General features: G+C 65.6%; 55 protein-coding genes, 4 tRNA genes and 1 pseudogene (1 of these 60 running past the window's edge). 43 read left to right on the forward strand and 17 right to left on the reverse strand.

From position 1 onward, the window contains the following. Nucleotides 1–164: 164 nt before the first annotated feature. From tnpA to HALZIN_RS0100020, 4 genes are all read left to right on the forward strand, one after another. Nucleotides 165–467, forward strand: a complete 303-nt coding sequence (gene tnpA / locus HALZIN_RS0100005) for an IS66 family insertion sequence element accessory protein TnpA (RefSeq protein ID WP_031382219.1) — start codon at nucleotides 165–167, stop codon at nucleotides 465–467. Further along, nucleotides 467–835, forward strand: a complete 369-nt coding sequence (gene tnpB / locus HALZIN_RS0100010) for an IS66 family insertion sequence element accessory protein TnpB (protein ID WP_031382220.1) — start codon at nucleotides 467–469, stop codon at nucleotides 833–835. The genes tnpA and tnpB overlap by 1 nt, the downstream gene beginning before the upstream one ends. Before the next feature lie 45 nt (nucleotides 836–880). Continuing rightward, complete coding sequence (gene tnpC / locus HALZIN_RS0100015) at nucleotides 881–2,542, forward strand: IS66 family transposase (RefSeq protein ID WP_031382221.1); 1,662 nt, start codon at nucleotides 881–883, stop codon at nucleotides 2,540–2,542. A 132-nt stretch (nucleotides 2,543–2,674) separates the two neighbouring features. After that, the gene (locus tag HALZIN_RS0100020) at nucleotides 2,675–2,875 is read left to right on the forward strand and encodes a hypothetical protein (protein WP_031382222.1); all 201 of its coding nucleotides are present in this window, start codon (nucleotides 2,675–2,677) and stop codon (nucleotides 2,873–2,875) included. 102 nt (nucleotides 2,876–2,977) lie between these two features. Here HALZIN_RS0100020 and HALZIN_RS18580 read toward each other — a convergent pair whose 3' ends face one another. Then, nucleotides 2,978–3,424, reverse strand: a complete 447-nt coding sequence (locus tag HALZIN_RS18580) for a sigma 54-interacting transcriptional regulator (RefSeq protein ID WP_084173235.1) — start codon at nucleotides 3,422–3,424, stop codon at nucleotides 2,978–2,980. Between the two features lie 117 nt (nucleotides 3,425–3,541). Between HALZIN_RS18580 and HALZIN_RS0100030 the strand changes: the two genes are divergently transcribed. The 5 genes from HALZIN_RS0100030 (at nucleotide 3,542) to mnmH (ending at nucleotide 8,903) form a co-directional block, all read left to right on the forward strand. Continuing rightward, on the forward strand, nucleotides 3,542–4,639 hold the full coding sequence (locus HALZIN_RS0100030; protein WP_031382224.1) for an alkene reductase: 1,098 nt from the start codon (nucleotides 3,542–3,544) through the stop codon (nucleotides 4,637–4,639). 94 nt (nucleotides 4,640–4,733) lie between these two features. Then, the gene (locus HALZIN_RS0100035; RefSeq protein ID WP_031382225.1) at nucleotides 4,734–5,204 is read left to right on the forward strand and encodes a copper resistance protein NlpE N-terminal domain-containing protein; all 471 of its coding nucleotides are present in this window, start codon (nucleotides 4,734–4,736) and stop codon (nucleotides 5,202–5,204) included. 124 nt (nucleotides 5,205–5,328) lie between these two features. Beyond that, the gene (gene radA / locus HALZIN_RS0100040; RefSeq protein WP_031382226.1) at nucleotides 5,329–6,705 is read left to right on the forward strand and encodes a DNA repair protein RadA; all 1,377 of its coding nucleotides are present in this window, start codon (nucleotides 5,329–5,331) and stop codon (nucleotides 6,703–6,705) included. Between the two features lie 75 nt (nucleotides 6,706–6,780). Then, the gene (gene selD / locus HALZIN_RS0100045) at nucleotides 6,781–7,818 is read left to right on the forward strand and encodes a selenide, water dikinase SelD (RefSeq protein ID WP_031382227.1); all 1,038 of its coding nucleotides are present in this window, start codon (nucleotides 6,781–6,783) and stop codon (nucleotides 7,816–7,818) included. Continuing rightward, entirely contained in the window at nucleotides 7,815–8,903 is a 1,089-nt protein-coding gene (gene mnmH, locus HALZIN_RS0100050) for a tRNA 2-selenouridine(34) synthase MnmH (protein WP_031382228.1), read from the forward strand. The genes selD and mnmH overlap by 4 nt, the downstream gene beginning before the upstream one ends. Here the strand turns inward: mnmH and HALZIN_RS0100055 are convergent. Continuing rightward, complete coding sequence (locus HALZIN_RS0100055; RefSeq protein WP_031382229.1) at nucleotides 8,900–9,592, reverse strand: type 1 glutamine amidotransferase; 693 nt, start codon at nucleotides 9,590–9,592, stop codon at nucleotides 8,900–8,902. The two genes, mnmH and HALZIN_RS0100055, sit on opposite strands and share 4 nt — an antisense overlap. Nucleotides 9,593–9,666: 74 nt before the next feature. On the opposite strand from HALZIN_RS0100055, the gene HALZIN_RS0100060 reads away from it, so the two are divergent. Then, nucleotides 9,667–9,963, forward strand: coding sequence for an MGMT family protein (locus HALZIN_RS0100060; RefSeq protein WP_031382230.1), 297 nt, complete (start codon nucleotides 9,667–9,669; stop codon nucleotides 9,961–9,963). An 80-nt stretch (nucleotides 9,964–10,043) separates the two neighbouring features. Continuing rightward, the gene (locus tag HALZIN_RS0100065; RefSeq protein ID WP_031382231.1) at nucleotides 10,044–10,646 is read left to right on the forward strand and encodes a YjaG family protein; all 603 of its coding nucleotides are present in this window, start codon (nucleotides 10,044–10,046) and stop codon (nucleotides 10,644–10,646) included. 72 nt (nucleotides 10,647–10,718) lie between these two features. Here the strand turns inward: HALZIN_RS0100065 and hisF are convergent, their stop codons facing one another. The 4 genes from hisF to hisB all read right to left on the reverse strand — a co-directional run bounded on the left by hisF (nucleotide 10,719) and on the right by hisB (nucleotide 13,651). Continuing rightward, nucleotides 10,719–11,492 (reverse strand): imidazole glycerol phosphate synthase subunit HisF, encoded by a 774-nt coding sequence (gene hisF, locus HALZIN_RS0100070; RefSeq protein ID WP_031382232.1) that lies wholly within the window; start codon nucleotides 11,490–11,492, stop codon nucleotides 10,719–10,721. A gap of 3 nt (nucleotides 11,493–11,495) precedes the next feature. Beyond that, entirely contained in the window at nucleotides 11,496–12,266 is a 771-nt protein-coding gene (gene hisA, locus HALZIN_RS0100075) for a 1-(5-phosphoribosyl)-5-[(5-phosphoribosylamino)methylideneamino]imidazole-4-carboxamide isomerase (protein WP_031382233.1), read from the reverse strand. 121 nt (nucleotides 12,267–12,387) lie between these two features. Next, nucleotides 12,388–13,035 (reverse strand): imidazole glycerol phosphate synthase subunit HisH, encoded by a 648-nt coding sequence (gene hisH / locus HALZIN_RS0100080; RefSeq protein WP_031382234.1) that lies wholly within the window; start codon nucleotides 13,033–13,035, stop codon nucleotides 12,388–12,390. 22 nt (nucleotides 13,036–13,057) lie between these two features. Beyond that, a complete protein-coding gene (gene hisB, locus HALZIN_RS0100085) occupies nucleotides 13,058–13,651 on the reverse strand; it encodes an imidazoleglycerol-phosphate dehydratase HisB (RefSeq protein WP_031382235.1) in 594 nt (197 codons plus the stop codon). A gap of 193 nt (nucleotides 13,652–13,844) precedes the next feature. Here hisB and HALZIN_RS0100090 point away from each other — a divergent pair, with 193 nt between their 5' ends. The 7 genes from HALZIN_RS0100090 (at nucleotide 13,845) to HALZIN_RS0100120 (ending at nucleotide 18,381) form a co-directional block, all read left to right on the forward strand. Further along, nucleotides 13,845–14,291, forward strand: coding sequence for an acetyl-CoA sensor PanZ family protein (locus tag HALZIN_RS0100090; protein ID WP_031382236.1), 447 nt, complete (start codon nucleotides 13,845–13,847; stop codon nucleotides 14,289–14,291). After that, complete coding sequence (locus tag HALZIN_RS0100095) at nucleotides 14,288–16,609, forward strand: AsmA family protein (protein ID WP_031382237.1); 2,322 nt, start codon at nucleotides 14,288–14,290, stop codon at nucleotides 16,607–16,609. The genes HALZIN_RS0100090 and HALZIN_RS0100095 overlap by 4 nt, the downstream gene beginning before the upstream one ends. 62 nt (nucleotides 16,610–16,671) lie before the next feature. Continuing rightward, nucleotides 16,672–17,772 (forward strand): A/G-specific adenine glycosylase, encoded by a 1,101-nt coding sequence (gene mutY / locus HALZIN_RS0100100; RefSeq protein WP_051907297.1) that lies wholly within the window; start codon nucleotides 16,672–16,674, stop codon nucleotides 17,770–17,772. Then, the gene (locus HALZIN_RS0100105; RefSeq protein WP_031382239.1) at nucleotides 17,769–18,041 is read left to right on the forward strand and encodes an oxidative damage protection protein; all 273 of its coding nucleotides are present in this window, start codon (nucleotides 17,769–17,771) and stop codon (nucleotides 18,039–18,041) included. Before mutY ends, HALZIN_RS0100105 begins: the two co-directional genes overlap by 4 nt. 91 nt (nucleotides 18,042–18,132) lie before the next feature. Continuing rightward, nucleotides 18,133–18,208 (forward strand) — tRNA-Phe (locus HALZIN_RS0100110). Nucleotides 18,209–18,214: 6 nt separating this feature from the next. After that, nucleotides 18,215–18,289: transfer RNA gene (locus HALZIN_RS0100115), tRNA-Gln, on the forward strand. Nucleotides 18,290–18,305: 16 nt separating this feature from the next. Beyond that, nucleotides 18,306–18,381: transfer RNA gene (locus HALZIN_RS0100120), tRNA-Thr, on the forward strand. 234 nt (nucleotides 18,382–18,615) lie between these two features. Here the strand turns inward: HALZIN_RS0100120 and HALZIN_RS17740 are convergent. Next, nucleotides 18,616–19,173, reverse strand: coding sequence for a hypothetical protein (locus tag HALZIN_RS17740; protein WP_201448158.1), 558 nt, complete (start codon nucleotides 19,171–19,173; stop codon nucleotides 18,616–18,618). Between the two features lie 155 nt (nucleotides 19,174–19,328). On the opposite strand from HALZIN_RS17740, the pseudogene HALZIN_RS0100130 reads away from it, so the two are divergent. Both HALZIN_RS0100130 and HALZIN_RS0100135 read left to right on the forward strand, forming a co-directional pair. After that, a pseudogene (locus tag HALZIN_RS0100130) lies at nucleotides 19,329–19,507 on the forward strand (transposase); the annotation flags it as partial. After that, a complete protein-coding gene (locus HALZIN_RS0100135; protein ID WP_051907299.1) occupies nucleotides 19,504–19,821 on the forward strand; it encodes a DUF2726 domain-containing protein in 318 nt (105 codons plus the stop codon). The pseudogene HALZIN_RS0100130 and the gene HALZIN_RS0100135, both read left to right, overlap by 4 nt. Here HALZIN_RS0100135 and HALZIN_RS0100140 read toward each other — a convergent pair. Continuing rightward, the gene (locus tag HALZIN_RS0100140) at nucleotides 19,811–20,134 is read right to left on the reverse strand and encodes a helix-turn-helix domain-containing protein (protein ID WP_031382243.1); all 324 of its coding nucleotides are present in this window, start codon (nucleotides 20,132–20,134) and stop codon (nucleotides 19,811–19,813) included. The genes HALZIN_RS0100135 and HALZIN_RS0100140 overlap by 11 nt on opposite strands. Next, nucleotides 20,131–20,415 carry a type II toxin-antitoxin system RelE/ParE family toxin gene (locus HALZIN_RS16630; RefSeq protein ID WP_236254941.1) on the reverse strand — a complete coding sequence of 95 codons (285 nt, stop codon included), beginning with the start codon at nucleotides 20,413–20,415 and terminating at the stop codon, nucleotides 20,131–20,133. Before HALZIN_RS16630 ends, HALZIN_RS0100140 begins: the two co-directional genes overlap by 4 nt. 195 nt (nucleotides 20,416–20,610) lie before the next feature. Here HALZIN_RS16630 and HALZIN_RS18625 point away from each other — a divergent pair, with 195 nt between their 5' ends. From HALZIN_RS18625 to HALZIN_RS18020, 6 genes are all read left to right on the forward strand, one after another. Continuing rightward, nucleotides 20,611–20,847 (forward strand): type II toxin-antitoxin system YafO family toxin, encoded by a 237-nt coding sequence (locus HALZIN_RS18625; RefSeq protein WP_150113063.1) that lies wholly within the window; start codon nucleotides 20,611–20,613, stop codon nucleotides 20,845–20,847. A gap of 227 nt (nucleotides 20,848–21,074) precedes the next feature. Next, entirely contained in the window at nucleotides 21,075–21,371 is a 297-nt protein-coding gene (locus HALZIN_RS0100150; RefSeq protein ID WP_031382244.1) for a type II toxin-antitoxin system HigB family toxin, read from the forward strand. Then, entirely contained in the window at nucleotides 21,372–21,734 is a 363-nt protein-coding gene (locus tag HALZIN_RS0100155) for a helix-turn-helix domain-containing protein (RefSeq protein WP_031382245.1), read from the forward strand. 13 nt (nucleotides 21,735–21,747) lie between these two features. Continuing rightward, the gene (locus HALZIN_RS18515) at nucleotides 21,748–21,882 is read left to right on the forward strand and encodes a hypothetical protein (protein ID WP_268871164.1); all 135 of its coding nucleotides are present in this window, start codon (nucleotides 21,748–21,750) and stop codon (nucleotides 21,880–21,882) included. A 684-nt stretch (nucleotides 21,883–22,566) separates the two neighbouring features. After that, nucleotides 22,567–23,304 (forward strand): Crp/Fnr family transcriptional regulator, encoded by a 738-nt coding sequence (locus HALZIN_RS0100165; protein WP_035575030.1) that lies wholly within the window; start codon nucleotides 22,567–22,569, stop codon nucleotides 23,302–23,304. Between the two features lie 199 nt (nucleotides 23,305–23,503). Next, nucleotides 23,504–23,662, forward strand: coding sequence for a hypothetical protein (locus tag HALZIN_RS18020; RefSeq protein WP_160171077.1), 159 nt, complete (start codon nucleotides 23,504–23,506; stop codon nucleotides 23,660–23,662). Nucleotides 23,663–23,724: 62 nt separating this feature from the next. On the opposite strand, the gene HALZIN_RS0100175 is transcribed toward HALZIN_RS18020, so the two are convergent. After that, nucleotides 23,725–24,039 carry a hypothetical protein gene (locus tag HALZIN_RS0100175; RefSeq protein ID WP_031382247.1) on the reverse strand — a complete coding sequence of 105 codons (315 nt, stop codon included), beginning with the start codon at nucleotides 24,037–24,039 and terminating at the stop codon, nucleotides 23,725–23,727. A 123-nt stretch (nucleotides 24,040–24,162) separates the two neighbouring features. On the opposite strand from HALZIN_RS0100175, the gene HALZIN_RS0100180 reads away from it, so the two are divergent. Together HALZIN_RS0100180 and HALZIN_RS0100185 are read left to right on the forward strand one after the other, a co-directional pair. Continuing rightward, nucleotides 24,163–24,238, forward strand: a tRNA-Thr gene (locus tag HALZIN_RS0100180). Nucleotides 24,239–24,350: 112 nt separating this feature from the next. Beyond that, a complete protein-coding gene (locus HALZIN_RS0100185; RefSeq protein ID WP_031382248.1) occupies nucleotides 24,351–25,031 on the forward strand; it encodes a fumarylacetoacetate hydrolase family protein in 681 nt (226 codons plus the stop codon). A 219-nt stretch (nucleotides 25,032–25,250) separates the two neighbouring features. On the opposite strand, the gene speA is transcribed toward HALZIN_RS0100185, so the two are convergent. From speA to HALZIN_RS0100200, 3 genes are all read right to left on the reverse strand, one after another. Then, complete coding sequence (speA, locus tag HALZIN_RS0100190) at nucleotides 25,251–27,155, reverse strand: biosynthetic arginine decarboxylase (protein WP_031382249.1); 1,905 nt, start codon at nucleotides 27,153–27,155, stop codon at nucleotides 25,251–25,253. Nucleotides 27,156–27,305: 150 nt separating this feature from the next. Next, nucleotides 27,306–28,256 carry a homoserine kinase gene (locus HALZIN_RS0100195; RefSeq protein WP_031382250.1) on the reverse strand — a complete coding sequence of 317 codons (951 nt, stop codon included), beginning with the start codon at nucleotides 28,254–28,256 and terminating at the stop codon, nucleotides 27,306–27,308. Between the two features lie 121 nt (nucleotides 28,257–28,377). After that, nucleotides 28,378–28,677, reverse strand: coding sequence for a DUF2782 domain-containing protein (locus HALZIN_RS0100200; protein ID WP_031382251.1), 300 nt, complete (start codon nucleotides 28,675–28,677; stop codon nucleotides 28,378–28,380). Nucleotides 28,678–28,879: 202 nt separating this feature from the next. Between HALZIN_RS0100200 and polA the strand changes: the two genes are divergently transcribed. From polA to HALZIN_RS0100220, 4 genes are all read left to right on the forward strand, one after another. Beyond that, nucleotides 28,880–31,660, forward strand: coding sequence for a DNA polymerase I (gene polA / locus HALZIN_RS0100205; protein ID WP_031382252.1), 2,781 nt, complete (start codon nucleotides 28,880–28,882; stop codon nucleotides 31,658–31,660). Nucleotides 31,661–31,739: 79 nt separating this feature from the next. Then, nucleotides 31,740–32,435 carry a haloacid dehalogenase type II gene (locus HALZIN_RS0100210; protein ID WP_031382253.1) on the forward strand — a complete coding sequence of 232 codons (696 nt, stop codon included), beginning with the start codon at nucleotides 31,740–31,742 and terminating at the stop codon, nucleotides 32,433–32,435. Between the two features lie 101 nt (nucleotides 32,436–32,536). Further along, nucleotides 32,537–33,565 carry an L-glyceraldehyde 3-phosphate reductase gene (gene mgrA, locus HALZIN_RS0100215; protein ID WP_031382254.1) on the forward strand — a complete coding sequence of 343 codons (1,029 nt, stop codon included), beginning with the start codon at nucleotides 32,537–32,539 and terminating at the stop codon, nucleotides 33,563–33,565. A 108-nt stretch (nucleotides 33,566–33,673) separates the two neighbouring features. Further along, nucleotides 33,674–34,231 (forward strand): ankyrin repeat domain-containing protein, encoded by a 558-nt coding sequence (locus HALZIN_RS0100220; RefSeq protein ID WP_031382255.1) that lies wholly within the window; start codon nucleotides 33,674–33,676, stop codon nucleotides 34,229–34,231. A 6-nt stretch (nucleotides 34,232–34,237) separates the two neighbouring features. Here the strand turns inward: HALZIN_RS0100220 and HALZIN_RS0100225 are convergent, their stop codons facing one another. Beyond that, nucleotides 34,238–34,834 carry a nucleotidyltransferase family protein gene (locus HALZIN_RS0100225; RefSeq protein ID WP_031382256.1) on the reverse strand — a complete coding sequence of 199 codons (597 nt, stop codon included), beginning with the start codon at nucleotides 34,832–34,834 and terminating at the stop codon, nucleotides 34,238–34,240. Further along, on the reverse strand, nucleotides 34,834–35,007 hold the full coding sequence (locus HALZIN_RS18025; protein WP_160171078.1) for a hypothetical protein: 174 nt from the start codon (nucleotides 35,005–35,007) through the stop codon (nucleotides 34,834–34,836). The genes HALZIN_RS0100225 and HALZIN_RS18025 overlap by 1 nt, the downstream gene beginning before the upstream one ends. Before the next feature lie 179 nt (nucleotides 35,008–35,186). Between HALZIN_RS18025 and HALZIN_RS0100235 the strand changes: the two genes are divergently transcribed. The 5 genes from HALZIN_RS0100235 (at nucleotide 35,187) to HALZIN_RS0100255 (ending at nucleotide 40,555) form a co-directional block, all read left to right on the forward strand. After that, the gene (locus HALZIN_RS0100235) at nucleotides 35,187–36,590 is read left to right on the forward strand and encodes a sigma-54 interaction domain-containing protein (protein WP_051907300.1); all 1,404 of its coding nucleotides are present in this window, start codon (nucleotides 35,187–35,189) and stop codon (nucleotides 36,588–36,590) included. 268 nt (nucleotides 36,591–36,858) lie between these two features. Further along, a complete protein-coding gene (locus HALZIN_RS0100240; protein ID WP_031382258.1) occupies nucleotides 36,859–37,953 on the forward strand; it encodes a TRAP transporter substrate-binding protein in 1,095 nt (364 codons plus the stop codon). Then, complete coding sequence (locus HALZIN_RS0100245) at nucleotides 37,953–38,588, forward strand: TRAP transporter small permease subunit (protein ID WP_051907301.1); 636 nt, start codon at nucleotides 37,953–37,955, stop codon at nucleotides 38,586–38,588. The genes HALZIN_RS0100240 and HALZIN_RS0100245 overlap by 1 nt, the downstream gene beginning before the upstream one ends. Beyond that, a complete protein-coding gene (locus HALZIN_RS0100250) occupies nucleotides 38,581–39,936 on the forward strand; it encodes a TRAP transporter large permease (protein ID WP_031382260.1) in 1,356 nt (451 codons plus the stop codon). Before HALZIN_RS0100245 ends, HALZIN_RS0100250 begins: the two co-directional genes overlap by 8 nt. A gap of 37 nt (nucleotides 39,937–39,973) precedes the next feature. After that, the gene (locus HALZIN_RS0100255; RefSeq protein ID WP_031382261.1) at nucleotides 39,974–40,555 is read left to right on the forward strand and encodes a hypothetical protein; all 582 of its coding nucleotides are present in this window, start codon (nucleotides 39,974–39,976) and stop codon (nucleotides 40,553–40,555) included. A 7-nt stretch (nucleotides 40,556–40,562) separates the two neighbouring features. On the opposite strand, the gene HALZIN_RS0100260 is transcribed toward HALZIN_RS0100255, so the two are convergent. Further along, nucleotides 40,563–41,210: a TetR/AcrR family transcriptional regulator gene (locus HALZIN_RS0100260; protein ID WP_031382262.1), complete on the reverse strand. Its 648-nt coding sequence runs from the start codon at nucleotides 41,208–41,210 to the stop codon at nucleotides 40,563–40,565. 214 nt (nucleotides 41,211–41,424) lie between these two features. On the opposite strand from HALZIN_RS0100260, the gene HALZIN_RS0100270 reads away from it, so the two are divergent. The 6 genes from HALZIN_RS0100270 (at nucleotide 41,425) to HALZIN_RS0100295 (ending at nucleotide 52,628) form a co-directional block, all read left to right on the forward strand. Continuing rightward, nucleotides 41,425–42,543: an HlyD family secretion protein gene (locus tag HALZIN_RS0100270; protein WP_051907302.1), complete on the forward strand. Its 1,119-nt coding sequence runs from the start codon at nucleotides 41,425–41,427 to the stop codon at nucleotides 42,541–42,543. Beyond that, on the forward strand, nucleotides 42,540–44,090 hold the full coding sequence (locus HALZIN_RS0100275) for a DHA2 family efflux MFS transporter permease subunit (protein WP_031382264.1): 1,551 nt from the start codon (nucleotides 42,540–42,542) through the stop codon (nucleotides 44,088–44,090). Before HALZIN_RS0100270 ends, HALZIN_RS0100275 begins: the two co-directional genes overlap by 4 nt. 285 nt (nucleotides 44,091–44,375) lie before the next feature. Continuing rightward, nucleotides 44,376–46,607, forward strand: a complete 2,232-nt coding sequence (locus HALZIN_RS0100280) for a tRNA(Met) cytidine acetyltransferase TmcA (RefSeq protein ID WP_035575034.1) — start codon at nucleotides 44,376–44,378, stop codon at nucleotides 46,605–46,607. A gap of 136 nt (nucleotides 46,608–46,743) precedes the next feature. Beyond that, nucleotides 46,744–48,276, forward strand: a complete 1,533-nt coding sequence (locus HALZIN_RS0100285; protein ID WP_031382266.1) for an aminoacyl-histidine dipeptidase — start codon at nucleotides 46,744–46,746, stop codon at nucleotides 48,274–48,276. A gap of 126 nt (nucleotides 48,277–48,402) precedes the next feature. Then, nucleotides 48,403–49,500, forward strand: coding sequence for an efflux RND transporter periplasmic adaptor subunit (locus tag HALZIN_RS0100290; protein WP_051907303.1), 1,098 nt, complete (start codon nucleotides 48,403–48,405; stop codon nucleotides 49,498–49,500). Next, entirely contained in the window at nucleotides 49,497–52,628 is a 3,132-nt protein-coding gene (locus HALZIN_RS0100295; protein ID WP_035575038.1) for an efflux RND transporter permease subunit, read from the forward strand. The genes HALZIN_RS0100290 and HALZIN_RS0100295 overlap by 4 nt, the downstream gene beginning before the upstream one ends. Nucleotides 52,629–52,638: 10 nt before the next feature. On the opposite strand, the gene HALZIN_RS0100300 is transcribed toward HALZIN_RS0100295, so the two are convergent. Further along, on the reverse strand, nucleotides 52,639–53,627 hold the 3' portion of the coding sequence (locus HALZIN_RS0100300; protein ID WP_031382269.1) for an App1 family protein. It continues 139 nt past the right edge of the window; the window shows 989 of its 1,128 coding nt (coding positions 140–1,128); the start codon falls outside the window, past its right edge; it ends in the stop codon at nucleotides 52,639–52,641.

Raw genomic sequence — 53,627 nt, forward strand, 5'->3', positions numbered from 1 at the left:
GGGACACCCCGGGGGCTTTTTTTTGTGGGTGCGCGAGAAAGCTGGGGCGCGCGTGAGTCCCGGACAGCCTGTGTTCGGGGGTAAGCGCCAATAAATCAGCACCTACACCCCCATCCCCATATTTAACACACTGATTCCCTCATCAACCGCAGGAGGGAATCAGCATGACCCACGAACGCGAACAACTTTGGCAACAGCACATCACGCAGTGGCAGGCATCCGGACTGTCTGGAATGGCCTACTGCAAGCAACAGTCACTGACCTACTGTCGGTTTGTCTATTGGCGCAAGAAGCTGACCCATGGGGTGCCGGATGATGCCGCACCTTCGGGATTTGCCCGGGTAGCCCCGGTCTCCGGATCGGAGGCCACGGACGGCCTGACCGTCTCGTTGCCTGGCGGCGTATCGGTGACCGGCCTGCACGCTGGCAACATCGAGTTGCTGGGCGCGGTTCTGAGGCAGTTGTGATGCGAAACCGGTATCTGCGTCCCTCGTGGGACTTGCCGGAGATTTACCTGTATCGCACCCCGGTCGACTTCCGCAAGCAGGCCAACGGCCTGGCCCTGATCGTTGAACAGGAGCTGGGGCACAGCCCGTTCTCCGGCGCCTTCTATGCCTTCACTAACCGGCAGCGGAACAAGATCAAGTGTCTGATGTGGGAAGACAATGGCTTTGTGCTGTATTACAAGGCCCTGGCCGAGGAGCGATTCAAGTGGCCTGGCCCGTCGGATGACCTGATGCCGCTGACTGGCGAGCAGATCAACTGGTTGCTGGACGGGTATGACATTACCCTGTTGCGAGGGCACAAAACCCTGCATTACGAGAGCGTGGGATAGCACTTTTTACGTGCTACAGATCGTTGTTTTTGCTATAATTCCGTTATGAAAACAACGCCTGATAACGCCTCTTCAACTCCTGATTTCAGCAGCCTCTCTGCCGCTGAAATGGCGACTGTTATCAGTGATCTTCAGCAGCGACTCGCCTCGAAAGAAGAAGCCTTTCTGAACCAGCAGGCCAGGCTGAAATCTCAGGCATCAGCACTGGAGCAGCGCGATCAGGCCATCCAGAGCCGGGACGCCCGCATCGAGATCCTTGAAGAGCTACTGCGACATAAAAAGATCCAGCAATTCGCGGCCAGTAGTGAAAAGCAGCCCCATCAGATCATGCTGTTTGATGAAGCCGAGCTGGAAGTTGAGATTGATGAACTCCGCGATGACCTGGCCGACGAGGCCGAGGAAGAAGCGCCCCGCCGGTCACGAAAGCGCCGCCAACGCGGCTTCTGTGACAAACTGCTGCGTGAGCGTATTGAGCTGACCCTCAGTGACGAAGAGAAAGCCGGTGCCAGCAAGGCCTTCTTCACCAAAGTGAAGGAAGAGCTGGAATTCATCCCGGCCCAGTTGAAAGTGCTGGAGTACTGGCAGGAAAAGGCGGTGTTCGAGCAGGAGGGTGAGGAACGCATGGTGGCGGCAGCCCGTCCGGCTCACCCGCTGGGCAAGTGCATCGCCACCCCCTCGTTGCTGGCCTACCTCATCACCTCCAAGTACGCCGACGGGCTACCGTTATACCGACAGGAGCAGATGCTCAAACGCCTGGGCCACGAAGTCAGCCGAACCAGCATGGCCCACTGGATCATCCGACTGGACAACGTGTTCCAGCCGCTGATCAACCTGATGCGGGAAACCCAGAACAGCAGCGATTACCTGCAGGCGGATGAAACCCGGATCCAGGTACTCAAGGAAGACGGCAAGACAGCCCAATCCGACAAATGGATGTGGGTCACCCGGGGTGGTCCACCGGGAAAACCCTCGGTTCTGTTCGAGTATGACCCCTCACGAGGTGGCAAGGTACCGGTGCGCCTGCTGGATGACTTCCAGGGCATTCTGCAAGCCGATGGCTACTCCGGCTATGGCAAGGTGTGCCGTGACAATAATCTGAGCCGAATCGGATGTTGGGATCATGCCCGACGCAAGTTCGTGGAAGCGTCCCGAGCCGCGCCGGCCAAGGGCAAGAAAGGCCAGCCGTCAAAAGCCGATGTGGCCCTGAGCCATATCCGCAAGCTGTACGCGGTTGAAAAAGCGGCGCAGGCGCTGAGTGATGCCGAGCGTTACCGGGTGCGCCAGGAAAAAAGCCTGCCGCTACTGAACGCCTTCAAGGCCTGGTTGGAGAAAAATGCCCCCAAGGTGATGAAAGGCATGCTCACCCGCAAGGCCATTGATTATACCCTCAACCAGTGGGACACCCTGGTTGGCTACTGCGAGCGCGGCGACTTGCAGATCAGCAACGTGCTGGCAGAAAACGCCATCCGACCATTTGCGGTCGGAAGGAAGGCCTGGCTGTTCGCCGATACCCCGCAAGGGGCTAAAGCGAGTGCCACCTGTTACTCGCTGATCGAAACCGCCAAGGCCAACGGCCTGGAGCCATCCGCTTATATTCACCATGTGCTAACGCACATAGCCGATGCGGTTACCCTCGAACAACTCGAAACACTCTTGCCCTGGAACGCGACGCTGCCCGCTTCAAAAAAAGTGGCTCAATACGGTTAGGGCAAGTGGGTCGGTTTAACGGCGCTTACCTTTTTTGTGCGTAAAAGCCGGCCTAACAAGCAGTTGGCGTTCATCGCTGCGCACTGTATGGTATTGGTTCTATTGGTACCGTTACGTTCTCAGGAGGAGACGATGCAAAAGAATCTGCTGCGTAAGTTGGGTCTGGCGATGATGCTGGCATTGATGCTGGGTGGCGTGGCTGCCTGTGATGACCAGGGACCCGCCGAGGAAGCTGGCGAGAGCATCGACGAAGCGGCTGAAAACGCCGGTGATAGCGTCGAGGAAATGGGTGAAGACGTGCAGGATGCTGCCGAAGACGCCCAGAATAATTAAGCGCTCCAGCGCAGTAATGCCAGTCAGTTAAACTTATAACCCAACAGCTGATGATGAGATCGTCCCGTGTCAGGTACACCGATACGGGACGGTCCATGCACTTCAGCAATGCCATCGCCAAGGCGACACCTGACGATTTCTCAGCATCTCCGAGTCCTCTCGCCCGACCTGATCGACACCTGTCTCGAGCAAGCCTGCGTGGCCACACTGCGCAAGCGTCGCCTGCCGCAGCGCAGGCACCTGCAGCGGGAAGGCGCTCAAGCGGTGGTAGAGATCCTTGCGAAAGCGTCCCGCCGCGACCTCGGTGGCCAGATCGCGGTTGGTCACGGCGGCGATGCCGCACCGGGTCATCTGGGACGCATCGACCGCGAGCTGCTGAAGACGTTGCTGCCGAAGAGCGAGCCGCTGTGCTATCTGGTCGGCCTGCAAGGTTTCATGCGCTGTGTCGACACCGAGCTCGAAGCGCTCGAGGTGCCTGCCGAGCGGCGGCGCTTCGAGCATTTCGGGTCGACGCGGCCGCTGCACGCCTGAGCGGGACAGGCAATGCATGGGGTTTATCGATAACTATAGGGAAAAGCAATCGCCCCAGATGTTGATTAGAGCCCTAACGGACGCCATTACCGGGACAGCGTTATTTTCGAGTCATCGCCAAGGCAAGGAGAAACCATGGCCTACGAGAATCTGCTGTCCCCGTTCGAGCTGGGCCGCCTGACGCTGTCCAACCGCGTCATCATGGCGCCGCTGACCCGTGCTCGCACGCCCGACAGCGTCCCCGGCGAGCTACAGGCCCGGTATTACGCGCAGCGCGCCGGCGCGGGCCTGGTGATCAGCGAGGCGACCAACATCTCACCCACCGCGCGCGGCTACGTGTATACCCCGGGTATCTACACCGACGCCCAAGAAGAAGGCTGGCGCAAGGTGGTCAAGGCGGTCCACGATGCCGGCGGGCGCATGGCGCTGCAGCTGTGGCATGTGGGGCGCGTCTCGCACGAGATCGTCCAGCCCAACGGGTTGCAGCCGGTCGCACCCAGCGCGATCCGCGGCGAGGGCGCGCAGTGCTTCGCCGAATTCGCCGACGGCACGGCGGGGCGTCACCCGGCGAGTACCCCGCGGGCGCTCGAGCTCAAGGAGATTCCGACACTTATCGAGGACTATCGCCAGGCCGCCAGGCGGGCCAAACGGGCCGCCTTCGACATGCTCGAGGTCCACGCCGCCAACGCCTATCTGCTTCAGCAGTTCCTGGCCAGCGGCGCCAACAAGCGCACCGACCGCTATGGTGGCAGTGTGGTCAATCGCGCGCGGTTGCTGCTCGAGGTGGTCGATGCAGTCAGCGCGGAGATCGGTGCCGATCGCGTCGGCGTGCGATTGTCGCCGTTCATCGAGATCTTCGGCCTCAGCGACGACGAACCCGAGGCGATGATGCGCTACCTGGCCGAGCAGCTGTCGCTGCGCAAGATCGGCTACTTGCACATCAACGAGCCCGACTGGACCGGCGAGGGCGTGCAGTTGACCGACGACTTTCGCCGCGACCTGCGCGACCGCTTTCGTGGTCCGCTGTTGTATTGCGGTCACTACACCGCCGCGCGCGGCGAGGTGCTGATCGCGAAGGGGCTCGCCGACGCGGTGGTCTACGGTCGGCCCTACATCGCCAACCCCGATCTGGTCGAGCGCTTTCGTCGTCAGGCGCCGCTCAACGAGCCGGATCCGGACACTTTCTACGGCGGCGGCGCGCAAGGCTATACCGACTATCCGACGCTCGACTGACACGCTGGGCTGTCCACTGGCCTGGCTTGCCGCTATCCTGTGAGTCACGAGCCGCCCGGGCGGCGGCCTAAGCTCATTGGTTAGGAGGACTCATATGCAGATCAGGACGTTGCTGGCCGGCTCCGCGATGCTTGCGCTACTCGGCGGATGCGCCGCCGGTACCCAGCAGGACGTAGGCACCCAGGAGCCGATGACGGGGCCGCAGACGGCGACCTACGAAGGCACTCTGCCGTGTCGCAGTTGCGCAGGCATCGATCTCACCGTGACTCTCGAGGGCACCGAGCAGTCTCCCGACGAAGCGCGCGATTTCACCCTCGAGGCCAGCTACCGCGAGCATCCGCAGAATCCCCCGAACGAGCGTTACGAGGGGCAGTGGAATGTGCTCAGCGGCACCGCCAATGACCCCGAAGCGACGGTCTACGAACTGACCCCCGATGGCGAAGGCCAGGTCTACTACTTCCTCAAGCTCGACAGCGACACGCTCGAGCTGGTCGACCCGCAACGCCGCCGCTTCGAAAACGGCGAGACGCTGCGCCTCAACCGCCAGCAGTCAACAGCAACCTAGTAGCCAATAGCGCCCAGTAATCAATAGCGCAGTAGCAATGCGAGAAGGACGGGGGCGGCCATTGGTCGCCCCTGTTCGTTGTCCGCCGCTCGTTATCAGCCTCGCACTATCCGACAGGAAGCCCATGGCGAAAGCGAAGAGCGCCTTTGTATGCACCGAATGCGGTGCCGAATACAGCAAGTGGCAGGGCCAGTGCACCAGTTGCCGTGAGTGGAACACCCTGAGCGAGGTGCGCCGGGCCGCACCGCGCCCGGGGAGCGGCAGCGGCCCGGCGACGGCGCGCGCCGGCTATGCCGGCAGCCTGTCGCGGGAAGTCACCGACCTGGCCAGCGTCGATCTCGCCGAAGTGCCGCGTTTTTCGTCGACCTTCGGCGAATTCGATCGGGTGCTGGGTGGCGGGCTGGTGCCGGGTTCGGCGGTGCTGCTGGGCGGCAACCCCGGCGCCGGTAAGTCGACCCTGCTGCTGCAGACCGCCTGCAAGCTCGCCCAGCAGCGCCGCGTGCTGTACATCACCGGCGAGGAATCGCTGTCGCAGGTGGCGATGCGCGCCCACCGCCTGCAACTGCCCGCCCAGGGGCTCAAGATGCTCGCCGAGACCAGCATCGAGACGATCCTCGGCGTCGCCGAGCGCGAGCGCCCCGCGGTGCTGATCATCGACTCCATTCAGACCATGCATCTCGAGGATATCGGCTCGGCGCCGGGCGGGGTGGCTCAGGTGCGCGAGTCGGCGGCGGCGTTGACGCGTTTCGCCAAGCAGTCGAACACCGTGCTGATGCTGGTCGGTCACGTGACCAAGGACGGCACCCTGGCCGGCCCCAAGGTGCTCGAGCATATGATCGACGCCTCGCTGCTGCTCGAGGGCGGCGCCGATTCGCGCTTTCGCACCCTGCGCGGTCAGAAGAACCGCTTCGGCGCGGTCAACGAACTGGGTGTGTTCGCGATGCTCGAGCAGGGCCTGAAGGAGGTCAAGAATCCCAGTGCGATCTTCCTGTCGCGTGGAGAGGAGCAGGCCCCGGGCAGCCTGGTGATGGTGGTCTGGGAGGGCACCCGGCCGATCCTCGTCGAGGTGCAGGCGCTGCTCGACGATTCGGCGCTGGGCAATCCACGGCGCGTCGCCGTAGGCCTCGACGGCAACCGCCTGGCGATGCTGCTGGCGGTACTGCACAAGCACGGCGGGCTGTTCACCGGCGACCAGGACGTCTTTCTCAACGTGGTCGGCGGGGTCAAGGTGCTCGAGACCAGCGCCGACCTGGCGGTGCTGCTGGCGGTGGTGTCGAGCCTGCAGAATCGCTCGCTGCCCCGCGAGCTGGTGGTGTTCGGCGAGGTCGGCCTGTCGGGTGAGATCCGCCCGGTGCCCAGCGGCCAGGAGCGCATCGTCGAGGCCGCCAAACACGGTTTCACCCGCGCCATCGTGCCGCGCGGCAACGCCCCCAAACGGGCCCCCGAGGGCATGACGGTGATCGCCGTCGACAAGCTCGCCGAGGCCATCGAGGCGCTGTGAGCGGCGCCCGATGGCTATGCTTTGAGTCAGTAAGCCCGCTTTGACGGGAGATTAACGCACGCAAGGAGATGACCCATGAGCGCCATTCGCCTGACCCAGTACAGTCATGGCGCCGGCTGTGGCTGCAAGATCGCCCCCGACGTCCTCGACGGCATTCTCGCCAAGGCCGGGCCGGGGGCCAGCAACACCCGGCTGATCGTCGGCAACCAGGGACGCGAAGACGCGGCGGTCTATGATCTCGGCGACGGCCGCGGAATGATCGCCACCACCGATTTCTTCACGCCGATCGTCGACGATCCGTTCGATTTCGGGCGCATCGCCGCGATCAACGCCATCAGCGACGTCTACGCCATGGGTGGCAAGCCGGTGCTGGCGCTGGGCATTCTCGGCTGGCCGCTCGACAAGCTAGCCGCCGACATCGCCGGCGACGTGGTCGCCGGCGCCCAGGCGGTGTGTCGCGAGCTGGGCTTGGCGCTGGCCGGCGGCCACTCGATCGACGCCCCCGAGCCGATCTTCGGCCTGGCGGTCAACGGGCTGGTCGATCTCGACGCGCTCAAGCTCAACAAGGGCGCCGAGCCCGGCGATCTGCTGTATCTGACCAAGCCGCTCGGCGTCGGCCTGCTGACCACCGCCGAGAAGCGCGGCCTGCTCAAGGAGGGCCACCACGGGCTGGCCCGCGAGACCATGCTCAAGCCCAACGACATTGGCGTCGAGATGGCGCGCATCTCCGGCGTGCACGCGATGACCGATGTCACCGGCTTCGGTCTGGCCGGGCACATGAGCGAGATGTGCGAGGCCAGCGGGGTGGCCGCGCGCGTCGACTTTCGGCGCCTGCCGCGGCTTGCCGAGGCCGAGGCCTATCGTCGCCAGGGCGCGGTGCCCGGTGGCACCGAGCGCAATCGCAATGCGCTGGGCAAGCGCCTGCCCGAGATGGATGCCGCCCATTGGCAGTGGCTGTGCGATCCACAGACCTCGGGTGGCCTGTTGCTGGCGGTGCATCCGGCCTACGCCGATGACGTCGAACGTGTCGGCCGCCAATTCGGGTTGCGCCTCGAGTCGTTCGGCGAATTCACCAAGGCCGGCGGCGAGACGTTGATCGAGGTCCGGCGATGAGTCAGGAGACGCTCGAGCCCGATCTCGAGTGGCTGCGCGCCGGGCGCACGCTGATCGACGTGCGGGCGCCGGTGGAGTTCGCTCGGGGCGCGCTGCCGGGAGCGGTCAACCTGCCGCTGATGGACGACGAGGAGCGTCATCGCGTCGGCATTCACTACAAGCAGGCCGGTCAGGGCGCGGCGATCGAACTCGGCGAGCGGCTGGTCGGCGGCGCGCTCAAGCGGCGGCGCGTCGAGGCCTGGCGGGGGTGTCTCGCCGCGCACCCCGACGCGCTGGTCTACTGCTTTCGCGGCGGACTGCGCTCGCAGATCGCCCAGCAGTGGCTCGCCGAGGCCGGCATCGAACGGCCGCGCATTCAGGGTGGCTGGAAGGCCATGCGCCAGGCGCTGTGCCGGCGCATCGACGCCGCCGCCGAGCGCCCCATGCTGGTGGTCGGCGGGCTGACCGGCTGCGCCAAGACCGAGCTCGTCCAGCGCGCTGGCGGGCCGGACCTGGAAGCCTGCGCGCGTCACAAGGGCTCGGCATTCGGTCGCCACCCGCTGCCGGCGCCGGCGCAGATCGACTTCGAGCACGCCCTCGGCCGCGAGCTGCTGTCGGTCGCGGCGCCCTATGTCGTCGAGGACGAATCGCGGCACATCGGCAGCGTCAACATTCCGCTGAGCTTCTGGCGGGGCATGCAGCGCGCGCCGCGCATTCGTGTGGAGATGCCGCTGGACTGGCGGCTGGCGCGCATCCACAAGGACTACATCGAGGATCTGTGGGCGATCTATGCCGGCCAGTACGGCGAATGGCTGGGCTGGGCGTTGATGCGCAAGCAACTCAGCGGCGCCCTGGCGCGGCTCAGAAAGCGCCTGGGCGGCGCACGCCTGCAACGCTTGCAACGCTTGCAAGGGCTGGCCTTCGCCGAGCATGCGCGGGGCAATCCCCAGGCGCACGAGGCGTGGCTGGCGCCGCTGCTGACCGAATATTACGACCCGCTGTATCGTCACCAGCTCGACAAGCATCAGCAGGCCTTCCTGCACGTCGGCGACTGGGACAGCTGCCTGGCGTTCGCCCGCGATTGGCAAGCCTCGCGGGCCGGCTAGCGCGCGGCGTTGGCCATCCAGCGCATCATCACCCGGTCGAGCAGCGCCGCGAGGCGATCGAAGCGCCGCGGATCGTCGAGCATCGTCGTCGCGTCCTGCATGTAGGGGCCGCTGCCGACGAGCGATTCGGGGCGTTCGGCGAGCAGCGCGGCGACACTCTCGCGGGTCGCCTCCAGATGGCACTGCAGGCCGATCACCCGCCCGGCGTCCCAGGCAAAGCCCTGGACCGGACTCGCCGCGCTGGCACCCAGCGGCAGCGCATCCTCCGGCAGGCCGAAGATGTCGCGATGCCAGTGGAAGGCCTCGAACGTCTCGGGCAGGTCGAAGGGACTCTGCGGCGCCAGGCTGACCGCATGCCAGCCGGTTTCGGCATAGGTGCCCCGCGAGACGATGGCGCTCAGCTGCGTGGCGATCAATTGCGCGCCGAGGCCGACGCCGAGTACCGGCTTGGCGCTCTTCAGGGCGCGCAGCAGCAGTTTGCGCTCGCGCTTGAGCCAGGGGTAATCGTCGCTGGCATCGTGCGCCTGCGGGCCGTCGAGCACGATCAGCGCATCGCAGTCCTCGAGGCGTGGCGGCATCTCGCCCGCATAGAGATGGCTGGTATTGTGACTGTGGCCCATGCCGTCCAGCCAGTCGGCGAAGCGGGCAGGGCCGTAGTGGGCAGCGTGCTGGAGAAAGTAGATGTGCATGGTGAACCCGTGGTGAATACGCATGATAAACGCTTTCGGCCCCGCTCGATGGCCGGTAGCGACGGAGGCGGCCGATGACGCGCAGCGAGCGGCTCGAACAGATCTACACCATCGTCGCGCAGATCCCCGCCGGCCGGGTGACCACCTATGGCCGGGTGGCGAAGATGACCGATGGCGCCACCGCGCGCATGGTCGGCAGCGCGATGCGCCAGCTGCCCGCCGGTCACGGCTTGCCCTGGCATCGGGTGATCAACGCCTCGCGACGCGTTACCGAGCATGGCGGGGCGATCGACCAGCGCGAGAAGCTGCGCGCCGAGGGCGTCGCCTTCGATGCCAAGGGGCGGGTCAACGCCGAGTTGCTCTGGCCGTGACGGTCATCGTTCGACAAGCGACTTTCCAATAAGAGCCATTTCAGCAAGCGTCATTTCAGCAAGAAATAGGGCAGACGATTATGCAACAGACCTCACCAGGCGGTTTCAAGGCCCGCTTGCGCCAACTCGGCCGTCGGCAGCAGGCGGCGTTCATGGCAGCGCTGTGCGAACGGCTGACGCCCAACTACGGGCTCTATGCGCAGATGACCGGCCAGGGCGATCCGCATGGGCTGCGGGTGGTCCTCGACCTGGCCTGGGAGGCGCTGACGGTGCGCGATGCGCGCATCGATTTCGCCCGCCAGGCCGAGAAGCTCGCCGAACTCGAGCCGCCCGGGGACGACGACAGTTTCGGCGCGCGCCGTGCGGTGGAGGCGGTCGCCGCGTTGACGACGCTGCTCGATGCGCTGCAGGGCGAGCTGCCCGAGGCGCCACTTGAGGTTAGCCGACTCTCGACGAGCGGCGTGCAGGCGTATGTCGAGATGAGCGAGGGCGCGGAAGGCGATGATCCCGACCAGGCCATGGCGCGGCTGCGCAGCCATCCGCTGATGGATGACGAGCGCGACTTCCAGGAGACCGTGCTCGAGGCCGCCGAGGGCAAGCTCGATCGCGAGGCGCTCAAGGCGCTACGCCGGCTGGGGCGCAACGACGGCGTCAGCAATCTGGGCCTCAATGCTGATGAATAGACTTCATAGGCGATGAAATGTATCCCGAAAGAGCGGATTTATGTCGCGAACGCAGGAATAAATCAGCCTTTTCTACAGGCGCATCTCGATCCCATGCTCGGCCAGATAACGCTTGGCATCGGGAATGGTGTAATCGCCGAAGTGGAAGATGCTCGCCGCGAGCACTGCATCGGCGCCGCCCCTGGTCACCCCCTCGACCAGATGATCGAGATTGCCGACTCCGCCGGAGGCGATCACCGGCACCGCCACCGCCTCGGCGATCGCGCGGGTCACTTCCAGGTCGAAGCCGGACTTGGTGCCGTCGCGGTCCATGCTGGTCAGCAGCAGCTCGCCGGCCCCGTAATTGACCATCTTGCGCGCCCAGTCGATGGCGTCCAGCCCGGTGGGCTTGCGTCCACCGTGGGTGAAGATCTCCCAGCGCGGCGGTTCGCCCGCGGCGCTGACGCGCTTGGCGTCGATCGCCACCACGATGCACTGGCTGCCGAAGCGCTCGGCGGCCTCGCGCACGAAGTCCGGATCGCTCACCGCGGCGGTGTTGATCGAGACCTTGTCGGCGCCGGCGTTGAGCATGGTGCGGATATCCTCGCAGCGGCGGATGCCGCCGCCCACGGTCAGCGGAATGAATACCTCGCCGGCGATGCGCTCGACCATCTCCACGGTGGTGTCGCGATCCTGGTGACTGGCGGTGATATCGAGGAAGGTGATCTCGTCGGCGCCCTGCTGGTTGTAGCGCTTGGCGATCTCCACCGGGTCGCCGGCGTCGCGGATGCCCACGAAGTTGACGCCCTTGACCACTCGACCGGCATCGACGTCGAGACAGGGGATGATGCGCTTGGCCAGACCCATGTGTCAGTTCCCCCCGCGGGTGGCGTGATTTTCGAGCCGGTCGTCGAGTTCGTCACATAGCCGCTGCGCCGTGGCGACGTCGAGGCTGCCCTCATAGATTGCCCGGCCGGTGATCGCGCCGAGAATGCCCTGGTCGGCGACCCCGGCGAGTGCGCGTATGTCGTCGAGGTTGGTGACCCCGCCGGAGGCGATCACGGGTAGCCCGCCGTCGCGGGCCAGCTCGATGGTGGCGTCGAGATTGACGCCCTGCATCATGCCGTCGCGGGCGATATCGGTGTAGACGATCGATGCCACGCCGTCATCTCGAAAGCGCTTGGCCAGCTCGGTGGCCTTGAGCGTCGAGACCTCGGCCCAGCCGTCGGTGGCGACAAAGCCGTCGCGGGCATCGAGGCCGACGATCACCCGGCCCGGGAACAGCCGGCACATCGCGGCGACGAACTCGGGCTGCTTGACCGCCTGGGTGCCGATGATCACGTAGCCGACCCCGGCCTCGAGATAGTGCTCGATGGTCTGTGCATTGCGAATGCCGCCGCCGATCTGGATCGGCAGCTCGGGGTAGGCGCGGGCGATCGCGGTGACCGCCTCGCCATTGACCGGCTTGCCCTCGAAGGCGCCATTGAGATCGACCAGATGCAGGCGCCGGGCGCCGGCGTCGACCCAGCGCGCGGCCATCGCCACGGGATCGTCGCCGTAGCTGGTGGCGTCCTCCATGCGGCCCTGCTTGAGGCGGACGCAGTGGCCGTCCTTGAGATCGATGGCGGGAATCACCAGCATGTCGTGTCCTCGTGAGCGACCGCCGCGGCGGCGCTGTTGCTAGATTGGTTCGGCGCGCAGTCAACCGGGCGCGGCTCGGGGCGCCCAGTTGACCGGGCGCCGGGCGCAGCATTGGGCGCCTTTAAGCAGCGGGCGCCCAATTAACGAAGTTCTCCAGCAGCCGCAGGCCGGCGTCGGCGCTCTTCTCGGGATGGAACTGCACCGCGAAGGTCGCCTCGCGGCCGGTGGCGACGTGGGCGGTGGCATCGCCGTAGCGGGTGGTGCCGAAGACCTCGGCGTCGCGCTCGGCGTCGACGTAGTAGCCATGCACGAAATAGAACCGCGCGCCGTCGGCGATGTCGGCCCACAGCGGGTGATCATGGCGCTGGGCGACCTGGTTCCAGCCCATGTGCGGGACCTTGAGGCGACGCCCGTCGGCATCGCGCATCGTCTGGCCGAAGCGGCGCACCTGGCCGGGCAGAAAACCCAGGCAGTCGATGCCGCCGTTCTCTTCGCTGCGATCCATCAGCATCTGCTGGCCGACGCAGATGCCCAGCAGCGGCTTGGCCTGGGAGGCGAGCAATTCCCGGACCACGCCTGCGAGCTCGGTGCGCTGCAGCTCGCCCATGCAGTCGCGGATGGCGCCCTGGCCGGGCAGTACCACGCGAGTCGCGCCGCGAATCGAGCGCGGATCGCGGGTGATCATCACGTGCTCGTGGGTCACGTGCTCCAGGGCCTTGGCCACGGAGTGCAGGTTGCCCATGCCATAATCGATGACGGCGATCGTCATGCTCGCTCCTCGCAATTGATGTTCACAGGCTGCCCTTGGTCGAGGGCATCTGTCCGGCCATGCGCGGGTCCACCTCCACGGCCATGCGCAGCGCCCGGCCGAAGGCCTTGAAGATGGTCTCGGCCTGGTGGTGGGCGTTTAAGCCCTTGAGATTGTCGATGTGCAGGGTGACTCGGGCGTGGTTGACGAAGCCCTGGAAGAACTCCCAGAACAGTTGGGTGTCCAGCGTGCCAATGGCGGCGCGGGTGAACTCGACGTCCATGTGCAGCCCCGGACGTCCCGAGAAATCGATCACCACCCGCGAGAGCGCCTCGTCGAGCGGCACGTAGGCATGCCCGTAGCGGCGGATGCCGCGCTTGTCGCCGATCGCCTGGTCGAAGGCCTGGCCGAGGGTGATGCCGATATCCTCGACGGTGTGATGAGCGTCGATATGCAGGTCGCCGTGGGCGCGAAGCTCGATGTCGATCAGCCCATGGCGGGCGATCTGGTCGAGCATGTGGTCGAGAAACCCGACGCCGGTTGCGGCGACGAGGTGCCCCTCGCCGTCGAGATTGATCGTCGCCGTGATCTGCGTCTCGGAGGTGTCGCGAGACACCGTGGCGATTCGCTCGGACATGTAGGGCTCTCCCTTCCGGGCGCTCGCGCGCCGGGCAATGATGTGGCGGGCCGGTATCGCGCCGTTGGCTGCAGCGCTCGGCACGTCGTAAGGCCAACCGAGCCTGTCATTATAGAGAATCGCAGCGGCCATCCGCTACAATACGCCAACGATGGGAGCGATACGACGGCGTCCCTGGCCACGGAGAGGATGCATGCCAGTCACCCTGGAACGACTCGATCATGCCCGCTGGACGGCGGACGCCGAGGCTGGCGCGGAGCTGTCGCGCATCTATCAGGATGCCTCGCCGGAGCTGCTGCCGGTGCCCGCCGAGGCGTTCGTGCGCGGGCATCTCGAGAGCGGCGGCGAATTCTACTGCGCGCGCTTCAACGGCCGTCTGCTAGCGGCGGTCGGCCTGCGCCGCGAGCCGGGCGCCTGGTGGTTGTCGCATTTCTGCGTTCGCGAGGCGACGCGCCGCCGCGGTGTCGGCTCGCGGCTGATGGCGCTGGTCGCCGCGGCGGCCGGCGACGCCGCGTTACGTATCGAGACCGACCAGCTGCCGCTGGAAAGCCAGCTGCTGCTGGTACGGCTGGGTTACCGGCTCGAAGAGAACGGTGCCTATTTCGAGTTCATGATCCCTGCTTCTGGAGGAAGCCAATGAAGAGGTTGGTGCGAATACTGCTCGCAGCCGTCGGCGTACTCGGGCTGCTGGTCGTCGCTGCGGTGATCTACGTCACCACCTTCTTCGACCCCAACGAGCTCAAGCCGCGCCTGGTCGAGGCAGTCAAGGAGCGCAGCGGTCTGGAGCTGGCGCTGGAAGGCCCGCTGAGCTGGTCGTTCTATCCGCGCATCGGCGTCAGCGTCGAGAATGCGCGGGCCTGGCTGCCCGAGCAGTCCGCGCAGGACGCGCCCTTCGCCGGCGTCGATCGCGCCGAGGTCAGCCTGGCATTCGCGCCGTTGCTGTCGGGGGAGATCGCCATCGATGGCCTGACCCTGGACGGCATGCGCCTCGATCTGGTGCGCGATGCCCAGGGGCGCGGCAATTGGGAGGTCCTGCTCGAGCGTCTAGAGGCCCAGGGCGACGATGCCGAAGCGGCGCTGGCGCCAGCTTCGGCAGGGCCCTCGATGCAGGACGGTGAGCCCAGCGTGGCGCTGGATATCGCCACTGTCGAGGTCAACAACGGCGAGGTGCGCTATGCCGACCAGCGCAGCGACCTGGACGTCACGCTACGTGAGCTGGCGCTGACCAGCAGTGACGTCAACCCGGTCAACGCCTTTCCGTTCAAGGCCAGCTTCACCGTCGACAGCGCCGCGCCGGTGCTGGAAAGCCAGGTCAGCCTGCAGAGCAAGGTGCGCCTGGGGCTCAATGATGGCCGCTACGAGCTCACCGGCCTGACGCTGGATACCCAGACCCGCTTCACCGCCCTGCAGGAGCGGGTGCAGACGCTGAATTTCGATGCCAAGCAGTTGATCGCCGAGGTCCGCGCTGGTCGCTATCGCCTCGAGAGCGGACGTTTCGAAGGCAAATTCGAGCATCCCTCACTGGGCGAGTCGCCGCTGTCGCTGAAGCTGGCTTTTGCCGCCGAGGCCAATACCCGTGATGAAACCGCCCAATTGAGCGACATCGTGCTGACCGGCGACGACGGACTCAAGCTGACCGGCAATCTGGCGATCGACACGCTGCTCAGCGCGCCGACCTATACCGGCAAGGTCGAGCTGGCGCCGTTGTCGCTACGGCCCTGGCTCGAGCGCCTGGGTGTGACGCCGAACACCGCCGACGACGCGGCGCTCGAGGAGGTCGCATTGACCAGCCCGTTCGAGGGCGATGCGTCCCGGGTGACGCTCTCCAACCTGACGCTGCGAGTCGACGACACGACGCTGAGCGGCCAGCTCGGCCTGGGGCTCGACGGCGACTCACTGAGCTTCGACCTGAAGGGCGATCAGCTCGACCTGGATGGCTACTTGCCGCCGCCCAGCGAAGCGCCGGCGAGCGGCGACGAAGCCACGGCGTCGTTCGAGATGATCGGTGTCGGCGATGTCGCTGCCGCCGAGACGTCCAGCGAGGCCGCCGAGCTGGTCCCCGCGTCCACGCTGCGCGGGCTCGACCTCGACGGCCGGCTGGCATTCGACACGCTGATCGCCAAAGGCCTGACGCTGATCGACCCGGCGTTGACGGTCACTGGCAGCGGTGGGCAACTGGCGCTCGAGCATTTCGATGCGCGGCTGTACGACGGTACCGCGCACCTCGAGGGGACGCTCGACGTGCGCGAGGCGCCGATTCGCTGGACATTTAGCGAACGCCTTGACGGCGTCCAGGTGGTGCCGCTGGTCGAGGACTACACCGGCGAGCCATCGCCGCTGCGGGGGCGGCTGACGCTGGCCGGCGACTTCACGTCGCAGACCAACAGCGCCGCTACGCTGCTGCGCAATCTCAACGGCCGAGCCGACTTCCAGATCGACGACGGGGCAGTGTTCAACGTCAACGTTCCGCAGGAGCTGTGCACGGCGGTAGCGGCGCTGGAGGGCGAAAGCACGTCGCGGGAATGGAGCACGGACACGCGCTTTGACCAGCTCAAGGGCAGCGCCAGGGTTGTCGACGGGGTCCTCAACAACGACGACCTGCTGATCACCGTTCCCGGCATCGAGCTGACCGGCAACGGCGACGTCAACCTGGCCAGCCAGCGTTTCGACTACGACGTCCAGGCGCGCTTCGTGGACACCGCCGACGCCGCCTGTGACGTCAATCCGCGGCTCGAACGTATTCCCCTGCCGGTGCGTTGCGAAGGTCAGCTTTCCGGCGATCCCCGGCAGTGGTGCACTTTCGACCGCCAGGCCTTCCAGCGCTCGCTGGCCGAACTGGCCAAGGGCGAACTCAAGAACCAGGCCGCCGAGAAGCTCAGCGAAAAGATTCAGGAAAAACTCGGCGGCGAAGAGTCTGCCAAGGAACTTCGCGATGCCATTCGTGGTCTGTTGAAGTGAAGCAATAGCAAGCCAGTCCTGCGCCGACTCACGAGTCGGCGCTTTTTTTGTGGTGCGCCATCATGTTGCAACCGCTATTCATCGAACTGACCCCGCAGGCCTTTCAGGCGCGCCTGCTCGACTGGTTCGATCGCCACGGACGGACCAGCCTGCCCTGGCAACAGGACAAGACGCCTTACCGGGTCTGGGTTTCCGAGATCATGTTGCAGCAGACCCAGGTCGCCACCGTGATCCCCTATTACCAGCGTTTCATGGCGCGATTTCCGCGTGTCGAGGACCTGGCGCAAGCCGCCCCGGATGAGGTCCTGCATTTGTGGACCGGGCTTGGCTACTATGCCCGCGCGCGCAACCTGCACCGCGCCGCGCAGATCGTCGTCGAGGTGCACGGCGGCGAATTTCCGGTGCACAGCGTCGATGCCATGGCCGGGTTGCCCGGCATCGGTCGCTCCACCGCCGGGGCGATCATCGCGATCACCAGCGGGCGCCGCGCGGTGATTCTCGACGGTAACGTCAAGCGGGTGCTGGCGCGCCTGCGCGCCGTGGAAGGCTGGCCAGGGCGAACCGCGGTGGCGCGTGAGTTATGGCGTCTGGCGGAACACTACACACCGGACGAGCGCCTGGCCGACTATACCCAGGCGATGATGGACCTGGGCGCGACGCTGTGCACGCGGGGCAAGCCGAGTTGCCTGCTGTGCCCGTTCAACGATGCCTGCCAGGCCCATGCCCGCGGCGAGCAAAGCCGCTTTCCCGAGTCCAAGCCGCGCAAGACCTTGCCGGAGCGTCATGCCCGGATGCTGTTGCTGTGCGACCGAGAGGGCCGGGTGATGCTCGAACAGCGTCCCGCCAGCGGGCTGTGGGGCGGGCTGTGGAGCTTCCCCCAGTTCGACGACGACGCGGCGCTGGACGACTGGCTGGCGATTCACGCCCCGGATGCGCAGCGCGAGCCGGCCTGGCCGACGCTCAGCCATACCTTCAGCCACTTTCGCCTGCATATCGTGCCGCAGCTGGTGCGGCTGGCGCGCGACAGCGCTGCCGTGACCGAGCCGGGTCGACTCTGGTATAACCCCCGGGAGCCGGCGAGCATCGGCTTGGCCGCTCCGGTCAAGACGCTGCTGGAGACGCTGGCCCATTCAACGACGCAAGCCGAGGAGCGCTCGCGATGACGCAGACCGTGTTCTGTCGCAAATATCAGCAAGAGCTCGAGGCCCTGCCTTTTCCGCCGCTGCCGGGCGAGAAGGGCCAGGAAATCCAGCGCAGCGTGTCGAGGAAGGCCTGGGAAGAGTGGCAGGCGCAGCAGACGCGACTGATCAACGAGAAGCATCTCAACATGCTCGACCCCAAGACCCGCGAGTACCTGATGGATCAGATGGAGCGCTTTCTGGACAACCGCGAAAGCGACCAGGCCGAAGGCTACGTGCCGCCCGCGCAATAGCGCGATGGGCGCTGAATCGGCCAGCATCATTCTGAAAAGGCAGGGTTGACCGTCTGCGGGGATTACGGTTTAATACGTCCCCGTTGGCAACGGCCAGATAGCTCAGTCGGTAGAGCAGTGGATTGAAAATCCTCGTGTCGGCGGTTCGATTCCGTCTCTGGCCACCAATTTGCTGGGGTATAGCCAAGTGGTAAGGCACCGGTTTTTGGTATCGGCATTCGCAGGTTCGAGTCCTGCTACCCCAGCCACGCCAACGCTCTTGGGGCTGGCATAGCTCAGTTGGTAGAGCAACTGACTTGTAATCAGTAGGTCCCGGGTTCGACTCCTGGTGCCAGCACCATTTAAACGCAGCAATATCAAGCGTTTGCAGATTTTAAAAGCCGCCTTCAAGGGCGGCTTTTTCTTGTCTACGTAAAATTCTCCCCGCCTTTTGGCCTTCACCAAAAGGGGGCTAGCTGAGCTAACCCCCTTTTCGTGCGTCTGCGAGATAGTGCCGCTGTACAGAATTTGGCGGGCTTCGCCGGTCATTCCTCGCTGGATTTTACGACGGGCAGACTGAGATCGTAGACGTCCATCATCCCTGGTGAACGGTGACCGCTGCCTTCCTGCTTCTCGTGACGGGTGCCCTTGTAGTCGGTGATCCCCTTGCGCTTGAGGTCGTGGAGGCTGAAGCGCTCGTCCTCGGTGATGGTTCCGTCCTCCAGGGCGGCGTGCCCTGGGCGTACTCGCGGAGCACGGACTGATGAAAGCGCATCTCGATGCGCCAAACGTCCTGGTCGGGGTCGTAGGGCTCATCCAGAGGATCGTCGCCGGTGGCCTGCTTCCAGATGCCCTCCCAGAAGTGCAGCTTGTCGCGGCTATGGGCTTGGCGGGTCTTGTTGTAGAGGGCGCACTGGAGAGCCCCGGCAGTGCCGAATAGGTAGCTTTGGCCGTAGGCGTACTGGGCGGCGATCTCGCCGGTGGTGATCTCAAAGTCGGAGACGCCGTTGAGCTTGGTAACGCGCTTGGAGCGGGTGACGAACCGGTCCATGAAGTCGCGGGGCGGCTGCCATCCTTGCAGGTCCAGGGCGAGGTGAATGGCGCAGCCGGCGGGCTCGACGTGGGCCAGCATGTGCGCGGCGATGTTGTACATGAAGTCCTGACAGGCCTGGGGTTGGCGTTCCTGGATGAAGTTGCATATTCCGGCCCATCGTGACCGCTTAGAGTACAAAACCGACTCCAGCGTGATGGCCATGTGCAAATCGGTCACGATCCCCGGAATGGGCGGTCACGTTCGCCGGAATACGCAGGGTCATTCGGCGCTGGCTATCGGCGCTGACCAATGCACGACTGGAAGGGATGAACAGCTTGTTTCAAGCCGCCCGATCACGGGCTCGCGGTACCGCAACGAGGGCTACTTCATCACCATGATCTATCTGATTGGCAGCCCGGTGGGGAGCCTGCTGGATCAGGCCAAATCCACATGAAACGACGAAGAGCCATTTTCTGTCAGGTGCGCGTGGTGGACTTGATCCAGCCGAACATGAAGAAGCACCACACCTGGACGAGGGAGTATAAGTCGTTATTTCGCCAGCTTTCGCAATGGCATTTTGATTATGTCTTGTGTGAAAAAGCTGATTTTAAAGTGAAATGTGCCTTGGAGCTCGACGATCCGAGTCATGAAAGGCCCGACCGAGTGAAGCGTGATCGCATCCTAAATCGAGCCTGTGAGGTAGCGGGTGTTCGCCTGGAGCGAATGAAGATCAACCACGCCGAAAAGCGCATCGAAGTTATCCGGTAAATTCGACCTCGACATGACCAGGCTTGGAGCGCGGGCGAGAGGGACCGACGACGATGCGAACGTCGCGACCCAACCGAGCAAGACACCCAAGCATCTTGGCTTCGCTGATACCGCGAAATTGACCGCGGAGCAGCCCGGAGAGCTTGGGCTGCGGGATACCGACGATCTCGGCGGCCTTGGCCTGGGTGAGACGGCGACGCTTGATGATCTCGGCGATCTTGGTGGCAAGCTGGGCCTTGATCAGCATCTCGTCGGCATCATGGCGACCGAGGTCGGCGTAGACGTTGGTGCTGCCTTGTTCGATATCGATCATGATGATGACTCTCTCACGTGCTGTTCGACGGCTTTGAGCCGTTCGCGGATCTTGTCCAGGTCTGGCTTGGGCGTAGCGATGCCACTACTGGAATTCTTCTGGAAGCAGTGAAGGACATAGACCGCGCCCTGAAACTTGACGGTGTAGACAGCGCGGTAGGTGTCGCCCTGGGCGTCTTCGACAACTTCTAGAACACCCGCAGAACCGAAGCCCTTGAGTTGGCTTAGCCTGGCTGTGCTTGCTACCGGCCTGCGCCTGATGAAGCGCATAACCGAAGACATCCTGTACGTCGTCGGGCATAGCCAGCAGATCCTTCTTGCTGCTGGCGACCCAGTAGAGCGGTTTGATAGCGTCCTCCGAATCCATATTGTGAGTTTATTCCCAAATGGGTATAAGTGCAATGTCGGAGAATTGACCACATCGTGACCACTACAGTCCCGGGTTCGACTCTTGGTGCCAGCACCATTTAAAACGCAGTGAAATCAAGCGTTAAAGAATTGGTTACTGTTCACCCGCAAACCGTGGCCCAGATGACGTGTCGTCGAAAAGAGCCGCATCGGGATGCCTCGTTGGTATATGTGCATGGCGAGTTTGAAGATCACCGTTATTGCATACTCGGGCTGCTGTATTCGTACGCGCATGAACGGGCACAGGATAATGGCTTGATGCTGCGTCTAGCGGAACTGGCCAGAGAGTTTCGCGACAACAACTGAACTTCCTTCGTTCCCCAGCGCGACTGGCGGCACTGCAGCCAGCAAGGGCGCCGTCAGACGCCAAGACGGCATACTAATGCTCGCCAAGCCCGCTGGCGACGACATTCGGGTGATCGATCACCCGATACTCGTGGCCGAACGGTTCTATCACCCGCTATACGGGGATCGGGACGGTTGTTGACTCCCAAAAAGGGAGAATCTATATTCTCCCAAAAGGGGAAAATCTTGTGAGAGTCATCGCGAAACGCACGTTGCGGGAGTTCTGGGAGCAGGGCTATGCCGCCGCCGAGCGGCCGCTGACAGAGTGGTATCACATGATGGCGAAGGCTGACTGGCCGACGCCGCAGGCGTTGAAAGCGGAGATCGCCACGGCAAGCATCCTCAAGGGCGGTCGCGTGGTCTTCAACATCGGCGGCAACAAGTACCGGGTCATCGTGTCGATCCGCTACTCGCAGCAGATCGCATGGGTACGCTTCGTGGGAACACACAAGCAGTATGATCAGGTAGATGCGGAGACCATATAGATGAACATTCAGCCAATTCGCAGTGATGCCGATCTGGATCGCGCCTTCGCGCGGATACAAGCGCTGTGGGATGCCGAAGAAGGTAGCGCCGAGGCCGACGAGCTGGAAGTGCTGTCGATTCTCGTCGAGCGCTACGAGGATGAGCATTACCCCGTTGGGCCTTCCGATCCCATCGAGGCGATCCGGTTTCGCATGGAGCAGCAGGGGCTGACGCCGCGGGATCTGGAGCGCTTCATCGGTCCCAGTGGCCGTGTGTCGGAGGTGCTGAACCGTCGGCGTGGGCTGAGCCTGCGCATGGTGCGAAACCTGCACAAGGGGTTGCATATCCCCTATGAAACCCTGCTGGACGAGGAGCCGGCGTAAGAAGATCGAAGCAATGCCAGACGATGCCGGCAGTGACTGGATCGACCCTGACGACGCGCCGCAACTGACCGACGAGTTCTTCGAGAAAGCCGACAAGTACCGGGGCGGCACGCTGCGTGGTCGCCCTAAGGCCGATGTCTGGAAGTAGCCTGGTGCACAGAGCGGCTTGAATCATGGTTGCTGGCGACTACGCTAGCAGTGTGATCAGGGATCAGGACGATCCCGCAGTATGGAGCTGAGGCCAAGGAAGCTCATCGCGACAAGAATGGCGCGCCATCGTGAATGGTCCCAAAGTGTCCGATGATCGATATCGCTTCGCGCCCTGTATCCCCCACGGGGCTATTTTTTGCCTGGATGAAGGCATTTTGCGTTTTTATAACGTGGGTTAAATACGTGGCTCGCTCACTTTGAGATCGTGGGCGGCGTCGGGCAAGGAAGGCCCGTACCAAGGAGGGGGCGAGCGATGGATGGCTCACGCGCCAAGGATGTACGAGCAGGATGCTCGTTGTAGCGGTAAGGAAACGCAGCACTCGGAAAGCCCGGCCATTCGGCCGGGCTTTTCTATGGGCGAATGATAGCGACTTGAAATGTGGGCGACTCGTTGTCCTGTGGCGCGGGTGGCACTAAGCTTTTCCGATACTTGCCGCATGAGAGTGGGCAGGTCGACGGTGCAGTTGCGGTATTGGCCGGCCACTGGCTCGGTTGGCCGACTGTCACTTAGGAGCGCCTGGAGTGACACAGTAATTCACCTACACTTCCAGGAGCGCGGCCAGGAAGGCCGGCTCGTTACGGTTCGCAGCGATAGTGTGAGCGCTCACACAAGGATGTTTCCATGGATACGCAAGAGTGCTGTATCAAGAGGAGTCTCTGCCAACACATCGAACTTGGCGAGGAAGATCTGCTGCTGTTGGAAGAGCTCGAGCATGCGCCCAAAGAGTTCGAGCGACGTAGCCAGTTATGGAAGGCCGGTGACGTCCCCGAGATGTTGTATACCTTGCAGCGAGGCTGGGCTTACTCATTTCACTGCAGCAAGGGCGGTAGTCGTCAGGTTCTCGAGATATTTCTGCCCGGCGACTTGATCGGCATCCGTGAAGTGACGTTCAACACTCACTACACCGGGGTCGAAATGCTCACGGACGGAGTCGTCTGCCCGTTTCCCGTGCAAAGCTTGCGTAGGGCCTGCCAGCGTTCCAGCACGCTGGGACTGGCCATGCATGCCTCGGCATCTCATCAGCAGGCGGTCATCACTGAACGCCTGGTCAACGTATTGAGCCATGATGCCAAGTCGCGTATTGCGCACTTTGCGCTGGAAATCTATTACCGGCTGGAACGCATCCACGCGACTGACGGAGGCAGCTTCACGTTGCCCCTGACGCAGCGCCTGTTCAGCCTGATGCTGGGACTCACCGAGGTGCATGTCAGCCGCACGTTGACCGATCTGGCGGAGGAGGGGTTGATTCACAAGCGGCGCAACGCGATAAGGATTCTCGATTTCGAGCGGCTCTCTGTGTTGGCGGGGTTCGTTCCAGAGCACTGCAGCGAAGCGATCAATCCGCTGTTGCGCGGATAGGACTGCCTTGTCAGGCTTGTGATCTGCTCGATGGAGATTCGTCTCATGTCGAAGCATGAGCCGTTCATACTTCGAGACCTTGGGCATGCTAATGTAGCGCGCCGTCGGTTATTTGAGGCGAGACAAAGTTATGGCATCTTTTGCACGCGCGTTGCCGGGCAGCGCGCTTTCCACAGGGCCGCACAAGGAGACCGCAAGCGTGACGACAGAGCTTGAAACTGAGGAGGCGCGGCTCGCCCTCAACGATGCCGAGGCTTATCTCCGCCTGGCCAAGGCCATGAAGGAAGCGGGAATGTCGAGCGTCTCGGCCGACTATCTGCGCAACCTTGCCAGGCAGCTGCGCCGGGAAAACGAATAGCCTGCAAGCTGACCGGGAGCCGGGACAAGGCGCCTCCTTGGCCCGGCCTGCGGTTCGCGGGCTCAACCGCCATTGTAGCCATCGGGTTGCATCATGGCGTCTGAGCCACTCTCCTGGTCGAGACGCTCTTCGTCGGTATCGTGGTTCAACGAGGAGTCCTGATCCTTCTGCGCCTCCTGCGGCTTGACCTTGCCCTCGAGTCGCTTGCGCTGCTCATCGCCCCGGGCAGCTTGTTGCTGGGACTCGTCTGTGTCCTGAGTGGCTTCGTCGGTCGTCTGCGGGATGGGGTCTTCGGCGAAAGCGAGCGCTGGAAAGCCCAGGCCGACTACCAGGGCGACCAGAAAGGGGCGAATTCGCCGAACTGTCTTCACTGACATGATCTTGCTCCTTGGCATGTCGAGGATGGCACGCCTGAAGCTTTAGAGGCTGACGGCAGACTTGGCACGTGCCAGCTAACGGGCTTGCCTGGCATGTCGACTAATGAGTAGGATTTTGCCTGAGCCGGCGTAGCTCAGTTGGCAGAGCAACGCATTCGTAATGCGTAGGTCGGTGGTTCGAGTCCACTCGCCGGCACCAAAAAATATTCAAAATCAATTACTTGATAATTAAATGAGTGGCGGCTTCTTTCGCTCTAGTGTGCTGGCTAGGGTAGACTCGGCACTTTCTCATCGGATTTTGTGGAGTCGCCATGTCGTTCGTTCCTCGCTTCACCACTGGCCAGGCCTTCAGCCAGCCGCTGGGCAAGATCGTCTGCGTCGGCCGCAACTACGCCGAGCACGCCCGCGAGCTCGACAACCCGGTGCCCAGCGCGCCGCTTTTGTTCATCAAGCCGGCGAGCAGCGCCGTGGATATCGACGAGCCGCTGGAAGCGCAGTTCGCGCGCGGCGAGGTGCACTTCGAGGCCGAACTGGCGCTGCTGATCGGCACGCCGCTGACTCGCGCCACACCGCAGGCGGCACAGCGCGCCGTCGCCGGGCTGGGGCTGGCGCTGGATCTGACCCTGCGCGACGTGCAGGCACGGCTCAAGGACAAGGGCCATCCGTGGGAGGTCGCCAAGGCCTTCGACGGTGCCTGTCCGCTGACGTCGTTCGCCCCGCTAGAGGGCGAGCCCGACTGGCAGGCGCTGCATTTCACGCTGGATATCGACGACGAGCGCCGCCAGACCGGCGACAGCGCCGACATGTTGTTCGCGATTCCTGAACTGCTGGCCGAGATGAGCCGCCACTTCACGCTGATGCCCGGCGACGTGGTGCTGACCGGCACGCCGGCGGGCGTGGGCGCCTTGCCGCGCGGCGCCGAGATCAGCCTGGCGCTGGCCGCCGGGGCCAGCCACGGTGCGGTGGAGGCGATCACCCGCACCGCCGACTAGCATGGCACAAGACAAGGCTATTGCAGCTGGACCTGACGAGGGGCGCCGGGGATAAACCGAAGAGAAGGTTCGACGCCATGGATGGCGTCGGTAGCGTACATGGACGTATTTACAGCGCCTTCTCGCAGGCTTATCGATGGCTCAGCCCCGAGCGAAAACGCTAACTGCGATTGCCCTGAGGCAGAAGGACGCCGGGCGTTTTCCCGGTATTTTCAGCGCTTACTCGAGATAGGTATAGCCCTCGAGGCCGGCGGCCAGGTCGTCCATGAAGTGCGCCCGCTCGGTATCGTCGAGGGCGCTGGCCTGAAGCTGGGCATCGAGCCGCGCGCGCAGCACCTCGGCGTCGAAGTTGACGTAGCGCAGCACGTCGGCGACCCGGTCGCCATGCTGCAGGCTCGACAGTTGCCACTGGCCATCGGCGTCGAGCGCGGCGTCGACCGAGTCGGTGTCGCCGAACAGGTTGTGCAGGTCGCCGAGAATCTCCTGATAGGCGCCGACCAGGAACAGCCCCAGCAGCTTGTCGTCATGATCGTCCCACTCGGGCAGCGGCAGGGTGCTTTCCAGGCCCTGGCCGTCGACGTAGCTGTCGATGCGCCCGTCGGAGTCGCAGGTGATGTCCTGGATCACCCCGCGGCGAGTCGGCTCGCGATCCAGCCCGGTCAGCGGCAGCACCGGGAAGACCTGCTTGATGCCCCACACGTCGGGCAGCGACTGGAACAGCGAGAAGTTGACGAACAGCTTGTCGGCGAGCTTCTCGCCCAGTTCGTCGGCGATGTCGCGGTGGGCGCGGTTGCGGCTGTCCAGCCGCGAGCGCAGGCGCTGGCAGGCGGCTAAGTAAACCGCCTCGCCCTCGGCGCGGGCGTCGAGATCGGCCATGCCCATCACGAAGCGCTCCTGCAGTTCGGCGATCGCCTGGGTCAGGTCGTGGTACGCCTCGACCTGGCCGCGCGGCTCCTGCATGGTCGCGAGCCGGTCGTAGACGCGCCACAACTCGTCGACCTGCGGGTCGTCCTCGGCGCGCCGGCGCGACGGAGCGGTTTCGCCGATGCGCTCCTCGTCGATGACGTTGGTGATCAGCACCGCATGGTGCGCGGTCAGCGCCCGGCCGGATTCGGAAATCAGGTGTGGATGGGGGATGCCCTCGGCCTCGCAGGCTTGGCTGAAGGCCCACACCACGTTGCTGGCGTACTCGCGCATCGAATAGTTGATCGAGCAGAAACTGCGCGAGCGCGTTCCTTCGTAGTCCACGCCCAGGCCGCCGCCGACGTCGACGGTGTCCACCGGCGCGCCCATCTCGCGCAGGCTTCGGTAGAAACGCGCGCATTCGCGCAGGCCGCGCTGGATGTCGCGGATGTTGGCGATCTGCGAGCCGAGGTGGAAGTGCACCAGTTGCAGGCTGGAAAGCGCATCGGCCTCGCGCAGGCGCTCGACCACGCCGAGGATCTGCGTCGCGGTGAGGCCGAACTTGGACTTCTCGCCGCCGGAGTCCTGCCACTTGCCCTTGCCCACCGAGGCCAGCCGGGCGCGCAGCCCGATGCGCGGTGTCACGCCGATGCGCTTGGCCTCCTCGAGGATCAGGTTGAGCTCCGAGAACTTCTCCACCACCAGATAGACCCGGTGGCCGAGCTTCTCGCCCATCAGCGCCAGGCGCACGTACTCGCGATCCTTGTAGCCGTTGCAGACGATCAGCGACGCGCCGTCGGTGGACAGCGCCAGCACCGCCAGCAGTTCGGGCTTGCTGCCGGCCTCCAGCCCCACGCGACCATGGCCGCGCTCCTGGGTGGCGAGGATCTCCTCGACCACCCGGCGCTGCTGGTTGACCTTGATCGGGTAGACCGCGGTATAGCCGCCCTGGAAGGCTTCCTCGCGCATCGCCGTATCGAACGCCGCGCAGAGCTGTTCCACGCGGTCGTGGAGGATATCGGTGAAGCGCACCAGCACCGGCAGGCGCAGACCGGCTTCGCGCAGCTGATCGACCAATGCGTCGAGCGGCAGCGCCGGACCCTCGGTCTCGCTGCCCAGCGGCCGGACCACGGCATGGCCGTGGTCGTCGACGTCGAAATAGCCGCTTCCCCACTGATCGATGTTGTAGGTGCGGCGTGCCTGTGCGGCGGATGCGGTCATGTGCGGTCTCCCTGAAGGGCCTGAACGAGCCGCCGTGGATGGCGGCGTCTGAGGCGTGCGGCCCGGCGCTGGCGCATCATGCCGGCGCCGGGCGGGACTGTTAGTGTGATCAACAGGCGTCATTCGCTGCGGTGTCGAGCATGGCCGCATTCACGCCGGCAACGGCAAGGCGCCGGCGGCGATGCGGGCCTTGAGGATGCGGCGAAAGCGCTCCGGATCGTGGGGCGTCAGTTCGTGGGCCGGTGGGTCGACGTAGACTACCAGCAGCCGCGAGAGCCAGTAGCGCAGCGCAGTCATGCGCAGCATCATCGGCCACAATCTCCGTTCGGCGTCGCTCAGCGGCCGACGCTGGAGGTAGGCGCCGAGCAGCGCGTCGTGGCGGGCCGGCTCGAGATGGCCGTGCGCGTCGCTGGCCCAGTCGTTGACGACGATCGCCAGGTCGAACAACAGCTCGCCGCTGCAGCCATTGTAGAAATCGATGATCCCGCCAAGCCGGTCGCCGTCGAACAGCGTGTTGTCGCGGAACAGGTCGCCATGGATGGCGCCCGTGGGCAACCGATCGGGATCGTCGAAGGCGCTCTGATAGCTGTCGATCTCGTCGCCCATCAGCGCCTGGTCGGCGGGGGTGAGATACGCGTAGACCTGATGATGACTGGCCAGCAGCCAGTTCAGGTCGCGCGGGTTGGGGCGGTGGCCGTCGAAGTGCTGGCCGACCTTGTGCATGCGCCCCAGGGTATCGCCGAGCGCGCGACACTGGGCGAGGTTGGGCGATTCGGGATGCTTGCCGGGCAGCCGCGGAAACAGCAGCGCCGGCTTGCCGGCGAGGCTCTGCAGCGCCACCCCCCGGCGATCGTGGAGCGGCCCGGGGACCGGCAGACGATATTCGTCGAGATAATCGAGCAGGTCGACGAAGAACGGCAGTTCATCGTGCTCGCCCTGCTCGAACAGCGTCAGCACCAACTCGCGGCGGTCGGTAGTGACGAAGAACGTGGAATTCTCGGTACCGCTGGCGACGCCTTCGCAGGCGATGAGCCGGCCGGCGTCGAAGCGCTCGAGAAAGCTCGCGACCTGGGCGTCGTCGAGCGGTGTGAATACGGCCATGGTGTTCTCGCCCTGGTATCCAAGCGGGCCATTGTAGCGAGTCGACGGCCGACCTTGCAGTGCCTGCAAGAGTAATCATCGGATGCCGGCCGGTAGTGTTGGTGCCGGCCCGTCAAGCGGCTTACCAGGAGATCAGCACCCACTGCGGCGGCACCACCCGCTCGTTGTCGCTGCGCCGGAAATCGCCGTCGCCGTTATCGTCGACCAGGTAGTACGACGGCCCGGCCTTGGGCTGGACCTCGATGGCGTAGAGCTGGCCGTTGACGCGGTACTCGCGAATCGTACGGTCCTCCTCCTGGCGCACGGTGATATCCGGCGATACCGATTCGTCCGCGTCCTGCTGGGCCAGCGCCGCCGGCACCAGGCCGGCCGAAAGGCCGAGCGCGAGTAGCGTGGCGGTAATCAGCGGGGGGAGTTTCATGGCAACCTCCAAGCTTGGAAAAAGCGTATAAACGATACCCGCAGTGTATGTGTAACGGCGGCTAGCGTGCACTTACTTTAGATAACCCGCACGCGCGGGCGCTCCGTCCGCGTCTGGCACCGATACCGGCGATTGCCTGACGTCCCGGGGCGGCTTGCGTATCATGGGCGCATCGATCGCTTTTCGCTGAGGTGCCCCACCCATGGCCGACACGCCGCCCATCGTTCTCGTCGACGGCTCCTCCTACCTGTACCGCGCCTTCCATGCGCTGCCGCCGTTGACCACTTCCACCGGCCAGCCGACCGGCGCGGTCAAGGGCGTGATCAGCATGATCAAGAGCCTGATCCGGCAATACCCCGACAGCCCCATGGCGGTGGTCTTCGACGCCAAGGGCAAGACCTTTCGCGACGAGCTGTTCGAGCAGTACAAGGCCCAGCGTCCGCCGATGCCCGACGATCTGAGGAGCCAGGTCGAGCCGTTGCACGCCTGCATCCGCGCCCTCGGCCTGCCGCTTGTGTGCATCGAGGGGGTCGAGGCCGACGACGTGATCGGCACCCTGGCGCGCCACGCCACCGAGGCCGGTCGCGATGCAGTGATCTCCACCGGCGACAAGGACATGGCGCAGTTGGTCAATGCGCACATCACGCTGGTCAACACCATGAAGAGCGAGACGCTGGACGTCGCCGGCGTCGAGGCCAAGTTCGGCCTGCCGCCGGCGCGGATCATCGACTTCCTGGCGCTGATGGGCGACAAGGTCGACAACATCCCCGGCGTGCCGGGGGTCGGCGAGAAGACCGCGCTGGGCCTTTTGCAGGGTATCGAAGGCGGCCTCGACGGCGTCTACGCCAACCTCGAGGAGGTCAAGACGCTGAGCGTTCGCGGCGCCAAGACGCTGGACAAGAAGCTCGAGGCCAGCCGCGAACAGGCGTTTTTGTCCTACCAGCTGGCGACCATCAAGACCGACTGCGCGTTGCCGGTGGGCCTCGACGATCTGGACATCGCCCACCCCGATCGCGAGGCGCTGACCCGGCTGTATCGCGAATTGGAATTCAAGGCCTGGCTCGGCGAATTGCTGGCCGGTCGCGACGAGGGCGTCGACGACGTTGCGGGCGGCGCTGCGTCGGACGGCGAACTCGACGAAGACGTGACCCTGGCCAAGCCGGCCCGCGAGGATCATACGCTGTTCGAGCAGGCCGACCTGGACGTCTGGCTCAAGCGTCTCGCCGCCGCCGAGGCGTTCTGCTTCGATCTCGAGACCGACAGTCTCAACTACATGGACGCCGGGATCGTCGGCATCGGCCTGGCGCTCGAGCCCGGCGAGGCGGCTTATATCCCGGTCGGCCACGACTACATCGATGCCCCCGCGCAGCTCGATCGCGACATCGTGCTCGCCGCGCTCAAGCCGCTGCTCGAGGACCCCGCCAAGGGCAAGATCGGCCAGAACCTCAAGTACGACATCTCGGTGCTGGCGCGCTACGGCATTCGCGTGGCCGGCACGCTGACCGACACCATGCTCGAATCCTACGTGCTCAACTCCACCGCCACGCGCCACGACATGGACTCGCTGGCGCTCAAGTACCTCGGCGAGAAGACCGTCAGCTTCGAGGAGGTCGCCGGCAAGGGCGTCAAGCAGCTGACCTTCAACCAGGTCGCCCTGGAGCAGGCGGTGCCCTACGCCTGCGAGGACGTCGACGTCACCCTGCGGCTACACCATGAACTGCGCCCGCGTGTCGAGGCCCAGGGCCGCCTCGCCGAAGTGCTCGACGGCCTCGAGCGGCCGATGATTGCGGTGCTCTCACGCATGGAGCGCACCGGCGTGGCGCTCGACGTGACGCTGCTGCATGCCCAGAGCCAGACGCTCGAGACGCGCATCCGCGAGATCGAGAAGGACGCCTTCGAGATCGCCGGGCGCGAATTCAACCTCGGCTCGCCCAAGCAGCTCTGCGACATTCTGTTCGACGAGCAGAAGATCCCGGTGCGCAAGAAGACCCCCAAGGGCGCGCCGTCCACCGCCGAGTCGGTACTCGAGGAGCTGGCGCTGGATTACCCGCTGCCCAAGGTGATCATGGCCCACCGCGGGTTGACCAAGCTCAAGTCGACCTACACCGACAAGCTGCCGCAACTGATCAACAAGACCACCGGGCGCATCCACACCAGCTATCACCAGGCGGTGACCGCCACCGGGCGGCTGTCCTCAAGCGATCCCAATCTGCAGAACATCCCCATCCGTACCGAGGAGGGGCGCAAGATCCGCCAGGCGTTCGTCGCCCGGCCGGGCTATCGCATCGTCGCCGCCGACTACTCGCAGATCGAGCTGCGCATCATGGCGCACCTCTCCGAGGATGAGGGCCTGCTCGAGGCCTTCGCCCAAGAGCGCGACATTCATACCGCCACCGCCGCCGAGGTGTTCGGCGTGGCGCTGGACAAGGTCAGCGGCGAGCAGCGACGCAGCGCCAAGGCGATCAACTTCGGGCTGATCTACGGGATGAGCGCCTGGGGGCTGTCCAGGCAGCTGCACATCGAGGCCAGGCAGGCCAAGGTGTATATCGAGCGTTACTTCGAGCGTTATCCCGGTGTCGCGCGCTTCATGGACACCATCCGCGCCCAGGCCGCCGACGACGGCTTCGTCGAGACGGTGTTCGGCCGCCGGCTCTACCTGCCCGAGATCAACTCGCGCCAGCATGCCCGTCGCCAGGCCGCCGAGCGCACCGCCATCAATGCGCCGATGCAGGGCACCGCCGCCGACATCATCAAGTGCGCGATGATTGACGTCGACGGCTGGCTGTCGCCGGTCGGCGGCGACAGCGCTTTCGATGCCTGGATGGTCATGCAGGTCCACGACGAGCTGGTATTCGAGGTCAAGGAATCGCAGGTCGACGACTTCATCGGCATCGTCAAGCAGCGCATGCAAAATGCCGCCGAGCTCAAAGTGCCGCTGATCGTCGAGGCCGAATCCGGCGCCAACTGGGACGAGGCGCACTGAGATATCGTAAGAAAGGCCAGGACTTCGCGTGGCAATAGGCGACCGATGATGAAGGGCAGTAGCCCCAGGGAGACAGCTAATGCAGGAAGTCGAGATTCTCGCTTTCGATGTGTTCGGTACCGTCGTCGACTGGCATGGCTCGATCGCTCGCGAAGTCGAGGCGCTAAACCTGGGCGTCGATGGCGGCGAGTTCGCATTGGCGTGGCGCGCCGGCTATCGGCCGGCGATGCAGCGGGTGATGTCTGGGGAACTGGGCTGGACGCTGATCGACGACCTGCATCGGGGCATCCTCGACGATGTGCTGGCGCAGTTCGGCATCACCTCGCTGACGGAGTCTCAGAAGCGCAACCTCAACCGCGTATGGCATCGCCTGGAGCCGTGGCCGGACGCCGTCGAGGGGCTGTCGCGGCTCAAGCAGCGCTTCATGATTTGCACGCTGTCCAATGGCAATCTGGGGCTGCTCGCCAACATGGCCAAGCGCGTCGGGCTGGCGTGGGACTGCCTGCTCTCGGCGGAAGTGTTTCGCCAGTACAAGCCGCATCCCGATACCTATCTGGGTGTGGCGCAGGTCTTCGATGTGCCGGCCGAGGCGGTGATGATGGTTGCGGCGCACCAGGACGATCTCGACAGCGCACGTTCTTATGGTCTCAAGACGGCGTACATCGAGCGTCCGAATGAGTTCGGTGCTGCCAATCCCAAGGACATTGCCGGATCGCCGGCCAACGACCGGCATGCCGGGTCGATCATCGCGTTGGCCGAGCAACTCGGCTGCTGAAGTGCGCCGCACTGGTGTGCAGGCCAGGCAGTGTAGTGGCGCTGTGAGTACCAGACCCTTAGCCTGTTACACGATGATCTCTGGAAATAAAGGACAACGGTATGAGCTACACTCCCTCGGATTCCCGTTACGAACATATGATCTACAACCGCTGTGGACGCAGTGGCCTGAAGCTGCCCGCGCTGTCGCTGGGGCTGTGGCACAACTTTGGCGACAACGCCCACAGCGACAACGCCCGGGAGATCTGCCGCACCGCGTTCGATCATGGCATTACCCACTTCGACCTGGCCAACAACTACGGCCCGCCGCCGGGCAGCGCCGAGGAGCTGTTCGGGCGCATCCTCAAGACGGATTTCGCCGGCCATCGTGACGAGTTGCTGATCTCCACCAAGGCGGGCTACACCATGTGGCCGGGGCCCTACGGCGACTGGGGCAGCCGCAAGTACCTGACGGCGAGCCTCGACCAGAGCCTCGAGCGCCTGGGCGTCGATTACGTCGACATCTTCTACTCGCACCGCTTCGATCCCGAGACGCCGCTCGAGGAAACCATGGGCGCGTTGGACAGCGCGGTGCGCCAGGGCAAGGCGCTTTACGTGGGCATCTCCTCCTACAACGCCCAGCGCACCCGCGAGGCGGTGGCGATCCTGCGCGAGCTCGGCACGCCGTGCCTGATTCATCAGCCGAGCTACTCGATGATCAATCGCTGGATCGAGGACGACGGCCTGCTCGACACCCTCGATGAGCTGGCTATGGGCGCGATCGCCTTCTCGCCGCTGGCCCAGGGCATATTGACCGGCAAGTACCTGGGCGGCGTGCCGGACGACAGCCGGCTGGCTCAGGGTGGCGCGCTGCGCGAAGCGCACCTGTCGGCGGACAACCTCGAGCGGGTGCGTGCGCTGAATGCGATCGCCGAGCGGCGTGGCCAGAATCTGGCGCAGATGGCGCTGGCCTGGGTGCTGCGCAAGCCCCAGGTCACCTCGGCGCTGATCGGCGCGAGTCGCCCGCAGCAGGTCGTCGATTGCGTGGGGACGCTCGCGCGTCTCGATTTCAGCGACGACGAGCTGGCCGAGATCGATCGTTACGCCGTGGAAGGTGGCGTCAACCTGTGGGCGGCCTCGGCGGAGCGCTAGACCTGCAGGGCTTGGCCCGGGCCGACAGGCTCCTGGGCTGGAAGTGGAGCGCGGCCACCAGGCTGACAAGACGATCGCATGCCTGGAATGCACATCAAGGAGGGACCCATGGCTAACCAGACGCAGGCACCGGGACAGCCAGCCCCGGCGCCGGATAGCGGGCCGGACGAGGAGACGATCCGCCTGGCCACGCAGATCTTCAATGCCGCACGGGAAGGCGAGACCGAGAACTTCCGTCACTGGCTCGGGCAGGGCCTGCCGCCCAACATGCGCAACCAGAAGGGCGACAGCCTGTTGATGCTGGCCAGCTACCATGGCCACGTCGAGACCACCCGCGTGCTGCTCGAGCATGGCGCCGACCCGGAACTGCGCAACGACAACGGTCAGAATCCACTGGCGGGCGCTGCGTTCAAGGGCAACCTGGCGATGGTCCGGTTGCTGCTGGAAAACGGCGCCGCGGTCGACGGCTCGTCACCCGACGGCAAGACCGCGTTGATGTTCGCGGCGATGTTCGACCATGCCGAGATCGTCGCTTGCCTGCTGGCCAAGGGCGCCGACCGACATGCCCGCGAGAGCAAGGGCATGACCGCCCACGACCTGGCCACGGCGATGGGCGCCAAGGCCACGCCGGCGCAATTGGCCCGGCCGGCTGACACCGGTGGGTAGCGTGCGCTAGCCCGGATCGAGCGCGCCGGGTTCGTCGACGTCCTTGATGACGCCCGGGTCGGCGGTGGCGATCTCGACGCAGGCCGCCGGGTTGTCGAGCAGGATATGATGCGCGCCGCCGTCGCCGTCCAGTTGGCACAGCGCCGGCCAGAATTGCCGCCCGAAGACGACCGGATGGCCGCCTTCGCCCTGGAAGGTCGGACGCACGATCAGCGCTTCGCCGGCCCGCAGGGCCAGCGCCGCGAAGGTGGCGTCGCGCACCCACGGCATGTCGCCGAGCATCACCGCCACGGCCCGGCCCCGGCTCTCCCGCAGCAGCGCACACATGCCGAAGGCCAGGCTGGCGCCCATGCCGCGCCGAGCGTCGGGATTGACGAGCGTGACGATGTCGTCCGGTATGCCCAGCCTGACGGCATCGTCATCGCCACCGATGACCACGTGAATGTCGTGAAAATGCGGACGCAGCGTGGCCAGCGTGGCGGCGAGCAACGTGCCGCGGCCGGGCAGTTCGGCGAGGCGCTTGTCGCTGCCGAAGCGCCGCGACTGACCGGCGGCGAGCACCAGCGCGGCAATGCTGTCAGAGGGTGTCGCGTGCTCGGCCATTAACAGTGGACTCTCATCACGTCGGCGATCGTGGCCCGGTCATCGGCGCTCTTGCGCGAGCCCATCACGCCGAAATGCCGGCGAAGAACCGTAGGTCGAGACAGCCACGGGGCTTGGTCGCCGCGAGCCCAGTCGAAAGCGTGCGGCAGCACACGAATATCCATGTCGAGCATCGCAGCGTCCGTTATCGGTTGGCCGCCTGGAAGCGGCTGGCGAGGGTAGCCCTTACTATGGTTCGAAGGCGCGTGTCGTGCCAACTCATTCTTCTTTCAATGCTCCACCAAGGTCGTCTTGCCGCCCCGGCCGGCAGCGACGAGGCTGAGTCGATACCGACAATAACGCCGAGGCTCGCATGGCCAACCAGTCGCTCGCCGGGAACCAGCCCGAGCAGTGGGATGCCGCCCTGCTGCTGCACGGCCTCGACGCCATGACCGAATGGGTGGTGGTGGTCGACGCCGAGGGTCGCATCAGCTACCTCAACGCCCCCTATGCCGACTTTCTCGAGATCGATCCGGTCGCGGCGATCGGTCGCCCGGTGAGCGAGATCATCGAAAACACCCGCATGCCCGAGGTGCTGGCTTCGGGCAAGGCCGAGCTCGCGCAACTGCAGATGGTGCGCGGCCACCACATGATTGCCCATCGCTACCCGATTCGCGCCGGCGGCCGGGTGATCGGGGCGATCGGTACAGTGATCTACCACGACACCTGGGAATGGCGCCAGATGAACGCCCAGGTCGAGGCGCTGGAGGCCGAGGTCGACTACTACCGTCAGGCGCTCGATGTCCGCGTCGGGGCGCGCTGGCAACTGACCGACGTGGTCGGCGAGAGCGAAGCGATGCGCACGCTCAATGCCAAGGTCCGCAAGATCGCGCCGGGCGATGCCTCGGTGCTGATCCGTGGCGAGTCGGGCACCGGCAAGGAGCTTTACGCCCATGCCCTGCATCGGCTGTCGGAGCGCGCCGCCGGGCCGTTCATCAAGCTCAACTGCGCGGCGATCCCCGAGCAGTTGCTCGAGGCCGAGCTGTTCGGCTACGAAGAGGGCGCCTTCACCGGTGCGCGCAAGGGCGGCAAGCCGGGCAAGTTCCAGCTCGCCCACGGCGGCACGCTGTTTCTCGACGAGATCGGCGACATGCCGCTGGCGATGCAGGTCAAGTTGCTGCGCGTGCTGCAGGATCGCGAGATAGAAGCGGTCGGCGCGACCCGGCTGGTACCGGTCGACGTGCGGGTGATTGCCGCGACCCATCGGCCGCTCGAGAGCCTGATCGCGCGCGGCGAATTCCGCGAGGACCTGTTCTATCGCGTCAACGTGGTGCCGCTGATAATTCCCGCGTTGCGCGAACGCCGCGAGGACGTGCCGGGGCTGGCCCGACACCTGCTCAAGCGGCTGGCCGAGCGGCGCGGCCGGCGCTGCCCGACGCTGTCCGACGCGACGCTTGAGTGCCTGTGTCGGCACAGCTGGCCGGGCAACGTCCGCGAGCTGGAAAACGTCCTCGAGGCGGCGTTCTACCTGGGCGGCTCGCGGCTCGAGGTCGACGATCTTCCCGAGGCGTTGCGCTGTACGCCGGCGCTTTCACGCCATGGCGACGGCTCGCTGCGTGCCACCCTGGAGGCCGCCGAGCGCGAGGCGCTGGAACGCGCGCTGATCGAAAGCGGCGGCAACCGCACACGGGCCGCCAAGCGGCTGGGCATCGCCAAGTCTTCCTTTTACGAGAAACTCGCCCGGCATCGCCTGGCCGAGGTTTCCACGGTGTCCTGAGTCCGAAAGAACGGATGCCATCCGAATATTCGGACAGTAGCGGGGCGCCCTTCCCGCGCTTGCTTTTCGCGCTGGTACGTCGGTGCGTCCGATAAACCGGACGCTTGTCGCCGCCGCGCGCCCCGGCAGCCATCATCGGCACTTTCTTGGCGTAAAAGACAATAGTTAAATAATTGATATTTATAGCATTATTGCAGGATGGCCGCTGAGTTGCTTCGTCAATTCACCCGGATACGCGGGGACAACAATAATGTCAAGGAGACGCATCATGCCAAGCGCTATTTTCACCCATTCGCTGCTTGCCTCGGCGGTCGGCCTGGCCATTGCCGCCAGCCTCAATGCCCCGGCCCGTGCCGAAGGTCCCAAGCGGCTCGATGTGGCAAGCACCTTCTCGACCCAGAACTTTCTCGGCGCCGGTGCCGAGCGCCTGTCAAAGGAGCTCGAGACCGCCACCGGCGGCGCCGTGTCGCTGCGCGTCTACGACCCGGGCGATCTGGTACCGGCCTTCGAGGTCTTCAACTCGGTCTCCTCGGGTGCGGTCCAGGCCGGCTGGGACTGGATCGGCTACTGGGCCGGCACGGTGCCTGTCACCAACCTCTACGGCGCCTTGCCGTTCGGCCCGTCGCCGGAGGCCTTCATGTCGTGGATGTGGGCCGGCGAGGGCACCGAGCTCTTGCAGAAGGCCTACGATCCCTACGGCGTGAAGGTGTTGCCGTGCTTCATCTCGCCGCAGGAAACCGGCGGCTGGTACAACAAGGAGATCAATTCGCCGGCGGATTTCGACGGTTTGTCGATGCGCATCTCGGGGCTCGGCGCCAAGGTGCTCAACAAGCTCGGCGCCTCGACCCAGCTGGTGCCGGGCGGCGAGATCTATCTGGCATTGGAGCGCGGGCGCGTCGACGCCACCGAGTTCTCGGTGCCCCAGGTCGACGCGGCGATGGGCTTCGACGAGGTCGCCGAGTACTACTACTTCCCGGGTTGGCATCAGAGCGCCAGCTGGTTCTCGCTGCTTATCAACCAGAGTGTCTGGGATGAGTACAGCGACGCGCGCAAGGCGCAGTTCGAGACCGCCTGCCGGGCGACCCTGCAGTGGTCGATGGCCGAGGCGCCGCCCGAGCAGATGCGCACCATCCGCAAGCTTGAAGAGAAGGGCGTCAAGGTCAAGCGCTTCCCCGACGAGGTGATCAACGCGCTGCAGGATGCCTGGGTCGAGGTGCGTCAGGAGGAGATGGCCAATAATCCGGCCTTCAAGGAAGCCTACGAGTCGCTGATGAAGCACGTCGGCTTGATCGACGAGTGGTACAAACTGCAGGCGCTGCCCGCCCCCAAGCCGATTCAGGACAGCGGCCAGGAGGATAGCTGATGCCACGCGCCTCCCTTGCGCCCTGGCGCGAGCGTGGCGGTGCGGTGTGTGACGGTCTGGCCCGGCCCCTGGTCGGGCTCGGGCTGTGGGTCGGCCGCGTTACCAGCTGGCTGGTGCTGCTGGTGATGCTGGCCGTGCTCATCACCGTGACGCTCAACGCGCTGGGCATCAATCAGATCGCCGCCTGGCAGAATGACGTGCTGTTGTTCGGCCAGGCGCTGACCATCAACAGCGTCACCGAACTGCAGTGGCATCTGTTCGGCATTCTGACCCTGTTCGGCGGCACCTACGCGCTGCATCACGACAGTCACGTGCGCGTCGACCTGATCTACCAGAAACTCTCGCCGCGGGGTCGCGCGATCGTCGACATCCTGGGCCACGTGGTCTTTCTGATTCCGTTCTGCCTGCTGGTGGCCTGGCTCTCCCGGCACTTCGTGATGATGTCCTACGTTTCCGGCGAACAGTCCAACTACGGCGGGCTCACCGATCGTTACCTGATCAAGGCGATGTTGCCGATCGGCCTGGTGTTTCTGGCGCTCGGCGCGCTGGGCCAGGTCCTGCACAACCTGGCGGGGCTGTTCGATCCGGCCCGCCTGGCGCCCGCCGCCGACGCCAAGGAGGCGCTGCATGGCTGAGTTCCTGTCGGAATACGCGCTGGCCCTGACGATGATCGTCACCCTGCTGATAGGCATCTTCAGCGGTTATCCGGTGGCCTTCCTGCTCGGCGGACTGGGCATCGTCTTCGCCTTCATCGGCGGCATTCCGATTCCGTTTCTGGGTACCGTCGGCTCGCGGATCTTCGGCGGGGTGATCGAGAACTGGTTGATGATCGCCATCCCGCTGTTCGTGTTCATGGGCTTGATGCTCGAGCGTTCGGGGGTCGCCAAGCGCCTGCTGTTGACTCTGCAACGGCTGTTCGGCCGCACCCACGGCGGGTTGGCGGTGTCGGTGGCGTTGCTCGGCGTGGTGATGGCGGCGAGCACCGGGATCATCGGCGCCTCGGTGGTGATGCTGGGCCTGCTGGCGCTGCCGGTGATGCTCAAGCAGGGCTACCGAGCCGAGATGGCCTGCGGGGTGATCGCCGCCTCGGGCACGCTGGGCATCCTGATCCCGCCGTCGATCATGCTGGTGCTGATGGGGTCGATCCTGCAGGTCTCGGTGGGCGCGCTGTTCAAGGCGGCGCTGCTGCCCGGGCTGCTGCTCGGCGTGCTGTACATCGGCTATCTGCTGATCACCGCGCGGCTCAAGCCCGAGTGGGCGCCACTCGCCGATCCCCATGCCTTCGACGTCGACACCACGCCGCTGCCGATCGCTCTGTTGCGCGACCTGCTGGGGCCGGTGGTACTGATCGTCGCGGTGCTCGGTTCGATCATGGCGGGCATCGCCACGCCCACCGAGGCCGCAGCGATCGGTGCCGCGGGCAGCCTGCTGCTGGCGCTGGCGATGCGCAGCCTGGATTTCGCGACGTTGCGCAATGCCGTGCGCGACACCTCGCGGACCTCGGCGATGATCCTGTTCGTGGTCATCGGCGCGACCGGCTTCTCGGTGGTCTTCAAGCGTCTGGGCGGCGACTACATGATCGAGGAGCTGATCACCGGCACCGGCTTCGGTCCCTACGGCCTGCTGCTGTTGATCATGGGCCTGATCTTCGTGCTGGGGTTCTTCCTCGAGTGGATCGAGATCAGCTTCGTGGTACTGCCGCTGGTGGCCCCGGTGGTCGAGGCGCTCGACTTCGGCTATGGGCTGTCCGGGCAGGCGCTGCTGATCTGGTTCGCCATTCTCGTGGCGATCAACCTGCAGACCAGCTTTCTGACCCCGCCGTTCGGCTATGCGCTGTTCTACCTCAAGGGCATCACCGAGGGACGGATCGGCATCGGTACCATCTACCGCTCGATCATTCCCTTCGTGCTGCTGCAGCTGACCGGGCTGATTCTGTGCATGGTGTTTCCGGCGCTGGTGTTGTGGCTGCCCGGACTGCTCTGACACCGGATGTCCTGATCAAACTGGGGAGGATGCGTGGATGCGCAAACGCGTGCTGATCGCCGGCGGCGGCGAGCTGATCGAGGCGTTGGCGCGGGCCTTCCTGGAAGAGGGCGCGAGCGTCGCGTTGCTGACCCCGGATGCCGCCAGCCTCGAGCACGTGCTGGACGGCCTGGGTGGCGAGCGCCATGATCGCTTCGGGCGGGTCGCCGGCGACGGTGCGCTGGATGCGCTGCTCGGGCGGCTGGAGCGGCTCGACGTGCTGGTCTGCGCGCCACCGGCACTGCCACGCAGCGTGGCGTTGGCGCAGCGCCTGGACGAACAGGTGGCCGGGCCGTCGAGCCTGTTGCAGGTCGCCCGCGCCTGGATGCACAGCCGCGGCGGTGGGCGCCTGGTGGCGGTCGCCCCGGAAGGCGACAGTCAGGCGGCGAGCATGGTGCGCGAGGCGCTGGCCGCGCTGGTGCGCCGGCTGGCCGAGGCCAGCGGGCCGGGCATACGCATCAACCTGCTCTGCCCGCAGGGCGCGTCGAGCGCCTCGGTGGCCGACTGCGCGCGGTTTCTCGCCGGCGGCGCCGGTCGCGCGCTCAATGGCCAGGTGTTGACGCTGACCCTGCCGCCCTGACGCGCGGTCAATTGCGTGCGCTCACTCCCTGCAAGAACACCGCCACGCAGTGGCGCGCCCGCGCGTCGCACGCCTCGGCGGAGGGCGCGATCTTGCGCCCGAGCAGGGCGTCGATGTGCCATTCGCCGAGCAGCATGCCCATGAACATGCCGGCCGCCTCGCGCGGGTCGTCGATGGTCAATCGGCCGTGGTCGACCTGCTCGGCGAGGTAGGTGGCGAGCTCCTGGCGGATACGGTCGGGGCCGCGACTCAGGAACATCTCGCCGAGTTCGGGCACTCGCTCGGCCTCGAAGGCCAGCCCGCGCTTGAGCCGGATGACCCCGGGATCGAAGATCAGCTCGAGCATGCGCCGGCCCAGTTCGTAAAGTACCTGCTCGGGCACCGTGGCTTCGCGCCGGCCTTCCTCGAGCACCGCCCAGGCGGTGGCGATGTGGCGCTCCATGGCGGCGACGAACAACCCCTCCTTGTTGCCGAACTGCTTGTACAGCGTGGCCAGCGAGCCGCCGGCGCGGGCCACCACATCGTTGACGCTGGCGCCGGCGTAGCCCTGTTCGAGAAATACGTCGCGGGCCGCGTCGAGCAGCCGCTCGCGGCGCGCGACGCCACGCGGGGTCAGGGCTGCATCGGGCTTGTCGAACGGGGCTGGCCGGGTCATGGCGCTCCTTGGTCGTCTTGGCTCATCGCGTGGGCGGGCGCACCTGCCCGATCGCACCCATTGTAAGGATTGCGGCCGTGAAGGCGATCTTGCTGGTCATGTAGTGTAGCATTCATTACACTGCGAGCCCTGGTTCGTTGTCCACTCGCTTGAGTGGTGGCGAAAGGCCTGACAGCAGCTTCAAGGCAACAGCTACAGCTTCAAGGAGGGGCGCATGAAGGCGGGTGGCACATTGAGCGGCAAGAAGCTCGTGGCGGTGCTGGTGGCGATCGTCGCACTGGCGGCGCTGGCCTGGTGGGCCATCGGCTGGTGGCAGACCGGGCGCTTCCTGGAGGAGACCGACAACGCCTACGTGCGCACCGACAACGTCGCGCTGCGCGCCGAACTCTCGGCGCGTATCGCCGAGGTGATGGTGGACGACAACCAGCGAGTCGAGAAGGGCGATCTGCTGGTGCGCCTCGACGACGCCAGCTATCGCGATCGGCTCGCCCAGGCCGAGGCCCAGCAGGCGGTCGCGGCGGCGTCGCTCACCCAGGCGAAGCGCCAGTACGAGCTGCAGAAGGCCGCGATCGATCAGGCCCAGGCGCAGGTGCGGGCCGCCGAATCCGATGTCGAGCAGGCGCGCCAGCATCTGGCCCGCTCATCCAAGCTTGAGTCCCGCAACTACGCCTCGCAGCAGCAACGCGAGGACGATCAGGCCGCGCTGCGAGTCGCCGAAGCGACCCTCGCCGCACGCCGGGCCGCGGTGGTTTACGCACAGCGTCAGCTGGCGGTCGCCGAGTCCAGCATCGAGAGCGCGAGAGCCAATCGCGACGCCGCGGCCGCCGATCTGGCCTACGCCCGCCATCAGCTTGACAAGACCCGCATCGTCGCCCCGCGCGACGGCGTGGTCGGCAACATCACCGCCGAGGCCGGCAGCCTGGCGCAACCCTCGCTGACCCTGATGCAACTGGTGCCGATCGAGTCGGCCTATGTCGCCGCCAACTACAAGGAGACCCAGCTGACGCGGATGCGCGTTGGCCAGAGCGTCGAGCTGCGCGTCGATGCCTACCCGGATATCGCCTTCGAGGGCGTGGTCGACAGCCTGGCGCCGGCCACCGGTACCGAGTTCAGCCTGCTGCCGCAGGACAACGCCACCGGCAACTTCAACAAGATCGTCCAGCGCGTGCCGGTCAAGATCCGCGTTACCGGCCCCGCGGAGGCGCTAGGGCGGTTGCGCGCCGGGCTGTCGGTGGTCCCCGAGGTCGACACCCGCGAGCTCGAGCCGCGCGATGACGCCCAGGTTGCCCGCGCGAGCGCCGAGAAGGGGTCCCGGGAACAGCCCGGATCATGAGCGAGGCGACCGCCACTTCAGCGGCGGGCGTCAGCGACATGCCGCCCTGGCCGCAGCGCCTCGGCTTCATCGCCGCGGTGTTCGGCATGTTCATGGCGATCCTCGACATCCAGATCGTCGCCAGTTCGCTCAACGAGATCCAGTCGGGGCTGTCGGCCAGCCAGGACCAGATCTCCTGGGTGCAGACGTCGTACCTGATCGCCGAGATCGTGATGATCCCGCTGTCGGGGATGCTGATGCGCATTCTCTCGACGCGGGTGGCGTTCACCCTGTCGTGCGCCGGTTTCACCCTGGCCAGCCTGGGCTGTGCGCTGGCCACCTCGATCGAGCAGCTGATCGTGCTGCGCGCCATCCAGGGCTTCATGGGCGGGGCGATGATCCCGATCACCCAGGCGGTGAGTTTCTCGATCTTCCCGCGTCGGGTGATGGGCGGCGTCCAGGCGGTGATCGGCATGGTGGTGACCATGGCGCCGTCGATCGGCCCCACGGTGGGCGGCTACATCACCGAGACGCTGAGCTGGCACTGGCTGTTCCTGGCCAACGTGATTCCCGGCATGCTGGTGTGCTGGGCGGCGTGGACCTTTCTCGATATCGACAAGCCCAACCATGCCGTGGCCAGGCGCCTGGACCTCATCGGCCTGGTGCTGATCGCGGTGTTTCTCGGCTCGCTGGAGTTCGTCCTCGAGGAGGGCCCGGGCGACGACTGGTTCGCCAGCGAGCGCATCGTGGCGTTCAGCGCGACCTGCGTGCTGGCCGGGGTGTGGTTCTTCGCCCGCACATTGCGCCACGACCATCCGATCGTCGACCTGCGCGCCTTCGCCAACCGCAACTTCGCGCTGGGCGCCGGGCTGGGCTTCGTCATCGGCATCGCGCTCTACGGGCTGGTCTACATCATGCCGCTGTTCTTCGGCTACGTGCGCGGTTACTCGAGCCTGCAGATCGGCCAGGTGATGTTCGTCACCGGGGTGACGATGTTCCTGTGCGCGCCGGTGGTCGGCCAGCTGTCCAACCGCGTCGATCTGCGCGTGCTGCTGTTCTGCGGGCTGTTGCTGGTCGGCACGGGCACCATGATGAACGCCAACCTCACCGTGGAGTCAGGCTTCTGGCAGTTCTTCGTGCCGCAGATCGTGCGCGGGATGGGGCTGATCATGTGCATCATCCCCGCGTCGCGGATCGCGCTGGGCACCCTGCCGGCCCACGAGGTGGGCAACGCCAGCGGACTGTTCAACGTGATGCGCAACCTGGGCGGCGCGGTGGGCCTGGCGCTGCTCGACACGGTGCGCGACGTGCGCGAGGACTTCCACTGGAACCAGCTGATCCCGGCCATCGACGCTGGCCGCGAGGTGGTGGTGGCGGAGATCGCCAAGTATCAGGCGCTGCTTGCCGGCCATGTCCCGGATAGCTACCAGGCCGCCGTCGCCATGCTGGCGCAGCGGGTCTCGCAGCAGGCCCAGGTGCTGGCCTTCAACGACATCTTTCTGTGGCTGGGGCTGATCTATGTGGCCAGCGTGCCCTTGGTGTTCCTGCTCAAGCGCATCGATGCCTGAGCCTGTCCGACACTGGCCGCGCTCGGCCATACGGCGTTAAAGATCATCTCAAGGTACTCCTTTACAACGATAAGCTCGTGCGCTGGCCCGGTCCGCCTTTTCGCTGATTTGCACCTTGCCTGACCATTGCTCGCCGGGCTTTCAGACATGACTTGGGGACAAGTTCCTCGCCGGATTTCTTTCCCAAAAGCTTGTCGGGCTTTAGCCCCGGCACCCCTCGTCAGTTCAACTGCAACGGCCCTGGATGATTGGCACACGATACGTTCATGGCGCATCCTGTGCGGCATGAACCCAACCTCATCCCCGACCGACGTCCTCGGTGACGCTCTCGCCCGGCTGCGCGCGACGCTGGCCGAGCGGCGTCATCGTGCGCTGCTGTGGCTCGATGGCCCACTGGATCGCGTGCTGGCGCGGGCATTGGCGATATGGCAGGGCGCCGACTGGTCCGCGCCGCTGTGGCTGGGGCCGGACAGCGAGGCGATCCGCGGCGCCGGCTTGCCACCGTTGCCGGCCCGCCTGGCGCGCTCCCGGCTGGGCGGCGAGCATGACCTGGTGATCATCGATGCGCTGTCGCCGGGCGCCGGCTTCGATCCCGATGCCTTCGGTGCGCTGGCCGGCACCGTGCGCGCCGGCGGCCTGCTGGTGCTGCTCACTCCCGAGGCGTGGCGCGACGGGGTGCCGGCCGCCGATGCCGACTACGCGCGGCTGGCCGCCTGGCCGCACCCGCCCGAGGCGCTGAGCGCGCGCAACCTGACGCGCATCGCCCGGCGCCTCGCAGCCTCGCCCTGGGTCCTGCACTGGCCGGCTGCGGCCTCTGCCCCCGAATTGACTCTGCCCGATGCGGTAATTCCCACGCCGCTGAGCGCCGCCGACGATTGCCTGACTCACGACCAGGCCGCCGCGGTGTGCCGTCTGACGCGCCTGCGCCGGCGCCGACCGCTGGTACTGAGCGCCGATCGCGGGCGCGGCAAAAGCAGCGCGCTGGGCATCGCCGCGGCGCGGCGCCTGCAGGCCGGCGAGCGCGAGATCTGGCTGACCGGGCCACGCGCCGCCGCGCTGGAAGCGGTGTTCGCACGGCTCGGCGAGGTCTTGCCGGAAGGGCGTCGCGAGGCCCACGCCTTTCATGCCGAGCTCGCCCATGGCCCGGCGACGGTGCGTTTGCTGGCGCCGGATGCGCTGAGCGAGGCTTTGGAGGGCCCGGGCATCGATCCACGCTCGCCGCCGACGCTGTTCGTCGACGAGGCCGCAGCGATACCCGCGCCGCTGCTGGGGCGCTGGCTGGCGGCCTTTCCGCGTATCGCCTTCGCCACCACCGTGCACGGTTACGAGGGCACCGGGCGCGGCTTCGAGCTGCGCTTTCGCGCGCGGCTGGACAGCGAGACGCCCGACTGGCGCGCCTGTCGGCTGGAACAGCCGGTGCGCTGGGGCGAGGGCGATCCGCTCGAGGCGCTGACCCGCGAGCTTTTACTGCTCGACGCCGAGCCCGCCGCCGACGCCACCGTCGCCACGCCACTCGACGCCCAGCCGCTCGTTTGTCGCGAGCTCGATCGCCAGGCGCTGGCCGACGACGAGGTCGGCCTCGGCGAGCTGTTCGGCTTGCTGGTCCAGGCCCACTACCGCACCACCCCCGGCGATCTGCGCCAGCTGCTCGACGGCCCCGAGCTGACGTTGATCGGCGCCTACGTCGGCGCGCACTGCGTGGGCGTATGTGTCGGCCAGCGCGAGGGCGGCTTTCCGCCGCCGCTGGCCGAGGCGATCCATCACGGCCAACGGCGTCCGCGCGGCCATCTGCTGGCCCAGTCGCTGGCCGCCCACGGCGGTTTCTACGCCGCCGCCGAGGCGCGCTGGTGCCGAGTGTTGCGCATCGCCGTGCACCCCGCCGCCCGCCGCCGTGGTATCGGCTCGGCGCTGATCGAACGGCTGGCGGCCCGCGCCCGCGCGGCCGGCGACGACTATCTGGGCACCAGTTTCGGCGCCGAACCGGGGCTGGTCGCCTTCTGGCGCGCCCAGCGGCTGGTCGCGCTGCGCCTGGGGCTGTCGCGGGAAGCCTCGAGCGGCGAGCATGCGCTGATGATGGCGCGGGCGCTGCGCCCAAAAGCGCAAGACGCGCTGCACGAGTGGCGGATGAGCTTTGCCACGCTGCTGCCCAGCCTGCTCGGTGCCGAGCTCGACGGACTCGACGCGGCGGTGGCCATGGCACTGCTTGATGAGGCGCTGCCGGCGACCGACGCGCCGCCGATGGATGCCGAGACACTGGCGCGGCTGGCCTGGTTCGCCGCCGGCGGCGGCGAACTGGCGCTGGTCCGGCCGTGGCTGGCGCGGGCCTGGCGGGCGGGGCGTGTCAGCGCACCCGGGGCGCTGGCCGAGGCGGACTGGCTGGCGCTGGTCGCGCCACTATTCCAGGGACGCGAGCCCGCCGGGGCCAACCGCCCCCGGGGGGCGGCGGGCCGCAAGGTGCGGCAGGCGCACTGGCGCGGGCTGGCCGGACGGTTGCGCGCAGCGCTGGGCGGCGAGTGATGCGTCGAGCGCCCCGGGCATCATGATGTCAACGCCACAAGGCGTCAGCAATCGTCTCCGGCGTTGCAATTATTCGTCTGGTAGCATTCGCCAGTACAATGAGCGTCGATTGTTTTGCCAACTGCGGGATCTGCTCATGAACGACCATCTGGACAGCCTGACGCCGGCGCCGCTGTGGCGCCATTTTCGCACGCTGTGCAATACCCCGCGGCCCTCCGGCCACGAGGCCCAGCTCGCCCGCACGATCGTCGACTGGGCGAGTGCCCGGGGAATGAGTCACGATTTCGACGCCGCCGGCAATCTATTGATTCGCAAGCCGGCCTCGCCGGGCCGCGAAAAGGCGCCAGGCGTCGTGCTGCAGGGCCATCTGGACATGGTCGCCCAGGCCAACGCCGACCGGCCCCACGACTTCACCACGGACCCCATCGAGACCTATGTCGCCGATGGCTGGCTGCACGCCCGCGATACCACGCTGGGCGCCGACAACGGCATGGGCGTGGCGGCGGCGCTGGCGATCCTCGAGGACGACACGCTCGAGCACGGTCCGCTCGAGGCGCTGTTCACCGTCGAGGAGGAGTCGTCGATGGGCGGCGCGCTGAAGCTCGCCGAGGGTTGGCTCGAGGGCGATATCCTGCTCAACCTGGACTCCGAGGATCGCGGCCAGGTCTACATCGGCTGCGCCGGCGGCGCCGACGTGGTGGTCGAGGCCAACCTGCCGACCAGTGCGCTGCGCGACGACGAGCGGGTCTGGCGGCTGTCGCTGACCGGCCTGGCGGGAGGGCATTCGGGTATCGACATCGACAAGGGCCGGGGCAACGCCAACCGGTTGCTGGTGCGCGTGTTGCGCGCGCTGGAGCCGTGCGGTGCGCGGCTGATCGACTATCGCGGCGGTACGTTGCGCAACGCCCTGCCGCGCGAGGCGTTCGCCACCCTGGCGCTGGCCGCCGACGAGAGCGAGGCCGCGCAGGCGCGCCTCGCCGAACTGCAGGCGGAATTGGTCGCCGAGCTGGCGGGCGTCGACGAGGGCCTGACGCTGGCGCTTTCCATGGCGCCCGAAGCTGCGCCGGGCATGGCATCCGAAGCTGCGCCGGGCATGGCATCCGAAGAAACCATGCCTGCTGGCACTCAAGAGGCGCTGACCGCCACCGCCAGCCATATGCTCATCGCCGCGCTGCACGTCGCGCCGTACGGCGTGGAGCGCATGAGCGTCGAGGTACCCGGGGTGGTCGAGACTTCCAACAATCTCGGCGTGGTCTCGCTCGAATCGGGGCGCTTTCACCTCTGCGCGCTGGTGCGCTCGCTGCGCGACAGCGCCACGGCGGATATCGCCGATCGTTTTCGCGCGCTGTTCGGGCTGATCGGCGCCGAAACCCGGGTCGAGAACGCCTACCCGGGCTGGACGCCGGAGCCCGACAGCCCGCTGCTGACGCGCTTTCGCGAGCTGCATCAGCAAAAGCTGGGCGTCGATCCCGAGGTCAAGGTGATTCACGCCGGGCTCGAGTGCGGGATCCTCGGTGGCAAGTACCCGGCGCTCGAGATGATCTCGTTCGGCCCGCAGATTCGTGGCGCCCATTCGCCCGACGAACGGGTCGAGATCGATTCGGTCGAGGAGTTCTGGTTGCTGCTGCGCGCGCTGATCGAGGCGTTGGCCTCAGGGCGCGCGGCCTAGTGTCCGATCGAAGCGGATAGGCTATCGGTCGAGGCGCTTATCGTGCCATCGTCTGAATCCCTATCTGATAGAAATAGAGCGGTGGCCGCTCCAAGGCGTGCGTAATCCGGGAAGAGGTCTTATATCTTGAGCAGTTCTCGTACGATCAATGGCCTCCTCTTCATCGTGGTGTCAATCGCCGCGGCCGGCGTGGCGTGGTTGTATTTCGGCGAGCGGGCCGAATTGAACGTCGAGGCGTCCGTCAGCGAGCCGGTAACGGTGCTAGCACAGCGTACACGCCCGCAGCCGCTGGCGGATCGCATCCAGGCCCTGGGAACCGCCCGCGCAAACCAGGCGGTGGAGATTACGCCCGAGATTTCCGGCGTCATCGATACGCTGCCCTTCAAACCGGGCTTGACGGTTCAGGCCGGCGAAGTGCTGGCGACGCTGGAAGCCGCTGGCGTCAAGGCCAATCTCGAGGCCGCGCAGGCGAGAGCCGCGCAAAGCTCGAGTGACTATGAACGCCAACGCGAGCTGTTTGGTTCCAACATGGTATCGGAATCGCAGCTGCAGTTATCCGAGACCCAACTGCGCACCGATCGGGCGGGGGTCGCTGTGGCCGAGGCGGCGTTGGCCGATCATGTCATTCGCGCACCATTCGGCGGTCGCCTCGGGCTGCGCGAGGTGAGTGTGGGCAGCTTGGTGCAGCCGGGTACCGTGATCACCACGCTCGACGATCTGACCCCTGTCGAACTCGAATTCACCGTGCCGGGGGTATTCGTGGGCACGCTGGAGCCGGGGCAAATCCTCACCGCCCGCTCGGCGGCTTATCCGGATATCGAATTCAGCGGGACCGTGCAGAATGTGGCGACACGCGTCGATCCGGTGACACGCTCGGTACGGGTGCGCGCGGCGCTACCGAACACGAAGCGGTTGGTCAAGCCCGGCATGCTGCTGACCGTGCGCCTCACGCGCGATACCAAGTCGGCGTTGATGATCCCCGAGCAGGCCGTGGTTCCCCAGAACGATCGGCAGTTCGTGTTCGTGATCGAGGACGGCGTGGCCAGAAGACGCCAGGTGCAAACCGGCGCACGTCGACCGGGTCTGGTCGAGATTACCGATGGGCTGGCCCCTAACGAGTCGATCATCGTGGAGGGAACCCTGAAAGTGCGCGACGGCACGCCGGTGACGCGGGTCGACGGGCCACAAGGCGGTGCGTTCGAGCCGGCGGGGAACGCGCCATGATGCTATCGGACGTCTCGGTGCGCCGTCCGGTATTCGCCGCGGTCATCAGCCTGCTGCTGCTGATCGTGGGTCTGATGGCGCTGCGTCTTCTGCCGTTGCGCGAATATCCGGATATCAGCCGCGCGTTCGTCTCGGTCGATGTGGTTTACCAGGGGGCCTCGGCCCAGGTCGTCGAAACCCAGATCACCGATGTGCTCGAAGAGCAGCTCGCCGGCATAACCGGGCTCGAGGAGATGACCTCGACGAGCGTCGACGAGCAGGCCGAGATCAACATGGAGTTCAGCCTCGATACGGATATCGCCGAGGCGGCGAACGACGTGCGGACTCGGCTGGGTCGTATCCGCGACAATCTGCCGGATGGGGCCGAGGCGCCGTCGATTCGCACCGCGGACTCCGGTGCCGAGGAGGTGATGTCGCTGACGCTCACCAGCGATCGCTTGAGTCCGCTTGAGATCACCGACTATGTCGAGCGCTACCTGGTCAACCGGCTGAGCACGGTCGATGGCGTCTCGCAGGTGCAGCTTTCCGGCGAACGCCGCTACGCCATGCGGCTGTGGCTCGACCGGGAGGGGTTGGCGGCCCGCGAACTCACCGTGGAGGACGTGGCGCAAGCGCTGAATACGCAGAACGTGGAACTGCCGGCGGGCCGTCTGGAGTCCGAATCGCGCGAATTCACGCTGCGCACCCTCTCGGGATTCACCCAGGCGCAGGATTTCCGCGAACTGGTGATTGGCCGTGGACCCGACGGCAACCTGGTGCGTCTTGGCGAAGTGGCCGACGTGGAGCTGGGTTCGGAAAGCCAGCGCAGCCTGGCGCGTTCAAACGGTCAGGTGGCGGTAAGCCTGGGTATTACCCCACAGGCGCAGGCCAATCCGGTCGCGGTATCGAGCGAGGTGCGAGAGCGCCTGGGCCCCATCCGCTCGACCCTGCCCGAAGGCATGCGGCTCGATGTGACCTTCGACAGTGCCGAATTCATAAAAGCCTCGATTTATGAGGTCTACATCGCGCTGGGGGTTTCGCTGGCGATGGTATTGCTGACCATCTACGGCTTTCTCGGCACTCTGCGCGCCACGCTGATTCCGGCGGCGGTGGTACCGATCTCATTGTTGGCGGCGACCATCGCGATGGCCGCGCTGGGCTATTCGCTCAACGTGCTCACGCTGCTGGCGCTGGTGCTCGCCATCGGCCTGGTGGTGGACGATGCGATCGTGGTGCTGGAAAACATCTACCGGCGTATCGAAGAGGGCCAGTCGCCGTTGCTCGCGGCATTGGACGGCTCGCGCGAAATCGCCTTCGCGGTGATTGCCACCACGCTGGTGCTGGTGGCGGCGTTCGTGCCGATCTCCTACATGGGCGGCGATGTCGGTCGCCTATTCGCAGAGTTCGGCCTTACCGTGGCCGCCGCCGTCGCCTTCTCCGCCCTGGTGGCACTCACGTTGACGCCGATGATGACCTCGCGGCTGTTCAAGGGCCGCGCCAAGCGCAGCGGGTTCGCCCATTGGGTGGATGCGCGCTTTCGCCGCATTGGCCAACGCTACGCGGCGATGCTCAGGCGGGTGGTGGCGCATCCCTGGCGCATGCTGACGGTTGCCTTGCTGGTATTGCTGGCTGCCGGCGCACTGTTCCGGGCGCTGCCCAGCGCGTATACGCCGCCCCAGGACCGCGGCGTGATCCGCGCGTACATGGTCGGCCCGCAGGGCGCCACGCTCGAATACACCCGGCGTTATCTCGACCAGGTCGAAGCGGTATTGGCCGAGTATCGTGCCGCTGGCGTGGTCGATCATTACCTGAGCCGTATTCCCGGTTCCTACGACGGCAATGCCGTGAACACGGCTCGCCTGACGATCACCCTGGTGCCCTGGGATGAACGCACCCGCGATGCGGCAACGATCGCCGCCGATCTGCGCGAGCGCTTTAAGTCACTGGCCGGCGTCGAGGTGTCGGCCTATGCCCGCGGTGGGCTGGGCGGTGGCGGCGGCGATGGGGCCATGGAGATGATACTCGGCGGCCAGGATTACCAGAGCCTGTCGCGCGAGGCCGAGGACTTGATGGCGTATCTGGAGTCCCAGCCGGCTTTCGTCGATGTCGAAACCGAATATAACGAGCGCAAGCCGCAGATTCGCATCGCCATCGACCGCGACCGCGCCGCCGATCTGGGCGTATCGGTCGCCGCGGTGGGTCGCACGTTGCAGACGATGATGGGCGGGCAGAGCGTTACCACCTTCTCGCGCGGCGGGGAGGAGTACGACGTCATCGTTCAGGGCCGCAAGATCGATCGGCGCACGCCCACCGATCTGCGCAATCTGTATGTGCGCTCCGATACCTCCGGCGAACTGGTGCCGTTGGCGAGCGTCGTCGCGCTCGAAGAGACCGCCGGGGCCGACACACTGAGTCATTACAACCAGCTACGCGCCGTCGAGGTTTCCGCCGGTCTGGTACCCGGCTTTCCGCTGGGGCGGGCGATCGATATCGTCGATCAATACGCGCAGCAGCTTCCGCCCACCATTCAGCTCAACTACGATGGCGCGGCCGGCGATTTTCTAAAAGCCGGTGCCTCGCTCTACATCACGCTGGGACTCGCGCTGGCGATTGTCTATCTGGTGCTGGCGGCGAATTTCGAGAGCTTCCGGCAACCGCTGGTGATCATGACCACGGTGCCGCTGGCGCTGACCGGCGGGCTCATCGGGCTATGGCTTACCGGCATCACCATCAATATCTTCTCCCAGATCGGCGCCATCCTGCTGGTGGGGCTGGCGGCCAAGAACGGCGTGCTGATCGTCGAGTTCATCAATCAGTTGCGCGATCGGGGTCAGGCGTTCCACGACGCCATCGTCAATGCTGCCGGCATCCGTCTGCGCCCGGTATTGATGACCTCGCTGTCGGCCGCCGCCGGCGCAGTACCGCTGTTGCTGGCGACCGGCCCCGGTGCGGAAGCCCGGCGCGCCGTGGGTGTGGTGGTGTTTTTCGGGGTGCTCTTCGCGACGTTTCTGACGCTGTTCATCGTGCCGGCGGCCTACGCGCTATTGGCCCGCAACAGCCAATCGCCCGACCACGTGGCGCGGCGCATTCGCCGTGAGCGGCAGCAAGCGGAGACGCTGGCCCGGGGCCAGCCGCCTAGCGTTTTGTAGCCGGGCGCGTTCAGGCTTGCCTGGCGCGGCGTTCGCTGATGTCGGGGGCGCGGCGCACGGCTTCCAGGCCGGCACGGGATATCAGCCCTTCGCGATGGGCGTGTTCGGCCATGCGCACGCTGTCGCTGGCCAACACCAGGGTGCAGCCGTCGGCGGCGACTTCGTCGGCGAGCGCCTCGATCGCGGCGTCGCGCGAGGTACTGCGGCCGATCTTGCGGATGTAGATGGCGCGGATGCGCCCGGGGTATTCGCGCACGATGCGGGTGTAGGTTTCCGGATCGTGCTGGCCGCTGTCGCCGATCAGCACGAACGGCAGGGTGTCGTAGAGGCTGAGCATCTTCTCGATCATCTTGGCCTTGTGATCGACCGCCTTGCGCGGCAGCGGGCGCTGCAGGCTCAGCCCCCATTCGCGCAGGAACAGGATCGGGCCCACCGGGATGCGGTTGCGCTGGAAGAACGCCTCGAGAATTTCGTAGATGCTCCACGGCCCGCGCGAAACGTAGAGCAGCGGGCGCCGCCGCTGGCCGTCGGCGCCGGCGAACAGCGCCTGATAGAAGGGCGCCACGCCGGCAAAGGCGGTGCGCCGGTCGGCCTTCTCGAAGAACAGCCGATAGAACATCTTGAGCTTGTTGGCGACGCCGGTGTACATCACGGTATCGTCGATGTCGCTGATCACCGCCAGGTCGACCGCCGGCGGCGGGACATAGACCTCGGTCTTGCCGCTGATCGTGTGTTCGTCGTCGAGATACACGTCGAGCGTCGCCTGATGCCAGCTGCGGTCGTCGGGCAGCGGCCGATCCAGCGCCATGTGCACGTCGAAATAGCCGTCGCGATCGGTCTCCACGGTATGCCGGCTGCCGTCGATCTCGACGACTACCGTGGCCGCCTTGACGCCCCAGCGCACGCTACGCCGCAGCACGTCGAGCAGATCGCGAAGCAGCGTACCTTCACGCGCCGGCAACCCCAGGCTGGGTTGACGGAAGACCCGCCCCATCAGGT

Source organism: Halomonas zincidurans B6, from assembly GCF_000731955.1.
GTDB lineage: Bacteria > Pseudomonadota > Gammaproteobacteria > Pseudomonadales > Halomonadaceae > Modicisalibacter > Modicisalibacter zincidurans.

What these genes read in the sequence shown, in the direction of transcription:
- HALZIN_RS0100245 (WP_051907301.1), top strand. Translation starts at nt 37,953, where the DNA reads ATGCCACGCGCCTCCCTTGCGCCCTGGCGCGAGCGTGGCGGTGCGGTG.
- speA (WP_031382249.1), bottom strand. Translation starts at nt 27,155, where the DNA reads ATGACCGCATCCGCCGCACAGGCACGCCGCACCTACAACATCGATCAG.
- HALZIN_RS18515 (WP_268871164.1), top strand. Translation starts at nt 21,748, where the DNA reads ATGCCAGACGATGCCGGCAGTGACTGGATCGACCCTGACGACGCGCCG.
- HALZIN_RS0100035 (WP_031382225.1), top strand. Translation starts at nt 4,734, where the DNA reads ATGCAGATCAGGACGTTGCTGGCCGGCTCCGCGATGCTTGCGCTACTC.
- hisB (WP_031382235.1), bottom strand. Translation starts at nt 13,651, where the DNA reads ATGTCCGAGCGAATCGCCACGGTGTCTCGCGACACCTCCGAGACGCAG.
- HALZIN_RS0100280 (WP_035575034.1), top strand. Translation starts at nt 44,376, where the DNA reads ATGAACCCAACCTCATCCCCGACCGACGTCCTCGGTGACGCTCTCGCC.
- mnmH (WP_031382228.1), top strand. Translation starts at nt 7,815, where the DNA reads ATGAGTCAGGAGACGCTCGAGCCCGATCTCGAGTGGCTGCGCGCCGGG.
- tnpA (WP_031382219.1), top strand. Translation starts at nt 165, where the DNA reads ATGACCCACGAACGCGAACAACTTTGGCAACAGCACATCACGCAGTGG.
- tnpC (WP_031382221.1), top strand. Translation starts at nt 881, where the DNA reads ATGAAAACAACGCCTGATAACGCCTCTTCAACTCCTGATTTCAGCAGC.
- HALZIN_RS18580 (WP_084173235.1), bottom strand. Translation starts at nt 3,424, where the DNA reads ATGCATTGCCTGTCCCGCTCAGGCGTGCAGCGGCCGCGTCGACCCGAA.
- selD (WP_031382227.1), top strand. Translation starts at nt 6,781, where the DNA reads ATGAGCGCCATTCGCCTGACCCAGTACAGTCATGGCGCCGGCTGTGGC.
- HALZIN_RS0100020 (WP_031382222.1), top strand. Translation starts at nt 2,675, where the DNA reads ATGCAAAAGAATCTGCTGCGTAAGTTGGGTCTGGCGATGATGCTGGCA.
- HALZIN_RS0100065 (WP_031382231.1), top strand. Translation starts at nt 10,044, where the DNA reads ATGCAACAGACCTCACCAGGCGGTTTCAAGGCCCGCTTGCGCCAACTC.
- radA (WP_031382226.1), top strand. Translation starts at nt 5,329, where the DNA reads ATGGCGAAAGCGAAGAGCGCCTTTGTATGCACCGAATGCGGTGCCGAA.
- hisF (WP_031382232.1), bottom strand. Translation starts at nt 11,492, where the DNA reads ATGGGTCTGGCCAAGCGCATCATCCCCTGTCTCGACGTCGATGCCGGT.
- HALZIN_RS0100250 (WP_031382260.1), top strand. Translation starts at nt 38,581, where the DNA reads ATGGCTGAGTTCCTGTCGGAATACGCGCTGGCCCTGACGATGATCGTC.
- HALZIN_RS0100200 (WP_031382251.1), bottom strand. Translation starts at nt 28,677, where the DNA reads ATGAAACTCCCCCCGCTGATTACCGCCACGCTACTCGCGCTCGGCCTT.
- HALZIN_RS0100155 (WP_031382245.1), top strand. Translation starts at nt 21,372, where the DNA reads ATGAACATTCAGCCAATTCGCAGTGATGCCGATCTGGATCGCGCCTTC.
- HALZIN_RS0100060 (WP_031382230.1), top strand. Translation starts at nt 9,667, where the DNA reads ATGACGCGCAGCGAGCGGCTCGAACAGATCTACACCATCGTCGCGCAG.
- HALZIN_RS18025 (WP_160171078.1), bottom strand. Translation starts at nt 35,007, where the DNA reads ATGCTCGACATGGATATTCGTGTGCTGCCGCACGCTTTCGACTGGGCT.
- HALZIN_RS0100260 (WP_031382262.1), bottom strand. Translation starts at nt 41,210, where the DNA reads ATGACCCGGCCAGCCCCGTTCGACAAGCCCGATGCAGCCCTGACCCCG.
- polA (WP_031382252.1), top strand. Translation starts at nt 28,880, where the DNA reads ATGGCCGACACGCCGCCCATCGTTCTCGTCGACGGCTCCTCCTACCTG.
- HALZIN_RS0100090 (WP_031382236.1), top strand. Translation starts at nt 13,845, where the DNA reads ATGCCAGTCACCCTGGAACGACTCGATCATGCCCGCTGGACGGCGGAC.
- tnpB (WP_031382220.1), top strand. Translation starts at nt 467, where the DNA reads ATGCGAAACCGGTATCTGCGTCCCTCGTGGGACTTGCCGGAGATTTAC.
- HALZIN_RS0100295 (WP_035575038.1), top strand. Translation starts at nt 49,497, where the DNA reads ATGATGCTATCGGACGTCTCGGTGCGCCGTCCGGTATTCGCCGCGGTC.
- HALZIN_RS0100095 (WP_031382237.1), top strand. Translation starts at nt 14,288, where the DNA reads ATGAAGAGGTTGGTGCGAATACTGCTCGCAGCCGTCGGCGTACTCGGG.
- HALZIN_RS0100225 (WP_031382256.1), bottom strand. Translation starts at nt 34,834, where the DNA reads ATGGCCGAGCACGCGACACCCTCTGACAGCATTGCCGCGCTGGTGCTC.
- HALZIN_RS0100255 (WP_031382261.1), top strand. Translation starts at nt 39,974, where the DNA reads ATGCGCAAACGCGTGCTGATCGCCGGCGGCGGCGAGCTGATCGAGGCG.
- HALZIN_RS0100135 (WP_051907299.1), top strand. Translation starts at nt 19,504, where the DNA reads ATGAAACGACGAAGAGCCATTTTCTGTCAGGTGCGCGTGGTGGACTTG.
- HALZIN_RS0100285 (WP_031382266.1), top strand. Translation starts at nt 46,744, where the DNA reads ATGAACGACCATCTGGACAGCCTGACGCCGGCGCCGCTGTGGCGCCAT.
- HALZIN_RS0100140 (WP_031382243.1), bottom strand. Translation starts at nt 20,134, where the DNA reads ATGATCGATATCGAACAAGGCAGCACCAACGTCTACGCCGACCTCGGT.
- HALZIN_RS16630 (WP_236254941.1), bottom strand. Translation starts at nt 20,415, where the DNA reads ATGTCTTCGGTTATGCGCTTCATCAGGCGCAGGCCGGTAGCAAGCACA.
- HALZIN_RS17740 (WP_201448158.1), bottom strand. Translation starts at nt 19,173, where the DNA reads ATGTACAACATCGCCGCGCACATGCTGGCCCACGTCGAGCCCGCCGGC.
- HALZIN_RS0100105 (WP_031382239.1), top strand. Translation starts at nt 17,769, where the DNA reads ATGACGCAGACCGTGTTCTGTCGCAAATATCAGCAAGAGCTCGAGGCC.
- HALZIN_RS0100240 (WP_031382258.1), top strand. Translation starts at nt 36,859, where the DNA reads ATGCCAAGCGCTATTTTCACCCATTCGCTGCTTGCCTCGGCGGTCGGC.
- hisA (WP_031382233.1), bottom strand. Translation starts at nt 12,266, where the DNA reads ATGCTGGTGATTCCCGCCATCGATCTCAAGGACGGCCACTGCGTCCGC.
- HALZIN_RS0100270 (WP_051907302.1), top strand. Translation starts at nt 41,425, where the DNA reads ATGAAGGCGGGTGGCACATTGAGCGGCAAGAAGCTCGTGGCGGTGCTG.
- mutY (WP_051907297.1), top strand. Translation starts at nt 16,672, where the DNA reads ATGTTGCAACCGCTATTCATCGAACTGACCCCGCAGGCCTTTCAGGCG.
- HALZIN_RS0100195 (WP_031382250.1), bottom strand. Translation starts at nt 28,256, where the DNA reads ATGGCCGTATTCACACCGCTCGACGACGCCCAGGTCGCGAGCTTTCTC.
- HALZIN_RS0100210 (WP_031382253.1), top strand. Translation starts at nt 31,740, where the DNA reads ATGCAGGAAGTCGAGATTCTCGCTTTCGATGTGTTCGGTACCGTCGTC.
- hisH (WP_031382234.1), bottom strand. Translation starts at nt 13,035, where the DNA reads ATGACGATCGCCGTCATCGATTATGGCATGGGCAACCTGCACTCCGTG.
- HALZIN_RS0100220 (WP_031382255.1), top strand. Translation starts at nt 33,674, where the DNA reads ATGGCTAACCAGACGCAGGCACCGGGACAGCCAGCCCCGGCGCCGGAT.
- HALZIN_RS0100055 (WP_031382229.1), bottom strand. Translation starts at nt 9,592, where the DNA reads ATGCACATCTACTTTCTCCAGCACGCTGCCCACTACGGCCCTGCCCGC.
- HALZIN_RS0100275 (WP_031382264.1), top strand. Translation starts at nt 42,540, where the DNA reads ATGAGCGAGGCGACCGCCACTTCAGCGGCGGGCGTCAGCGACATGCCG.
- HALZIN_RS0100185 (WP_031382248.1), top strand. Translation starts at nt 24,351, where the DNA reads ATGTCGTTCGTTCCTCGCTTCACCACTGGCCAGGCCTTCAGCCAGCCG.
- HALZIN_RS0100165 (WP_035575030.1), top strand. Translation starts at nt 22,567, where the DNA reads ATGGATACGCAAGAGTGCTGTATCAAGAGGAGTCTCTGCCAACACATC.
- HALZIN_RS0100030 (WP_031382224.1), top strand. Translation starts at nt 3,542, where the DNA reads ATGGCCTACGAGAATCTGCTGTCCCCGTTCGAGCTGGGCCGCCTGACG.
- mgrA (WP_031382254.1), top strand. Translation starts at nt 32,537, where the DNA reads ATGAGCTACACTCCCTCGGATTCCCGTTACGAACATATGATCTACAAC.
- HALZIN_RS0100235 (WP_051907300.1), top strand. Translation starts at nt 35,187, where the DNA reads ATGGCCAACCAGTCGCTCGCCGGGAACCAGCCCGAGCAGTGGGATGCC.
- HALZIN_RS0100175 (WP_031382247.1), bottom strand. Translation starts at nt 24,039, where the DNA reads ATGTCAGTGAAGACAGTTCGGCGAATTCGCCCCTTTCTGGTCGCCCTG.